The 57,671-nt window shown below is 66.7% G+C and carries 45 protein-coding genes (2 of these 45 only partly in view); 27 read left to right on the forward strand and 18 right to left on the reverse strand.

What is annotated here, in order from left to right:
• Positions 1–332, forward strand: the 3' end of a protein-coding gene (locus Pla108_RS12850; RefSeq protein WP_197526525.1) for an extracellular solute-binding protein. 721 nt of this gene lie to the left of the window's left edge; the window shows 332 of its 1,053 coding nt (coding positions 722–1,053); the start codon falls outside the window, past its left edge; it ends in the stop codon at positions 330–332.
• Between the two features lie 112 nt (positions 333–444).
• On the opposite strand, the gene Pla108_RS12855 is transcribed toward Pla108_RS12850, so the two are convergent.
• The 3 genes from Pla108_RS12855 to Pla108_RS12865 form a co-directional block, all read right to left on the reverse strand.
• Complete coding sequence (locus tag Pla108_RS12855) at positions 445–1,776, reverse strand: DEAD/DEAH box helicase (RefSeq protein ID WP_146445355.1); 1,332 nt, start codon at positions 1,774–1,776, stop codon at positions 445–447.
• Positions 1,777–2,368: 592 nt separating this feature from the next.
• Positions 2,369–2,635 (reverse strand): hypothetical protein, encoded by a 267-nt coding sequence (locus tag Pla108_RS12860; protein ID WP_146445356.1) that lies wholly within the window; start codon positions 2,633–2,635, stop codon positions 2,369–2,371.
• A gap of 281 nt (positions 2,636–2,916) precedes the next feature.
• On the reverse strand, positions 2,917–4,110 hold the full coding sequence (locus Pla108_RS12865; protein WP_146445357.1) for an inositol-3-phosphate synthase: 1,194 nt from the start codon (positions 4,108–4,110) through the stop codon (positions 2,917–2,919).
• A gap of 248 nt (positions 4,111–4,358) precedes the next feature.
• On the opposite strand from Pla108_RS12865, the gene Pla108_RS12870 reads away from it, so the two are divergent.
• Positions 4,359–5,549: an amino acid aminotransferase gene (locus Pla108_RS12870; RefSeq protein ID WP_146445358.1), complete on the forward strand. Its 1,191-nt coding sequence runs from the start codon at positions 4,359–4,361 to the stop codon at positions 5,547–5,549.
• 191 nt (positions 5,550–5,740) lie between these two features.
• Here the strand turns inward: Pla108_RS12870 and Pla108_RS12875 are convergent, their stop codons facing one another.
• The 7 genes from Pla108_RS12875 to Pla108_RS12905 form a co-directional block, all read right to left on the reverse strand.
• Positions 5,741–8,686, reverse strand: a complete 2,946-nt coding sequence (locus Pla108_RS12875; RefSeq protein ID WP_146445359.1) for a hypothetical protein — start codon at positions 8,684–8,686, stop codon at positions 5,741–5,743.
• A 151-nt stretch (positions 8,687–8,837) separates the two neighbouring features.
• The gene (locus tag Pla108_RS12880) at positions 8,838–9,776 is read right to left on the reverse strand and encodes an ABC transporter ATP-binding protein (protein WP_146445360.1); all 939 of its coding nucleotides are present in this window, start codon (positions 9,774–9,776) and stop codon (positions 8,838–8,840) included.
• Positions 9,777–9,809: 33 nt separating this feature from the next.
• The gene (locus tag Pla108_RS12885) at positions 9,810–10,199 is read right to left on the reverse strand and encodes a GntR family transcriptional regulator (RefSeq protein ID WP_146445361.1); all 390 of its coding nucleotides are present in this window, start codon (positions 10,197–10,199) and stop codon (positions 9,810–9,812) included.
• A gap of 192 nt (positions 10,200–10,391) precedes the next feature.
• A complete protein-coding gene (locus Pla108_RS12890; protein ID WP_146445362.1) occupies positions 10,392–11,210 on the reverse strand; it encodes a hypothetical protein in 819 nt (272 codons plus the stop codon).
• Entirely contained in the window at positions 11,203–11,871 is a 669-nt protein-coding gene (locus Pla108_RS12895; RefSeq protein WP_146445363.1) for a hypothetical protein, read from the reverse strand. Before Pla108_RS12895 ends, Pla108_RS12890 begins: the two co-directional genes overlap by 8 nt.
• Before the next feature lie 103 nt (positions 11,872–11,974).
• Complete coding sequence (locus Pla108_RS21635; protein ID WP_146445364.1) at positions 11,975–12,685, reverse strand: DUF1559 family PulG-like putative transporter; 711 nt, start codon at positions 12,683–12,685, stop codon at positions 11,975–11,977.
• A 42-nt stretch (positions 12,686–12,727) separates the two neighbouring features.
• A complete protein-coding gene (locus Pla108_RS12905; protein WP_146445365.1) occupies positions 12,728–13,369 on the reverse strand; it encodes a hypothetical protein in 642 nt (213 codons plus the stop codon).
• A 145-nt stretch (positions 13,370–13,514) separates the two neighbouring features.
• Here Pla108_RS12905 and Pla108_RS12910 point away from each other — a divergent pair, with 145 nt between their 5' ends.
• The 10 genes from Pla108_RS12910 to Pla108_RS12955 all read left to right on the forward strand — a co-directional run bounded on the left by Pla108_RS12910 (position 13,515) and on the right by Pla108_RS12955 (position 28,879).
• On the forward strand, positions 13,515–17,129 hold the full coding sequence (locus tag Pla108_RS12910) for a hypothetical protein (protein WP_146445366.1): 3,615 nt from the start codon (positions 13,515–13,517) through the stop codon (positions 17,127–17,129).
• Between the two features lie 68 nt (positions 17,130–17,197).
• Positions 17,198–18,478: a hypothetical protein gene (locus tag Pla108_RS12915; protein ID WP_146445367.1), complete on the forward strand. Its 1,281-nt coding sequence runs from the start codon at positions 17,198–17,200 to the stop codon at positions 18,476–18,478.
• Positions 18,479–18,708: 230 nt separating this feature from the next.
• Entirely contained in the window at positions 18,709–19,995 is a 1,287-nt protein-coding gene (locus tag Pla108_RS12920; protein WP_146445368.1) for a serine hydroxymethyltransferase, read from the forward strand.
• A gap of 102 nt (positions 19,996–20,097) precedes the next feature.
• Positions 20,098–20,532: a response regulator gene (locus tag Pla108_RS12925; RefSeq protein ID WP_146445369.1), complete on the forward strand. Its 435-nt coding sequence runs from the start codon at positions 20,098–20,100 to the stop codon at positions 20,530–20,532.
• Positions 20,533–20,574: 42 nt separating this feature from the next.
• The gene (locus tag Pla108_RS12930; RefSeq protein WP_146445370.1) at positions 20,575–22,395 is read left to right on the forward strand and encodes a hypothetical protein; all 1,821 of its coding nucleotides are present in this window, start codon (positions 20,575–20,577) and stop codon (positions 22,393–22,395) included.
• The gene (locus Pla108_RS12935; RefSeq protein ID WP_146445371.1) at positions 22,392–23,207 is read left to right on the forward strand and encodes an alpha/beta fold hydrolase; all 816 of its coding nucleotides are present in this window, start codon (positions 22,392–22,394) and stop codon (positions 23,205–23,207) included. Before Pla108_RS12930 ends, Pla108_RS12935 begins: the two co-directional genes overlap by 4 nt.
• A gap of 242 nt (positions 23,208–23,449) precedes the next feature.
• Complete coding sequence (locus Pla108_RS12940; protein ID WP_146445372.1) at positions 23,450–24,322, forward strand: matrixin family metalloprotease; 873 nt, start codon at positions 23,450–23,452, stop codon at positions 24,320–24,322.
• A 61-nt stretch (positions 24,323–24,383) separates the two neighbouring features.
• Positions 24,384–25,805, forward strand: coding sequence for a PhoPQ-activated pathogenicity-related family protein (locus Pla108_RS12945; RefSeq protein WP_197526526.1), 1,422 nt, complete (start codon positions 24,384–24,386; stop codon positions 25,803–25,805).
• Between the two features lie 311 nt (positions 25,806–26,116).
• Positions 26,117–28,327: a DNA helicase RecQ gene (recQ, locus tag Pla108_RS12950; protein ID WP_231934480.1), complete on the forward strand. Its 2,211-nt coding sequence runs from the start codon at positions 26,117–26,119 to the stop codon at positions 28,325–28,327.
• A 48-nt stretch (positions 28,328–28,375) separates the two neighbouring features.
• Positions 28,376–28,879 carry a transposase gene (locus Pla108_RS12955; RefSeq protein WP_197526527.1) on the forward strand — a complete coding sequence of 168 codons (504 nt, stop codon included), beginning with the start codon at positions 28,376–28,378 and terminating at the stop codon, positions 28,877–28,879.
• Between the two features lie 81 nt (positions 28,880–28,960).
• Here Pla108_RS12955 and Pla108_RS12960 read toward each other — a convergent pair whose 3' ends face one another.
• Entirely contained in the window at positions 28,961–30,784 is a 1,824-nt protein-coding gene (locus Pla108_RS12960) for a mucoidy inhibitor MuiA family protein (protein WP_146445374.1), read from the reverse strand.
• A gap of 310 nt (positions 30,785–31,094) precedes the next feature.
• Between Pla108_RS12960 and guaB the strand changes: the two genes are divergently transcribed.
• The 3 genes from guaB to Pla108_RS12975 all read left to right on the forward strand — a co-directional run bounded on the left by guaB (position 31,095) and on the right by Pla108_RS12975 (position 34,380).
• Entirely contained in the window at positions 31,095–32,618 is a 1,524-nt protein-coding gene (guaB, locus tag Pla108_RS12965) for an IMP dehydrogenase (RefSeq protein ID WP_231934482.1), read from the forward strand.
• Positions 32,551–33,801, forward strand: a complete 1,251-nt coding sequence (locus Pla108_RS12970; RefSeq protein WP_146445376.1) for a hypothetical protein — start codon at positions 32,551–32,553, stop codon at positions 33,799–33,801. The genes guaB and Pla108_RS12970 overlap by 68 nt, the downstream gene beginning before the upstream one ends.
• A gap of 93 nt (positions 33,802–33,894) precedes the next feature.
• Complete coding sequence (locus Pla108_RS12975) at positions 33,895–34,380, forward strand: GNAT family N-acetyltransferase (protein WP_146445377.1); 486 nt, start codon at positions 33,895–33,897, stop codon at positions 34,378–34,380.
• 411 nt (positions 34,381–34,791) lie between these two features.
• Here the strand turns inward: Pla108_RS12975 and Pla108_RS12980 are convergent, their stop codons facing one another.
• Complete coding sequence (locus Pla108_RS12980) at positions 34,792–35,919, reverse strand: DUF1559 family PulG-like putative transporter (protein WP_197526528.1); 1,128 nt, start codon at positions 35,917–35,919, stop codon at positions 34,792–34,794.
• A 658-nt stretch (positions 35,920–36,577) separates the two neighbouring features.
• Here Pla108_RS12980 and Pla108_RS12985 point away from each other — a divergent pair.
• The gene (locus Pla108_RS12985; RefSeq protein ID WP_146445379.1) at positions 36,578–37,873 is read left to right on the forward strand and encodes a hypothetical protein; all 1,296 of its coding nucleotides are present in this window, start codon (positions 36,578–36,580) and stop codon (positions 37,871–37,873) included.
• A gap of 184 nt (positions 37,874–38,057) precedes the next feature.
• Positions 38,058–39,065: a PEP-CTERM sorting domain-containing protein gene (locus tag Pla108_RS12990; RefSeq protein WP_146445380.1), complete on the forward strand. Its 1,008-nt coding sequence runs from the start codon at positions 38,058–38,060 to the stop codon at positions 39,063–39,065.
• A gap of 92 nt (positions 39,066–39,157) precedes the next feature.
• Here the strand turns inward: Pla108_RS12990 and Pla108_RS12995 are convergent, their stop codons facing one another.
• Complete coding sequence (locus tag Pla108_RS12995) at positions 39,158–39,868, reverse strand: hypothetical protein (RefSeq protein WP_146445381.1); 711 nt, start codon at positions 39,866–39,868, stop codon at positions 39,158–39,160.
• A 382-nt stretch (positions 39,869–40,250) separates the two neighbouring features.
• Between Pla108_RS12995 and Pla108_RS13000 the strand changes: the two genes are divergently transcribed.
• The 3 genes from Pla108_RS13000 to glnD all read left to right on the forward strand — a co-directional run bounded on the left by Pla108_RS13000 (position 40,251) and on the right by glnD (position 44,084).
• Positions 40,251–40,826: a cob(I)yrinic acid a,c-diamide adenosyltransferase gene (locus tag Pla108_RS13000; protein WP_146445382.1), complete on the forward strand. Its 576-nt coding sequence runs from the start codon at positions 40,251–40,253 to the stop codon at positions 40,824–40,826.
• A 138-nt stretch (positions 40,827–40,964) separates the two neighbouring features.
• On the forward strand, positions 40,965–41,303 hold the full coding sequence (locus Pla108_RS13005) for a P-II family nitrogen regulator (RefSeq protein ID WP_146445383.1): 339 nt from the start codon (positions 40,965–40,967) through the stop codon (positions 41,301–41,303).
• A 69-nt stretch (positions 41,304–41,372) separates the two neighbouring features.
• Positions 41,373–44,084, forward strand: coding sequence for a [protein-PII] uridylyltransferase (gene glnD, locus Pla108_RS13010; protein ID WP_146445384.1), 2,712 nt, complete (start codon positions 41,373–41,375; stop codon positions 44,082–44,084).
• 97 nt (positions 44,085–44,181) lie between these two features.
• On the opposite strand, the gene Pla108_RS13015 is transcribed toward glnD, so the two are convergent.
• From Pla108_RS13015 to Pla108_RS13025, 3 genes are read right to left on the reverse strand one after another with little or no spacing between them, the layout of a single operon-like run.
• The gene (locus Pla108_RS13015) at positions 44,182–45,435 is read right to left on the reverse strand and encodes a DUF3365 domain-containing protein (protein WP_146445385.1); all 1,254 of its coding nucleotides are present in this window, start codon (positions 45,433–45,435) and stop codon (positions 44,182–44,184) included.
• Positions 45,428–45,730, reverse strand: a complete 303-nt coding sequence (locus Pla108_RS13020) for a type II toxin-antitoxin system RelE/ParE family toxin (protein ID WP_146445386.1) — start codon at positions 45,728–45,730, stop codon at positions 45,428–45,430. Before Pla108_RS13020 ends, Pla108_RS13015 begins: the two co-directional genes overlap by 8 nt.
• Positions 45,720–45,965: an addiction module protein gene (locus Pla108_RS13025; RefSeq protein ID WP_146445387.1), complete on the reverse strand. Its 246-nt coding sequence runs from the start codon at positions 45,963–45,965 to the stop codon at positions 45,720–45,722. Before Pla108_RS13025 ends, Pla108_RS13020 begins: the two co-directional genes overlap by 11 nt.
• A 171-nt stretch (positions 45,966–46,136) precedes the next feature.
• Between Pla108_RS13025 and aroC the strand changes: the two genes are divergently transcribed.
• The 7 genes from aroC (at position 46,137) to Pla108_RS13060 (ending at position 55,617) form a co-directional block, all read left to right on the forward strand.
• Positions 46,137–47,276 (forward strand): chorismate synthase, encoded by a 1,140-nt coding sequence (gene aroC / locus Pla108_RS13030; RefSeq protein WP_146445388.1) that lies wholly within the window; start codon positions 46,137–46,139, stop codon positions 47,274–47,276.
• Between the two features lie 100 nt (positions 47,277–47,376).
• Positions 47,377–48,558 (forward strand): hypothetical protein, encoded by a 1,182-nt coding sequence (locus Pla108_RS13035; protein ID WP_146445389.1) that lies wholly within the window; start codon positions 47,377–47,379, stop codon positions 48,556–48,558.
• A 113-nt stretch (positions 48,559–48,671) separates the two neighbouring features.
• Positions 48,672–49,940 (forward strand): 2Fe-2S iron-sulfur cluster-binding protein, encoded by a 1,269-nt coding sequence (locus tag Pla108_RS13040; RefSeq protein ID WP_146445390.1) that lies wholly within the window; start codon positions 48,672–48,674, stop codon positions 49,938–49,940.
• Positions 49,941–50,056: 116 nt separating this feature from the next.
• Positions 50,057–51,052, forward strand: coding sequence for a cytochrome c family protein (locus Pla108_RS13045; protein WP_197526529.1), 996 nt, complete (start codon positions 50,057–50,059; stop codon positions 51,050–51,052).
• A gap of 77 nt (positions 51,053–51,129) precedes the next feature.
• On the forward strand, positions 51,130–52,821 hold the full coding sequence (locus Pla108_RS13050) for a cyclic nucleotide-binding domain-containing protein (RefSeq protein ID WP_146445392.1): 1,692 nt from the start codon (positions 51,130–51,132) through the stop codon (positions 52,819–52,821).
• Between the two features lie 43 nt (positions 52,822–52,864).
• Entirely contained in the window at positions 52,865–53,650 is a 786-nt protein-coding gene (locus Pla108_RS13055; protein ID WP_146445393.1) for a hypothetical protein, read from the forward strand.
• On the forward strand, positions 53,647–55,617 hold the full coding sequence (locus Pla108_RS13060) for a hypothetical protein (protein WP_146445394.1): 1,971 nt from the start codon (positions 53,647–53,649) through the stop codon (positions 55,615–55,617). The genes Pla108_RS13055 and Pla108_RS13060 overlap by 4 nt, the downstream gene beginning before the upstream one ends.
• A gap of 103 nt (positions 55,618–55,720) precedes the next feature.
• On the opposite strand, the gene Pla108_RS13065 is transcribed toward Pla108_RS13060, so the two are convergent.
• Positions 55,721–57,427, reverse strand: a complete 1,707-nt coding sequence (locus tag Pla108_RS13065) for a hypothetical protein (RefSeq protein WP_146445395.1) — start codon at positions 57,425–57,427, stop codon at positions 55,721–55,723.
• Between the two features lie 124 nt (positions 57,428–57,551).
• Positions 57,552–57,671 carry the 3' portion of a multiheme c-type cytochrome gene (locus Pla108_RS13070; RefSeq protein WP_146445396.1) on the reverse strand. Its footprint extends 3,090 nt past the window's final position, so only the last 120 of its 3,210 coding nucleotides appear in the window; its start codon lies off the right edge, out of view; its stop codon occupies positions 57,552–57,554.

A 57,671-nucleotide genomic window follows, 5' to 3' on the forward strand; every position in this document is an offset into this window, starting at 1 on the left:
TCTATCCCGACCAGCCAAAAGAGGAAGGTCAGGAGGCGTTGGGAACGCTGTTTATCCCGAACACGATCGCCCTGGTCGAAGGCTCACCGAATCCGACCGCGGGCCACGCCCTGGCGGAGTTCCTGCTGACGTCGCTCGTCGAGTGCCGGCTCGTGATCGGCCCTAGCGCTCAGATCCCGCTCAGCAACGAGAGCCGGTCGGACAACGCCTGCCGTTGCCGGGTGAAGACGCCCGAAGAGGTCCAGCCGATGGCGGTCAACTGGGAAGCCGCCGCCGCCGGCTGGGACGACGCCTCGAAATGGCTTGCCGAGGAGTTCGGCGGGGCGCTATAGAAAGGCTGTGGGAGGGGTTTCCTGACCCCGATTTCCGCGCCCATTCCGCAACGGCATGGAACGCGCCATCGGGGTCTGGAGACCCCTCCCACAGGAACGATTGCTTAGCTTTTTACAGCCCGCGGCGGTGCTTGCTGCGGCCACGGCGGCCAAAGGGCGCCGGCTTCGGCGCCTCTGGCGCGGGGGCCGCTTCCACGGGCGCTTCGACGGCCTCTTCGTTGTCACTCGCCTGCGTCCCGGCGCCGTAGAACTTCACGGCGGCAGCCGCCCGCTTCTGCGTCGGTCGGGCCGCCTCGAAGCCATCGATCTTGTCCTCGATCAACACTTTGTTGATGAGGATCTCGATCCGGGTCAGCTCGTCGCCTTCCTCACGTGTCACGAACGTGTACGCGACGCCGTCACGCCCCATCCGGCCGGTGCGGCCGACGCGGTGGACGTAGTCGTCGGACGACTGCGGGATGTCGTAGTTGATGATGTGCGAGATGCTGCTCACGTCGATGCCGCGGCCGACGACGTCGGTCGCCACCAGCAGGGTGATCTCTTCGGCGCGGAACGCCTTCATCACCTTGTCGCGGGCGCCCTGCGGGAGGTCGCCGTGGATGCAGCCGATCCCCTTCCGCTTGCGGCTGAGCCGCTCGTGGATCTTGTCGCAGCCGCGCTTCGTGCGGCAGAAGACGATCGTCTGCGACGGCTGCTCGCGCTCGAGCAGGCGGTTGAGCAGGTCGTACTTGCGGTCGCCGTCGACGGTGAAGAAGTGCTGCTCGATCGTGTCGACCGACTTGTTCTTCGGCGAGAAGTCGAGCATCACCGGCTCGTGCATGTAGCGCTCGGCGAGCCGCTTCACGGGCGGCGCGACCGTGGCCGACAGCAACAGCGTCTGGCGCTTGGCCGGGCACTGGCGGAGGATCTTCTCGATGTCGGGGCGGAAACCGATGTCGAGCATCCGGTCGGCCTCGTCGAGCACGACGACACGCAGCGTGCGGAGGTCGATCGTGTGCCGGCCGATGTGGTCGAGCACGCGGCCCGGGGTGCCGATCACGACGTCGGCGCCCCGTTCGAGCTTGCTGATCTGCGCCTTGATCGGCTTGCCGCCGTAGACGGCGACGCAGCGGAACTTCCGCTCGCCGGCCAGCCGCTGGAACTCGTCGGTGACCTGCACGGCGAGCTCACGCGTCGGCACCAGGACGATCGCCTGCGGGGCGGCGCCTTTGCCGCGGTCTTCCATCGTCTCGAGGATGGGGATCGCGAACGCCGCCGTCTTGCCGGTGCCGGTCCGAGCCTGGCCGAGCACGTCGTTGCCAGCGAGGGCGATCGGGATGACCCCGCCCTGAACGGGCGAAGGGGTCTCGTAGCCGATCGACTTCAGGGTCGCGAGCATCGATTCGGAGAGGCCCATCTCGTCGAATCCCACCTTCGAGGCGGAATCGTCGGCGGTGGTGGGCATCTCGGAGGTTGTTTCTACGTCGTTCTGAGGGTCTTCCAATTGAGTTGTCGCCACGGGTTCCTGCTTTGCGGGGGGTCCTTGCGCCCCGACCGACGCGCCCGGAAATGCGATCCGGGGCGGGAAATTTAGGGTCGTTGCGCGACGTCACGGGGGGAGGGTTCTGCGTCCAACCACCGCCCGGCGTCGGAGAACCGCCCCCGGCGCCAATAAGGCCCGAGCGACGTGATCCGCGAGAGCGGCAACCTACAAAACTCTAAGTGTCTTGATAGTAACCACTTGAGGCGTGCTAAGCAACGCCGGGTGGGGGTGAGTCGACGGGGAGGGGGGGCGTGTCTCTTTCGCAACTCCGGGGGCATGCGCCCACCGGTTCAGGCGCCGCGGCTGATGCTACGCCCTCTCGTGAGGTCTGAGCCGGTGGGCGCAAGCCCCCGGAGTTGCGGAACCAACCCTCCCAACGCAAACCGTCACCCCAACGAAAAAAGCCGACCGAGAACCCGCGAGGGGCTCTCGGCCGGCTAGTCGGATCGTCCTTGATCTCGCGCAACGCCTCCGCGCTGCGTAGACCATCAAGCTAGGACTCCGCGAAGCCGAACTACTTCTTCTTCGCGGTCGTCTTCTTCGGCGAGGCCTTCTTAGCGGCCTTCTTCTTAGTCGACTTCTTGGCCGTCTTCTTCGGGGCGGCCTTCTTCACGGCCTTCTTGGTAGCGGCCTTCTTCTTGGTCGACTTCTTAGCAGCCTTCTTCTTCGGGGCGGCGGCCTTCTTAGTGGCGGCCTTCTTCTTGGTCGACTTCTTGGCGGCCTTCTTCGGCGCGGCCTTCTTGGCGACCTTCTTCTTCGCGGTTTTCTTCGGAGCAGCCATCGTTTCGTTTAACTCCATCCCTGGCGGCGCCCAGTGGGTACTACGCCGCGCCCTCCGGGCGCGCTCTCGAATCAATCGAGGGGGCGGCGTTTTCCGTAATAGGCGGACGTCCGTGAATTGCTTCACCACGTAGACCGCCAGGATTGCGCGCATTCAAGCAATTGCCCTCGCTACCCGTCAAGATGAATTGCAGCAATTCTACCAACGCGGGCGTGGCTGGCGCCGCGCGAGGGACGTGGGGCGAAGGGGGAGGGACGGGGGGATGCGCGGCGCCGCGCCGCCTACCGACGCGCCCATTCGACGAGCGTGTTCATCTCATCGATCAGCGCCCGCGGCGCGGCGCCGAGGGGGCTCTTGAAGAACGCCGCGAGCGCGCCGAGCGCGCCCTTCTCGCCGCGCCGCAGCGCGAGGTCCATGAGCCGCACCAAGTCGATCACCAGCGGCGCCGCCAACGCCGAGTCGCAGCCCTGCCAGGTGAACTGCATCGCCATCGGAACCCCTAGAAAACCGCGGAAATGGACGTGGTCCCACGCCGTTTTCCAGTCGCCGAGACTGTCGATCGCCTCGATCGAAACGTGGCTCTGCGGCGCGTCGCCGAGCAGCGATTCGAGCAGGCGTTCTTTGCTCTGGACCTTCGCGCGCTTGTGCTCCGGGTCGGCCAAGACGGCGCCGTCGCGGTTGCCCAAAAGGTTGTGCCCCACCCAGCTGTCGACCCGCAGCGCGCGGGCCGCAAACATCGGCGCGAGGGCCGACTTGAGGAGCGTCTCGCCGGTCTTGCCGTCGGCCCCGCAGTGCGGCAAAGCGGCGTCAAAATATTTTTCTTCGATCGCACGAAATCCAGCGCCGAGACACGGGGTGAAGTTCACCAACGCCGCGCCGGCCTCGATCGCGCCGAGCGCGTAGAGCGAGCTCGCGCGGAGCGGACAGCGCGCCGCGTCATCGAGGGAGGCGTCGAGCGCGGCGACGTCGGTCGGCAGCGCGCCGGCGTCGACGGGCGGCTCGGTGGAACCAAGCAGCACCATCACGACGCGCTCGAGGCCCTGCGCGTCGCGAAACGCGATGAGGTCCTCCGCCACGCGCCGGACCGCCTCGCGCGGCGTCGCGCACGGGACGACCGATGCGGCGTCCGCCAGGGACTCGATCGCCGCGCCGCTGCGGACCAAGACGCCAGGGCGGATGCTAGCGTCGAGACGAGCCAGGTCGTCGGCGTAACGGTCGGCGGCGCCGATCGGGAGCACACGTCCCGCCTCGAGCTCGCGGGCCGCGTCGAGCAGCGTGCCGCCGCGGACCTCGTGCCCGCCGAGGACAATCTGGTCCCAGCCGGGGAGGTCGACTCCGGCGAACGGGGCGGTCTCGGTCGCGAGGCCGTAGGCCGGCGCGTCGCCCCGGCGGAGGGCGGCGAGGCCAACGGCGACCGTTGTCGCCACCCCGCCGCGCGCGCCAACGATCCAGAGACCCGTCTTACCGTCCGCCATCGCCGCTCCAGAAACTTCATGAGGGAACCACAGATGAACACAGATTAACGCGGATGAAGGCCGGCTGGTTAGCGATACGGCTTTTCCTCCGACTCCTCTTATCGGTGTCTATCCGTGTTCATCCGTGGTTCCAATCCTTTGCCGCTACCGACGAACCGGCCGTGGAATTAGAGTGTCAGGTTTCCCGGCCGCAGCGCCGAGCCAGCCCTCCGGCGTCCCCCTCCGTACCGTCCTTTCCTGCTCCCGCCATGTTCGAGTCAATCGAAGCCGCTCCCGTCGACCCCATCCTTGGCCTCACCGACGCCTACAAGGCGGAGACGCGGCCCGGCAAGATCAACCTCGGGGTGGGCGTCTACCAGGACGAGGACGGTGTCACCCCGGTCCTGCCGTCGGTGGTCGAGGCGACCCGGCGGGTCACCGCCAGCGAGAAGACCAAATCCTACCTCCCGATCCCCGGCGCCCCCGAGTACGGCGCCGCGGTTCAGCTCTTGATGCTTGGCGGCGGGCACGAGGTCTTGATCTCCGACCGGGCGAGCACGTCGCACACCCCCGGCGGGACGGGCGCCCTGCGGGTCGTCGGCGATTTTCTGAAGCAGAACCTGCCCGGCGCCACGCTTTGGATGACCGACCCGACCTGGGCCAACCATCCGGCGATCTTCGCCGCGGCGGGCGTCAAGACGGGCGTGCTGCCGTACTTCGACGCCGCGGCCAACGGCCTGGCGTTCGAAGCGTTCCTCACCGCCCTCAAAAAGCTGCCCGCCGGCGACGCCGTCTTGCTGCATGGCTGCTGCCATAACCCGACGGGAATCGACCCAACGCTGGAGCAGTGGCGCCAGATCGCCGCGGTGCTGGCCGATCGTGGCGTGCTGCCGGTGCTCGACTTCGCCTACCAAGGGTTTGGCGATGGCGTCGAAGAGGACGCGGCCGGGCTGCGTGAGTTCTGTACCCCCGGCGCCGAGTTGATCATCTGCAGCTCGTTCTCGAAGAATTTTGGCCTGTACCGCGAGCGCGTCGGCGCTGTGACGTTCGTCTCGCAGGACGCCGAACGCCGCGCGGTCGTGCAGAGCCAAGTGAATCGCGTCATCCGCACGATCTACTCGAACCCGCCGGCGCACGGCGCCGCGCTGGTGACGACGATCCTCGCCGACGCCGACCTCAAGAAGCAGTGGCTCGGCGAACTGGAGCACATGCGCAACCGCATCAATGGCATGCGGACGCTGCTGGTGGAGAAACTGGCAGAGCACGGCGCTGCGGGGGACTACTCGTTCATCCAGCAGCAACGCGGCATGTTCTCGTTTAGCGGTCTGACGAAGGAGCAGGTCGCCAAGCTCCGCGAAAACGACGCGATCTACCTGGTCGGCTCGGGCCGCATCAACGTCGCCGGCATCACGCCGACGAACGTCGACGCCCTGGCGAAGGCGATCGTCGCGGTCCTCTGAAGAAAAAGCGCTAGCGCGCGTCACCCCCTCCCTTTCAGGGAGGGGGTAGGGGAGGGTCGGGGCGATCAGGACAAGAGAACGCTCCTGTGCTGAACGGTGTAACCCTCCCCTAACCCCTCCCTTTCAGGGAGGGGAAAAGTCTTGAGCCGTCGGCGCTAGCCGCGGGCGAACCCGCCGGTGGAGTCGATTACCTACTCCGGCACAGCCATCCAGAACCCTCCGTCGTAGCCTCTTGTCTGTTCTCGCAAGTACATCGCAGGGACAAGCACTTCCTCGTCGTCGGGGGCTCCGTTGCGGAAACGGAGCCCGCCTCCCTCCTTATGGGTGGCGAGCCCCTCCTCGGGGGTTGCAAGCTGCATGCCGCCGCACCACAGCAGGGGCGTCCCAGGCGCCAAGGCGGAGTCGGACGCCCAGCGTTCGTAGTGCTCCGCGATCGGCAGCTGGAATCCTCCCGCCGCCCAGCCGAAGTACTGGTTGCTGTACGGATCGCGCAGTTCTTTGTCAGCAAGGTAGTCGGGCGAAAGCAACTCAAGGCGATCGGGGTACGCGTCGTGATCGAGTCGGTAAGCGATCAAGGCGAGCCGCACGCGCTCGGCGCGCCGCCAGGCGACGCCCGCCAGCCACTCATGCAGATTTTGCGGCAGCAGCCATTCAGAAATGAAACTTCCTGACGCGAGATAGCTTGTCCGGGCGTCGGAGAGTTGATGGAGACGGTCGAGATAGCTTCCCATTCGATTCTGAGCCTGATAACGCAAGCTCGCGACGAGTTGGGCGTCGTCGATCCGGAACTGTTTCCAAATGTAGTTGGACGATGGCGTGGCCAGCGCATGCACCCCTTCGGCTAGATACGCGGCTTCGTAGGCCGCGGCGAGGTCGAGCGCTTTCATCGCTCTTTGCTGCTCGGCCGATAGAAACTCGTGGAACAGAAAAGCGACCCATTGCACGCCCGACGGGACGGCGTCCTTCTTGCCTTTGAAATCGGGCGTCGCTTCGCCGTTGAGCACTGCTTTGGCTTGGAAGTACTCGTTCATCAACGGACCGAGAGGTCCCGCGAGCATCCCCTCGGCTTCACGCAGGCCTTGGATGGCGGTGAGAATCCGTTGTGATGACTGACCTTCGGTGGTCGCCCAGCCAATAAAATCATCAGCCAGGTAGGTGGGATTCGCGTCATGCCAGTACCTTTCACCGTTTAGCTGCTGGGCGGCGACGCGGCGGCATGCCAACAGCCGCTCAAGCCGTCCAACAAGATCGGTGGGCGGGCCGGTCAGAACGATGGCTTGCAACGCCCCGTCCCGGGCATGGGTTCCGGCTAGCAGCCGGCACTTGATGTGGCTGAGCCGCAAGAACTCTTCGAACGCCTCGTCGTCCAACAGTCCGTCGGTTGGCTGAGGCTCTAGCAGGGCGGCGAATTCAAACTCCTTTTCTTCTAGCACTTCGTCCTTGAGAGCTAAGACAGCGGTAAAGGCATCCGCTTCGAGCCGCTGGTAGGCGTCGGTGACTTCGCGGCCTCGCCTCAGTTCTTCTTGTGCTTTGTTGGCGAGTTGTTCAAAGGGGATACACTCCTTGCCTTCCTGCCGGATCCACGGCGGCTTTCCAGCGACTTGGGCAAGCCGTACCCCGGGCGTTGCCCACGCCACCAACGCGACCGGCGCGACGAGGGCCGCCAACGGCGCCCCCCACCGCCACAGGCCGCGGCGGTCGAACATCCAGGCGCGGACCCGCAACAGCGACGCCAAGAGGGCCCCGACGCCGATCGGCAGCGTGAACGCCAGCGGCGGCAGCCGCCACGCCCAGACCGTCATTGCCCAGCCCGCCACCAGCACCGCAGCGATTAGCGCGAGCATCGCGGCGAGCACGTCGCTGCGGAGGGTGAGCGAGCAGAACTGGCCGACGGCGTAAGCCACAAAGGCTGCCGACGCCGACAAAAGTAGCGTCCGTTTGATGTCGTAGTAGGCCATCGTGGTTCGCAGCGCCGTGGCGCTCGCCGTGCCCTCGGGCCACTCGTCGATGGCGTACGGCAAGATGAAGGAGGCCAACCACCAAGTCGATGCCAGCAGGATCGCCAGCAACGCCGCCAGCATCGCTAGGCCCACCGTGTTGCGGGCAAGCCACAGCATCGACGGGCGGCCGGCGTGCTCGGCGAGGAAGCGGTAGGCGTCGCGGCGCTGGTCCGCACGGAAAACGACCGCTCCCAACAGGGCCGGCGCGAAGAGGGCGCTGAAACCGATCAAGAACTGCAGGCCATATTGGTTCTCAACCAGGCCACCCGCCATGAGCACGCACATGCCCGTGAGGAACGCCCCGAGCAACGTGGCGACGATCGCCATCGCCCACGACTGCCGCAATGTCTGCCAGATGAGGCGGCCGAAGAGTCCTAGCGGCAGGCGTTGAAGAAGCGGCTTTTTCTCTTCGCGATCCACCACAGTGCGGGTGCGCTCGCTACCGTGGCGGAGTGACAACGGGGCGGGCCAACGCGATGCGAGTCCATTGGCGACAACGGCCGCCGCTGCTACGAGAGCGAGGCGTGCGTAGGTCGCTTCGATAAAGGCTTCGATCCGATAGCCGTAGGCGTTGGGGTTACTGATCTGGATCGCCAGCTGGCTGCTCGCCGACGCCGCGGCGATGCCGAGCACCGCCGCCACGAGGGGGTTGGGGCAGAGGAGCGAAGCGATAAGCCCCCAGACGAAAGCCTCGGCAAGCAGCAGCGAGCCTTGTTGCGTCAGCAGCGAGAGATCGTTGGAGGTAGGCGCTGTTTCGGCCAACAACCAGGCGACGAGCAGCATCGCGATCGTCGTCGCTGCCGTGACGGCGATCGCCGCTGCGGTCTTGCCCAAGCCCGTGGCCAAGGCGTTCCGGGGCAGCAGCCGGAGCAGCTCGACGGTTCCCTCCTCCTTCTCGACCGAGAAGAGCGTCACCGCCGCGGCGACCGCCAGCACCGCTCCGCCGCCAATCGCGATCACAGCGAGCAGCCCATCGAGATTCACCCGGCTGGACGCAAAGGTCTTGACGAACAGCATGGTCAGGACAGCGATGATCACCACCCCGACAGCAAGCCCCAAGAGCCGGCGACACTCCTTCCAGAAGAAACGCTTCGCGAGCCGTAGAGTGGCGGGCGGCGTGTAGAGAGTGGCAGGCATGCGTCGCCTCAGGAAAGGCTTGGGAATGGTTGAGCGTGTAGTGATCGTTGTGGGAGGCGTCTCCCGACGCCGATGACGCGCAACCTGACGAGTCCGGCTAAGAGACCGAAATCGGCGTCGGGAGATGCCTCCCACAGACAAGATCCGTGATTCAACTAACGGGCAGCGGTTGCCGCTCGGCGGACTCGCCGGGTGACTCGGTGTCGCTCGACTGTAGGTAGGCGACGAACAACTCCTCGAGCGACGGTGTGCGGGTGTCGACCGCGACCACCGCGTCGTTCTCGCCGAGCGCCGCCAAGGCCTCGGGGTCGGCGACATCCCGCAGCATGACTTGCCACTGCTTGCCCCGCCGGCGACTCACCACCACGCGTCCCGGCAGGTGGGGCAGGGCGGCGCCGCTGCCGTGCATCGTGACGGTCGCCTCGATCGAGGTGCGTTTCAATTCGTCGAGTTTCTCACACGCCAGCATGCGGCCTTCGCGGAAGATCGCGACCCGGTCGGCGACCCGCTCGACCTCGCCGATGAGATGGCTGCAGAGCAGCACCGTGCGCCCCTCGGAGGCGATTTCGACCATGCTTTCGAGGAACTCACGCCGGACAAGCGTGTCGAGCCCCGAGGTCGGCTCGTCGAGGATCAGCAGCTCGGGCTCGTGACCCATCGCCAGGGCGAGCGCGACCTTCGCCCGCATCCCCTTGGACATCTGCTTGATCTTCCGTCGGAGCGGCACGCGGTAGAAGTCGAGCAGGTTGCGGTAGTGTTGTTCGAACCCGTCGGGATAAAAGCCGGCGGTGAACCAGCCGATCTCGGCGGCCGTCATCCATTCGTACAGCGTGGGCCGTTCGGGGACGTACCCGATCCGCTGGCGGATCGCGTCGCCATCGGTCTTGCTCGACAGGCCGAGCACCGAGAGGCTGCCGGCGTTGGGCGTCTCGAGCCCCAAGAGCATTTTGACGAGCGTCGTCTTGCCGGCGCCGTTCTCTCCCAGCAGGGCGAAGACGCTGCTCCGTGGCACGGCGAGCGACACGTCGTCGACCGCCGTGTGGGCGCCGAAGCGCTTGGTGACCCCTTCGATCTGTATCGCCGCGTTCACAGGAAGTCTCCGCTGGGGGAACGGTACGGTGTTCTAACGAGAAGTTGGGGCGAGCCGGTCGAGCTCCGCCTGGACAAGCGTGCGGGCCTCATCGGGCGACAGGCCCGCGTCGAGCGTCTCACGCAGCATGGCGCGGACGCGGTCACGCAACAGCGTGCGCCGCTGCGTCTGGCACGCCCGTCTGGCGCCCGAGCAAACGACCAGGCCGATCCCGGGCGACGATTCGACGACGCCTTGCGTCTGCAGCTCGCGGTAGGCGCGGGCGACGGTGTTCGGATTGACCGCGATCTCCTTGGCGAGCTCGCGGACGCTCGGCACGAGGTCGCCGGTCGCCAGCACGCCATCGGCGACGGCAAAGGCGACCTGCCGGGCGATCTGGTCGTAGACCGGGACGCCGTTCGCGGTGTTGACTTGGACAAACACGGCCGACTCCCGGCGGTGGTGTGGCGAGGCGAACTAGTGTTCTACCACGGTAGTACACCAAGGGCGGGCGCGATGTCAAGCGAATCGCGAAGCGATTTGTGGGAGGGGTCTCCCGACCCCGATCACGGTATCCATTCCGAAACGGCATGGTGCGCGTAATCGGGGTCGGGAGACCCCTCCCACAATAGAGTCTTACCAGCGACGCGTTCTTAACCGAGCCAGCACCAAGACTGCAGCCGTGGCGACTGTCGATGGTTCCGGCACACTCACGGCGGCTGCCGACACGTTGTCGCGCCAGACGGTGTAGTCGGCCGCATCGACGATGCCGTCCCCGTTGCCATCGGCGGCGAGCGCCGGTCCCGTATCGCGGTAAGCGGCGGTCCAGAGGGCGAGGTCGCCGCCATCGACGTCGCCGTCAAGGTCGTAGTCGCCCGGCAAAGCAAACTCGAACGTCACCTCAGCCGGCGTGTAACCCGGCAGCGGCTCGCCAGTCGTCGTGTCGCCCAGGTAGACCCGGTAGCGAGCCCAGTGGGCCGTCACGGCGAAATCGGTTGCTGCGTAGATGTTGTGGGACATCCGTCCGCTCCATTTCCACCGTTCCGGCGAGCCATTGGCGCCGAACAGCGGCGCGTAGCCGTTGGCGTCGACCGGGGCCTGGTACACCTCCAGTCCAAGGGAAGAATCGAGCTCCTCGACCCAGATCGCCGATCCGGACGGAAGGTTGATGAAGCCGCCCGCGTTCCAGCCATACTGGGAGTTGTAGCCTTTGCCGGAGAGCATCGCGTACGGCGCCGCCGGGTCGAACTCGTCCCCCTCCAGCAGCGGGCGCAGCCGCGGCATTGGGACCGATTCGTCGATGTGAACCAGCACCGCGTGCGACTGGAGAGTCACGTCGGCGTGCTTCATGGCGCCGGTCGCGCCGGGCGAGCCGCCGCCGAGCTGGGGCGACACGTAGGCCGCCCCGGCCGAAGCCGGGGCGACCAACAATGCGATTGCTAAGACGCTACGCACGATGACCTCCGCTGTAGAACGTCGCGGCGGCCAGGGCGATGAGGCCAAGCAGGGCGCTGGCCGGCTCAGGGACGGGGGTCGCCACAAAGCGGAACGTCGTCATCGCCGAGCCGTACAGTGGCGCGCCGAGTGAATCGGTTGGTTCGACCCCGGTTACCGCATCCGCCAGGTAGACACGGTAGGTTGCCTCGTAATCAACTTGTGTGGGATTCACGACGGCGTAGGCGTTGTGTGTCATCCGCCCACTCCACATCCACGGCTCGCCGTTGGTGAAGATCGGGTCGTAGGACATCTCGTCGAAACTCATCCCGCTGGTGACCCAGCTACGGTCATAGACCATCAGGCCAGGCGTCGCGGAGACAGGTTCGATCGCGACGGCCAAGCCCGCAGGGGGAGACCAGATCGAGCCTGGATTCCAGCCGTACTGAAAGTTGTAGGCCGACCCTTCGAGGACCGACCAAGCGGCGGTTGGATCGAACGAGTCGCCCTGGGCGAGTTCACGCAGCGCCGGCGTTGCGACCGAGTCGTCGATATGGACCGACAGCATGGCGCCATCGAAGTCGATGTTGGCGTGCTTCATGCCCGCCTCCATCATCGTGACTTGCGCGCCGCCCATCTGTGGCATGACGGTCGCGCCTGACGCGCAAGTTGCGAGAGTCATGGAAAGTAAAGTCAGTGTGTACTTCATTGGTAGCTATTTCAGTGGTTAGGGGTGTGCGGCGAGGCCTTTTGGACCCGCCGTGGCTTTGATGTAGCGAATCGACCTAGGGCTCCGCGGCCGTGCCGGGGTTCCAACGGTCAATCTCTTCGTCCAGGTTGAAGGTCGACTCGAACGCGGCGGTCGTGGCGTGGCCATCGACCCACAGGTAGTTGCTCACGCCGGTGTGCCGGTCGGGGGCGATTTCGGGTTCGCCCCCGGTGAGCCAGAAGTGGGCCATCAGGTGGTCCTGTTCCCCATCGACCTCGGCGAAGAGAACCGTCCGGCCGGTGGCCGGTACCGTCCTCAGTCGCTGGTAGGTCGGACCTTTCTCTTTCCACGGCAGGCCGAGCGCGAACTGGGTCTCGTAAGGCTCCAGTTCAAACCAGACGTTTTTGCCATAGCTCCAGGCTGGGTAACCGCTCCGGATGTCGTCGGGGCAGCGGTAGACGCTGTCGATAAGGCCGGTCGGGTAGTCGTCGCGGTTGGGGTTGAAGGCCGGGTCGAGTGTGGCCGCAAGTGACCACGCCCACGGCGCCACGCCCACGGCGTTGGCCGAGTGCGAGCTGCGTGGAAACTGGCCGTCGTGCGTATCGAGGTGCAATTGCACCGCGAGACCGATCTCACGCAACTGATGCAGGCACTGGGTTCGTCGGGCAACGCCACGGGCGGCTTGGACGGCTGGCAATAGCAGCGCGACCAAGATCCCGATCACCGCAATGACGACCAGCAACTCAACCAGTGTGAGACCGACTCGCCCCGGCTGCGTGCGCAGCATGGGCGTGTTCCTCGGGTAAGGAAACGAGCAGGAAAGAAAGCCTCACGCCAACCGTCGAGGCGGTGGGGAGGCGGGCTCCGGTGTCCAAGAGCGCCAGAGGGGCGCAGGACCTTCGACGGCGTAGACCGTCGGGGTATCGACCACTAGCTGTGGCCCGGTGACAAGCGGCGCTTGGCCAAAAGCGAACCACACATCGGCGATTCCTTGGCACGCCATTGCCTTTATCAGGGCGACGCCTGGCTGCGAAGGTTTCTTCGTTTGGGCCGTGTCATTCGAGGACGCTGGGGCCTTCGCTTGGCAGCAAGCCCGCGCCTTGCGGCAACAAGGGGGGAGTTTTTCATCCTCGGCGGGCATTGGCAGCCGCACGACGTAGCGCGCACCGGCCCGCCATTCGCGGATGTCGAGCCCGGCCCGCTGGGCGTCGTCGAGGGCGGACTCCGGAGGGCGGACCCCCTCGCGCCGGGCCCACGCCAGCCGTTCGGGCAGCGTGTGACAGCAGCAGGCGCCCCAGCAGTGCTCGGCCGTGCCGCAGCCGCAGGGGCAAGCCTCGCAGGGGAACCGTTGGCCTTCGGCTACCGCGGGCCGTGCCCAGGCCGTCGTCCACGCTAGCGGCAACGGCGCACCGCTCGCGACGACGAGCGAATAGAGGGCGAGCAGGGCGGCGATAGTCCGGCGGCGAAGCATAGGCCGCAGAGTCTACTCGTTCGTCGATCGGAGTCCCACCGCGACGAACCGTCACGCACTTCTGGCGATCCGTCGTGACGCCGCGGGCCGATCGGCCGTAGAATTGCGGAGCAACCCCGAATTCATCCGCCGAGCCCCGTCCCGTATGCCCCGTCCGCCGTCGCCCCGTGAAGAGGCTCGACCGAAGCGGCGCTGGCTGCTGTGGGGGCTGCTGATCGTGGGATTGCTAGCGGTGGCGGGGCCGACCCTGCTGAGTTTCACGCCGATCCCGCTGTCACTGATCGCCGGGGCGGTGCCGGCCGACGCGGGGCGGTTGGGCGCCCGCTCGACGAGCCTCTCGTGGATCGGGCCGGTTGCGGTGACGGGGATCGAACTCAGCGACCCGCAGGGGGCGGTCGTCTTCTCCGCCGATCGGGTCGAGCTCGCCGGCGGGCTCCTCGGTCTGCTGGGGGGCAAGTCGGCGCCGCTCAACGTGCGGGTCGAGAACGCCCGCGCCGACCTCGTCGTCACGCCGACAGGCACCAACTTCGACCCGCTGCTGCGCGCGCTCGAGGCGAAACGAGCCGAGGCCGCGACGCCGGATCCCGCGAACCCCGAGGCCGCCGCTGCGGGCGTGCAGCGCCCCCTCAATATCCAAGTTGTGAACGCCGCGGCGCGCGTCACCGATGGCGTCACCGGCGCGCAGTGGCTCGTCGAGGAGGTGAACGTCAACCTCGTCGACCCCGCGCTCGGCGTCGACTCGATCGAGCTCACCGCCGCCGGCAAGCTCTCCGCCGTCACGGCGCCCGGCGCGCCCGCGCCGCCACGTGGGGAGTTCAGTGTCCGCCTCGGCGAAGCAGCCGAAGGGGGACGCCTCGCGCGGGTGCAGGCAACCGCGGCGCCGCTGTCACTCGTCGAGCCGTATCTCAAGCGTATTGACCCTACAGCCGCGATCACCGGTTGGGCCAGCATCGAAGGGGACGCCGCCTGGACCCCGCGTCCTGGCGCGACCCCCAGCAGTTCCCGTCCCGCCGACATCTTGCGTTCGCTCGCGGCGGGGGGCGTCCGCTCGACCGGGGCCGCCCAGCTGACCGACGTCGTCTTCCGCGGCGCGGCGACCGAAGGAGGCCCGATCCGACTCGCGTCGATCAACGGCCCTTGGCGACTCGCCGCCCAGGGAGATGGCGTCGCGATCCAGCAACTCGATCTAACGAGCGAAGTCGGCAGCCTCGCCCTCGTCGGCGCCGTGACGGCGGCCGAGGCCGAGCGCTGGGCCGCCGGCGTCCCCGTTGCGCCGCGCGATCTCCGGGCGGCGATGCGGATCGACCTCGAACGCCTCGCCGCCGTGGCGCCGCAACTCGTTCGTCTGCAGCAAGACGCCCGCGTCGATTCAGGCCGCGTCGAAGCGACCGTCGTTGCGAAGGACGGGCGCGTCGCCGCGGCTTTGGCGACCGGCCCGCTGGCGGGCGTCGCCGGCGGACGCCGTGTCGAATGGCGCGAGCCGCTCGATGTCCGCGTCGCCGCGAGACAGAACGCACCCACCGCCGGCGTCGCCGGCTGGGCGCTCGAGTCGTTCAAGGCGGCCTCCACTTTCTTCCAGGCCGAGGCGGCGGGCGACGCGGCCCGTCTGGAGGGCCAAGCCAAGTTCGACCTCGACCAATTGGCGCGGGAGCTGGCGCCGCTGGTCGACCTGGGCGAGACGCGTCTCGCCGGCAAAGGCAACGCCCGCTTCACGATCGACCGTGACGAGGCGGCCCGCCGCTGGCGCCTCGATAGCCGCGGCGCCGTGGAGGGGCTCTACGTCGGCGCCGCCGACGCGCCACTCGCCCGCGAACCAAACCTCAACTTCGTGGCGAAGCTCGCCGGATCGCTCGACACGCTGAGCGCCACGCCGGTCGGCAACATTGACCTGACGGCCGGTGACGATGTGCTTGCCGTGGCGCTCACGGACGCGGCCGGCGCCGCCGCCAAACCGTTCGAGCTGCGGCTGTCGGGCGACGCGGCGCGTTGGCTCCGTCGGGCGGCGGTCGCCTCGCCAAGCCTGCCGTCTCCGGAGCAGATCGGGCTGACAGGGACGGTCGAACTCTCGGGCGCGGGGTCGGCAGGCGCCGATGGGGGCGTCATCGACCGCTTCAACCTGGCGCTCACAGGTCTGGGGATCGACACGGCGACCCTCGCCGGGCCGCGCGTGCGATTCGGCAACGAACGGGTTGAGGCCAGCGGCGTCGCCGCTTGGAACAACCGGACCCGTGAGGTCAAGATTGCAGCGGGCAAGGTCATCACCAGCGTCGCCTCGGCGAACTTCCGTGACGTGCTGGTGTCGCTCGCCGACCCGGCCGCGTCGCGTGGCGAGTCGGCATACCGGGTCGACTTAACGCGGCTCGACGCCTGGCTTCCGCCCCGCGGCGGCCCGGCCCGCTACGCGGCTAGCGGCTTGGTGGAAGGAACCGCCCGGCTGCGGGGCGTTCCCGAGGGGCTGCAAATCGTCCTCAAAGCGGGCGCCCAACGGTTGATGTTGGTGGATCGAACGCCGACCCCCCCCGGGACCGGTTCCAACAATTCGACGGGACCCAAGACAATCTGGTCCGAGCCACAGCTGACGCTCGACGCCGACGCGATGGTCACGACGATCGCCGCGCCAAACGGCCAGCCACCAACCTACGCGCTGAACATCCGCGACGCCCGCGTGCAATCGGAGTCGATCAGCGGCTCGTTTGGCGGGCAGATCGCCGACGTCGCGGCCCTACGCGGTGTCGAGATGGGGGGGGGCGTCGACTACGACCTCGAGAAGATCACGCCGATGCTCTGGCCGCAGCTCGGTGACGGCGTGCGGCTGGTAGGACGCGATCGGGCGACCTTCCACATCGCGACGGACGAGACAGCGCCGGCGGGAGCGGCCCCGATCGGGCGGCTCAGCGCCCGCGTCGAGGCGCCGTGGCAGAGCGCCGACTTGTTCGGTCTGCCGGTCGGCGCGGGGCGACTTGCGGCGACGCTCCAGCGGGGGGTCGTCCAGGTCGATCCGCTCGACATCGCAATCGGCGGCGGCCGCCTGACCGCCACGGCCGCCGCGACGCTCGACCCACCCCCCTCTGCCTTGTCGCTGCAGCCAGGCCCGCTGGTGTCGAAAGTCGCGATGTCGCAGGAGGTGACCGAGCGCGTGCTGAAGTTCATCGCCCCGGTGCTGGCGGACGCGACGCGCATCGAGGGGCAGTTTTCGATGTCGCTGCGCGAGTTCGCCGTGCCGCTGGCCCCGCCCGCCGGCAGCCCACCGCAGGGACGCGCGGCGGGGGTGCTCGACATCCACCAAGTGCGGGTGATGCCCGGCCCGGCGGTGGCTGAATGGGTGGGGGCTGTCAAGCAGATCGCCGGCATGGCGCGCGACGGAGTCTCGGCGGTCGCCCAGCCGGGGGACTCGGTCTTGGTGGCGATCGACAACACGCCGGTCGAATTCGAGATGGTCAATGGCCGGGTCTACCACCGCGGCTTGCAGTTCTACGTCGGCGACGCCTTGGTGCAGTCGGCCGGTTCGGTTGGCGTCGATGAGTCGCTCGACCTCGTGCTCTCGGTGCCGATCCTCGACACGTGGATCGACCGCCGCCCGAAGTACCTCGGCGGCTTGCGCGGCCAAGTGCTGAAGATTCCGGTGCAGGGGACAATGTCACGGCCGAAGATCAACCGCGACGCTTTCACCCAGATGTCGAGCCAACTGATCGAGAGCGCCGCGGCCGGCGCGATCGAAGGGGGGCTCAACAAGCTGTTTGAGAAGTTGCAAGGACGTTGATGGATAAGGGTACTGACAGCCTCGATGGCCATCGATGTCGCCTTCTATCGAAGCGGGGAGCAAACGGTGTGCTCCCTGGGTTCGTGTTCGCCCTATTCCTCACGGCCACGGCCCATGCCGAATGGCCCACGCCGCGTCCGCTTGATGAAGGCCGGCTCGCCGTGGCCGGGCTGCGGGTGGTTGAGTCGCGGCACGCAACGCTCGTCACCGACGCTGCGAGCTCGGCGGAGATCGACAACCTGCCGCGGCTGATCGACCTCGCGGCGCCGCAGTGGGGCGAACGCTTTGGCGTCGAAGAGGATCGCCTCAACACTTGGCGGCTCCGCGTCTACCTGATTGACGAAGAAGCCAAGTTCCGAGCGCTCGGCCTATGGCCCGACAAGAGTGGCGATTTTCAGCACGGGCTGTCGCTTGGCTACGAGGTGTGGGTCCGGCAGCAGGCGACCGACTACTACCGCCGTCATCTCTTGTTGCATGAGGCGACGCACAGCTTCATGGCGACGCTGCTCGGCTCGTGCGGCCCCGGCTGGTACATGGAGGGGATGGCGGAGCTGTGTGGCACGCACGCTTGGGACCCGGCGACGCGGAAGCTTCGCCTCGCCGTGATTCCCGCCTCGCGCGACGCGGCGCCCGACTGGGGGCGGATCGGGCTGGTGCGGCAGGATGCCGACGCCGGCAAGGCGCTCTCGATCGAGGCCGTCATGCGGATCGACAACCGCATGGTGCTGTCGACCGAGTCGTACGCCTGGGTCTGGGCCCTCGACGGCTTTCTCGACCACCACCCGGCTTACCAAGAACGGTTCCGCAAAGCGCCCGGCTGGGTGACGAGCGACGAGTTCGACCAAAGCTTCCGCAGCGTGTTCGCGAAGGACCGCCGCCGGCTCGACCAAGAGTGGCGGTTGTTCACAAAGACGCTCGACTACGGCCACGACCTCAAGCGCGAAGCGATCGACTTCCGCGGTGGCGCCCCCCTAGCCGCCGGCGGAAGCCGGCGGGTGAAGATCGCCGCCGACCGCGGCTGGCAATCAGCGGGCGTCGCGGTCAAAGCGGGCGAGCCGATCCACATCTCGGCTACCGGCCGCTACGTCATCGGCCACGAGCCGGACGGCGCACCCTGGCCCTGTGAGCCGAACGGGATCACGCTCGACTACCACGCCGGCCGGCCGCTTGGCGAGCTGCTAGCGACCGTCGACGCCGGCCCGGGCGCGTTCATCGAGCCAACCCCGATCGGCCTCGCCGCCGATTACACCCCCCCCGCGGCCGGGACGCTCTACCTGCGGGTGAATGACGCCCCGGACGCTCTGGCGGAGAATGAAGGGGAAGTGACTGCGGTCGTTACGGCCAGGTGATTGAAACCAGCCCCTTTTGCAGGAGGCGTCTCCGACGCCGATGACGCGCACCATGCCGCATTGGCCAGGATGCCGTCGTCGGCGTCGGAGTCGGCCTCCTTCAAGTCGGTGGGGGCTGGGTTCTCGACAATCGCCACCTGATCGCCGAGACTAAGGGCCTCCGGTGAGGCAGCGGTCGCCGCTTGCGGTTAGCTGTGCGACGCCCCCCCGGAAGAACCCGTGAGAGACGCATGAACTTCATTCAAGAGAACGACCCGGCCGTCTGGAACGCCATCTCCGCCGAGATCGAGCGGCAGCAAGACGGCCTGGAGATGATCGCCAGCGAGAACTACACCAGCGCCGCGGTCCAGCAGGCGGTCGGCAGCGTGCTCACCAACAAGTACGCCGAGGGCTACCCCGGCCGGCGTTACTATGGCGGCTGTGAGCACGTCGACGTGGTGGAGGACCTGGCCCGCGACCGCGCGAAGGAGCTGTTCGGCGCCGCCCTTAATGGAGATATCTACGCCAACGTCCAGCCGCACAGTGGTTCGCAAGCCAACGCGGCGGTCTACCTGGCCTTCGTTCAGCCGGGCGACACGATCCTGGGCCTTGACCTGGCGCACGGCGGGCACCTGACGCACGGCATGAAGCTCAACATGTCGGGCATGCTTTACAACTGCACGTCGTATGGCGTGCGGAAGGAAGACTGCCGGATCGACTTCGATCAGGTCGCCAAGCAGGCCCGCGAGCACAAGCCGAAGCTGATCATCGCCGGCGCCAGCGCCTACTCGCGCGAGATCCCGCACGGCAAGTTCCGTGAGATCGCCGACGAGGTCGGGGCGACGCTGTGGGTCGATATGGCCCACTACGCGGGCCTCGTGGCGGCGAAAGAGCACGATGACCCAGTAGCGGTTGCGGACGTGGTGACGACGACCACGCACAAAACGCTCCGCGGCCCGCGCGCGGGCCTAATCCTGTCGAAGAAAGAGCACGCCAAGGTGCTCAACAGCCGCGTCTTCCCGGGCGTGCAGGGCGGGCCGCTGATGCACGTCGTGGCGGGCAAGGCGATCTGCTTCGGCGAGGCCCTCAAGCCGTCGTTCAAGCAGTACATCCAGCAAGTCAAACAGAACGCCAAGGTGCTGGCGGAGACTCTCGTCGAAGGGGGCCTCAAGGTCGTTTCCGGCGGGACGGATAACCACCTGATGCTGCTCGACGTGACGCCGCTTGGCATCGGCGGTAAAACGGCCGAAGACGTCCTCGGCGCGTGCGGCGTCACGGTCAATATGAATATGATCCCGTTCGACGAGCGGAAGCCGATGGACCCATCGGGCATCCGTGTCGGGACGCCGGCGCTGACGACCCGCGGCATGGGCGTCGCCGAGATGCGCACCATCGGCGCCTGGATGCTGGAGTCGCTGAAGAACCCCACCGACGCCGCCGCCCACGAGCGGGTCCGCGGGCAGGTGCGTGAGCTCTGCAGCGGGTTCCCCGTGCCGGCGGCCGAGTTGAATGCGGAGCTTGAAGCGGTCGCCGGATAAGCCATGGTGAGTTGAACGGCGGGACACGGAGCTGAGGACAGCTCGGCTCGCTGTTATTTCCCCCCCCCTCGTTCCCCGTCCCTAACCCCTCGCCCCTCTCCGATGGCCCACCGCGTTCTGATCGCTGATGACAACGAGCCGAACGTCGAGCTGCTCGAGGCGTACCTCGTTGGGTTGGACGTCGAGGTGGCGGTCGCCGTCGACGGGCAGGACACGCTCGACAAGGTCGCCGAGTTCAAGCCCCACGTGCTGCTCTTGGACGTGATGATGCCCAAGCTGAGCGGCTTTGAGGTCTGCCAGCGGCTGAAGGGCGACCCGGCAACCAGCGGCGTCATGGTCCTGATGGTCACCGCCCTCAACGAGTTGGGTGACATCGAGCGCGCCGTCGACGCCGGGACCGACGACTTCCTGTCGAAGCCTGTCAACAAGATCGAATTGGTCAAGCGCGTTGAGAATATGTTGAAGCTGTCGACCGTAACCGACGAGGTCGAGCGGCTCCGGCGCTACATTGAAGAGATGGAGCGACGCGAAGCGTAACGCGTCCCCCACGGCTTGGGGCGTCTCACGAAAGGAACTTCCATGCGTCTGTTGCGGGCGACGCCCCTGCTGGCCCTCGGTCTCTTGGTGGGGACTCTCTCTTCACAAGTCGCCGCCGCCCCGGGCGAGGCGGAAGTCGCCGAGCTTATCGAGCAGCTCGGGCACCCGCTCTATGAAGAGCGTCTCGACGCGCAGCGGCGGCTGACCGCTCGCGGGCTCGAAGCGTTCGACGCGTTGCGCGACGCCCAGGACGACCCCGACCCGGAGGTCGCGGACGCGAGCCGCCGACTGCTGGCGGACCTGACGTCCCATTGGGCCCGCCGCAGCGATCCGCCGCAGGTCCGTCAATGGCTGGCGGCGTACAACACCGGCCTCGCGGGCCGCGAGCTTGATGTCATCGAGGCGCTCGCTTCGATGGAGGGCGTCGACGCGATCCCCGCCTTGGCGAGGATCGCCCGCTTCGAGCCCTCCGACCTAGCCGCCCGCGAGGCGGCCCGCGCCCTGCTAGTGGCGCCCGAGTTCGGCGTCGACGCCCGGCGCCAGAACGCCGTGAGCGAAGCCGTACGCAGCCTGATCGACGAGTATGGACCCGGCCGCCGACCTGCGTCGGATTGGATCGCCCTCGCGGCGGAGGAAGCTGCTGGAAGCGATCCGCCGCCCGCCGCCTGGCGTCGCCACGCCGAGTCGCAGCGGGCGCTGCTCGACACCGGGTCCGAAGAAACGAGCGAAGAGATCGTCGCGACGCTCGGCTGGCGTTGGTTGCGGTCGGCTCTGTTGAGCGGCGCCGAGGCCGACGCCGCGGCCGCCGCCGAGCTGCTGGTGACGTTTGACGAGGACGAAGCGGCCGGCCGTCTCGCACGGGCTATCCGCTGGGCGGCCGAGGCGGGGCGGTGGTCGGTCGTCGATCAGTTGACGACCACTTACGCCGATCGGCTGCTAGGCAAGCAGGGGCTGTACGTGCTCGCCGATGCGGCCCTGCGACGCGGCGATCAAGACGCGGCCGACCGCCTCGCGGCCGAAGCCCTCGCCGCCCCTCCGAGCGACACCGACACCTCGGTCGAGGACGTGCTGCTCGGGCCGCGTGTGCTGGTCGCCCGTCAACTCTACGAAGCGGGCCGCACCGAGTGGGCGATTGCCGAGTACCGAGCGGCGGCCCAATCCGACGACCCGCTCGACGGCCGAGCCGCCGTTGCGGCGTGGCGGCTAGCGAACCTGCTGTTCGACGCCGAACGGTACGAAGAGGCCGCCGCGGCGCTCCAGCCAATTGCCGCCGCGATCGAGCGGTCGCGGCCGTCGCGCGACGAGTATGACAACCTGCCACAAGAGGACCGACAGTTGCTGCCCGGCTCCGGCCAACTCCTCGCCCGGCAACGGTTCTCCGCCGCTTTGGCTTACCGACAGGTCGGCGACCGTGAGGAAGAGATGAAGGCGCTACGACGGGCGATCAGCGCCGACCCGCGCGACGCCGACGTGCTGATCGCGATGCACCGCGTCCAAGACGCTCCCCCCGAGTTTGTCGAGAAAGCAAAGCAACTGATCGACGCCCGCCGCCGTGACTACGAACGCGACGTCTGGGAAGACCCCGACGAGGCGGACGGCTACAACCAGTGGGCGTGGCTTGTGAGCAACACCTACGGCGACTTCGACAAGGCGGTGCGTTACTCGCGACGGTCGCTGGAGATCGAGCCCGAGACCGCCGGCTACCTCGACACGCTGGGGCGTTGCCTCTTCTCCGCGGGACGCGTTGAAGAAGCCATCGAGGTCCAGCGCCGCGCGGTCGAACTCGAGCCACGGATGCTCGTGCTGCAGCGTCAGCTTGCCGAGTTCGAATTCACGTTAGCGACAAAAGAGGGGGGAGAGTGACTGCGAAGCTTGAGATCGGCGGCGCCCGAATCGCGTTTGAAGACACCGGCTCGCCCCGCAGCGGGGCGGCAACGTTGTTGCTTGTCCATGGGTTTCCGCTTTCGCACGCGATGTGGCGACGGCAGATCGAAAGCCTGGCAGGCGAGTGCCGTGTCGTCGCGCCCGACCTTCGGGGATACGGCGACACGCCGCTCGGCGACTGGCCCGTGGAGGGAGAACCGCCACGGCTAGATCGCTACGCCGAGGACCTGGCGGCCTTGATCGAGCACCTGAAGTCGGACGGGCCGGTGGTGCTGGTCGGCTTCTCGATGGGGGGCTACATCGCGTTGGCGATGGAGCGGAATCACGCGGCGGCGTACGACGCCCTGGTGCTGATGGACACCCGCGCCGCGGCCGATGACGAAACGGCCCGCGCGACGCGGCATAAGATGGCCGACAACGTCGGCGAGTGGGGCGCCGGCCGCGTGGCGGAGCTGATGCGCCCAAAACTCTTCGCCAACGAAACGCCCGAGGCGATTGTCCAAGAGACCGTCGCCTTGATCGCCGCAACCGACCCGGCGGCGATCGCCGCGTCGCAACGGGCGATGGCGGCCCGGCCCGACTCGACGCCGCTGTTGGCCTCGATCACCAAGCCGACGCTGGTCGTGGTGGGCGAGCACGACGCGCTCAGCCCGCCGGCCGAAATGCGCCAAATCGCCGACGCTATTCCGAGCGCGAGGTTTGTCGAGATCGCTGGCGCCGGGCACATGGCCCCGGTCGAACGGCCAGAGGCCGTGAACGCCGCGCTGGCGGAGTTCGCACAATCGCTATAAACGGCGAGCCGGGCGACGTCAGTCCCCGGAGGAACCCGGGTACCCGCTGCCCTCCTGGGACTGACGTCGCCCGGCTCTCTGGCGGCTGGTTGGCAGGATTGTTTGCCAGGCCCGCTGTCCCGGCGCATACTGCTGGAACGTCCTTTCACCCTTTCTGCAGCACCTTCCGCTCCGCCTCGTGAACTGAACGGCCCCGCCGCTTCACCTCTTCTTCTGTTCACGTTTTTATTGCCGGAGTTTCTGTGCGCTCGATCTGTCTCTCGCTGTTCGCCATTTGTCTCGTTGCGCTTCTCGGCGCAAGGGCGGCGGCGTGTTCGGTCTGCGACGCCCTCGCGGCGCCGGCTTGTGGGTTGACGGGCAGCATCTGCATGGCGAGCGATGAGCCCCGCGAACCCTTCGCGCGGTTCACCCTCGCGGGAAGCCAGTGGCCCCAGCCGAGCGGCGACGGGACGCCGGTGACGATCACCTACAGCTACAACAACTTCCTCGACGGCGGCCTCAAGGACCCGATGGGGGTGAGCGTCTCGGCCGACTACCTCCGGCTGGTGACCGAGGAGGCGTTTGGGTTGTGGGCGGCGGTGGCGCCGCTCAACTTCTTGGAAGTCCCCGATGTCGGCACGCCGGTCTTTACGGCCAACACCACCGCTTACAACGCCTACCCGGCGGACAGCTTCGGCCAGGTGCGGCTCAACCACCGCTTCATCAACGGCACCGACGCCCAGAACGGCATGCCGACCACCAAGGCGCTCGCCTACTTCCCCGGCAACGGCGGCAACATCGCGGGCGACATTCACTTCGACAACGGCGATCCGTGGGCCGTCGTCGGCACACCGAGCGAGCCCGACGTGCTCGGGATCCTCACCCACGAGATCGGCCACACGCTCGGCATCAACCACTCGGCGATCGACGGCGCCGTGATGTTCCCCGCGGCCCTACGTCGCGTGGGCCCGGGAACGGGACTGCTGACGGACGACGACATCGCCGCGGTGCAATCGATCTACGGCGCGGGCGTGGGGAGTGTGACGCCGCTGTCGGCCGTCCCCGAGCCGGCGGCGCTTTTAGCGGCCACCATTGCGCTCGCAGGATGGTTGCCGGCCCGACGCCGTCGCGGGTAGGTTGCGGTGTCGGCGGGGCGATGCGTTCCGCGGCGCTTGCCCCCGTTGTGGACGCGTTATGATGCCGCTCCGTTTGTTTTGCCTCGTCGCATTTCTGCTTGCCGCCCCGATTGCTAGCGCCAAGCCGCGAACCACCACCGGCACGCCGCTCGACACTTACTGTGCAACGTCCGACCCGGCGTTTGCTTGGAAAGTCGTCGATCGGATCGCCGGGCCGACGCATAACGGGCTGATTGTCGACCTCACGTCGCAGACATGGCGTTCGGCCGACGAGGTCGATCGTACGGTCTGGAAGCACTGGCTGACGATCGTTGTCCCGAAGGGGGCGACCGCCGACACGGCGCTGCTGTTCATCTCGGGTGGCTCGAGCGACGACGACCAGCCCGCCGTCGTCGAGGATCGCCTGCTACAAATCGCGGTGGCGACCCAGACTGTGGTGGCCGAACTGCGGACCGTGCCGAATCAGCCGCTGCGGATCCTCGCGAGCGACGACCCGCAGCGAGAACGCTACGAGGACGACCTGCTCGCCGCCAGCTGGATGCGATTCATGGCGACGAAGGACCCGACTTGGCTCGCCCAATTGCCGATGGCCAAGTCGGCGGTCGCGGCAATGACGGCGGTGCAGGAGGCGCTCGCCGCCGAGGAAGGCGCGCCAAAGATCGATAGGTTCACTGTCGCCGGCGGTTCGAAACGGGGTTGGACCACTTGGCTCGCCGCAGCGGTAGACGACCGCGTCGCGGCCATAGCGCCAATCGTGATCGACGTGCTTAACATCGAGCCTTCGATGCGTCACCACCACGCGTCGTACGGCTTTTGGTCCGAGGCGCTCGCCGACTACGAGAGCCAGGGACTCGCCGACCGGCTCGCCGCACCCGAGAGTGTCGCGATTCGCTCGATCGTCGATCCGTACGCCTACCGCGCCCGGCTGACGCTCCCCAAGTGCCTAATCAACGCCTCGGGGGACGAGTTCTTCCTGCCCGACTCGTCGCGTTACTACTTCGACGACCTCGTTGGCGAGAAGCACCTGTCGTACGTCCCCAACGCGAGCCATTCGCTGAAGGGGACCGACGCTCTCGAGACGCTGGTGGCGTTCCACGCCGCGATCGCCCACCACCTGCCGCGGCCGACGCTCACCTGGCGCTCGGCCTACGACTCGCCGGAGCACACGGTCGAGTGCTCCGCCAAACCGACCGAAGCGGTCCTCTGGCGGGCGGTGAATCCGAAGGCCCGCGACTTCCGCAAGGCGGTTGTTGGCGATCTCTACAAGCCGACGCCGCTCGAGCCCGACGCCGACGGCGTGTACCGCATCCCAATCGAGGCGCCCGAGACCGGTTTCTCGGCGACGTTCGCCCGCTTTGCGTTCGACATCGGGGCGGCGCGGCCGTTCCGGGTGTCGACGCCGGTGTGGGTGGCGCCGGACGTCGAACCGTTTGCGAAGAAGAGTATCCGCAGAGACGCGGAGGGCGCGGAGGAATCGCCATGAGGAAACTGCTTCTGTGGGAGGCGTCTCCGACGCCGATAACGCGCACCACTCCCTAGTCGGCAAGAGGCCGTAATCGGCGTCGGAGACGCCTCCCACAAAATCTTCTCCTCCGCACCTTCTCTGCGCCCTCCGAGTCTCCGCGGTGATTCCCTCATAAACACCCCAGAATCCGCTCGGCGGCCTAGTGGCGTCCTCGATACGGAAAGGGGTAGGATGAAGCTCTGTACAGCGACGGCCCCTAAGCCCTCCCGTCGTTCCTCAGTGGTTCAAACCCTTCGCGTCCGCCGCGTCTCTGCGGTAAAAAAGTCTTCGTGAACGACCCCCATACGAAAGCCCTCAGCGAGGTCCTCGAGCGCTACTGGGGCTACGACGACTTCCGCCCGCTGCAGCGCGAGGCGATGACCGCTGTCATCGACGGCCGTGACTCGGTTGTGGTGCTCCCCACCGGCGGCGGCAAAAGCCTTTGCTTCCAGGCGCCCGCCGTGGCGATGGGGGGGATGGCGCTGGTCGTCTCGCCGCTGATCGCCCTGATGAAGGATCAGGTCGACACGCTCCGCAACTGCGGCGTGCCGGCGGCGTACCTCAACAGCACCCTGTCGGCCGAAGAACGCCGTGAGGTGCTCGACGGCGTCAAAGACGGCTCGCTCAAGTTGCTGTACGTCGCCCCCGAGCGGCTGCTGCTCGACGGCACGCTGACGCTGCTCGCCAACGCCAACGTGTCGCTCGCGGCGATCGACGAGGCGCACTGCATCAGCAGCTGGGGCCACGATTTCCGCCCCGAGTACCGGGGGCTCGCGCGGCTCAAGGAAGTGCTGCCCGACATCGGCATCCACGCCTACACGGCCACCGCGACCGAGGCGGTGCGCGAGGACATCGCCAAGCAGCTCGGCCTGCGGAATCCCGAGTTCCTCGTCGGGTCGTTCGACCGACCGAACCTGACGTACCGGGTGCTGCCCGCCGCGGGCAAGTTGGGCCGTATCGCCGAGGTCGCCAAGCGGCACGCCGGCGAGTCGGGCATCGTCTATTGCATCAGCCGCAAGGAGGTCGAGAAGACGGCCGCCGCGCTGGTAGGCCTCGGCGTGAAAGCGGCCCCGTACCACGCGGGCCTCGCCGACGACAAACGCCGGCGTACGCAAGAAGACTTCCTCAACGACCGCGTCGAGGTGATCGTGGCGACGGTCGCCTTCGGCATGGGGATCGACAAGCCCGATGTGCGGTTCGTTGTCCATGCCGGGATGCCCAAGTCGCTCGAAGCGTACCAGCAGGAAGCGGGCCGCGCGGGCCGCGACGGTTTGCCTGCCGAGTGCCTGCTGCTGTTTAGCCGCGGCGACGCGATGACGTGGAAACGGATCATCGAATCGCCGAACGACGAGAGCTCGCCCGAATCGATCGCCGCCGCGCTCCGAGCCCTCGACGGGGTGAGCGGCTACGCCGGCGGCGTCACCTGTCGCCACGCGGCGTTGGTGGAGCACTTCGGCCAGGCTCTCGGCAGCGACGACTGCGGCGCGTGCGACGTCTGTCTCAGCGAGCTCGACCTCGTCGACGAGCCGCTGGTGCTCGCCCAAAAAATCATCTCATGCGTCGCGCGGCTCGAACAGCGTTTCGGCGCCGACTACACGTGCAAGGTGCTCGCCGGCTCCTCCGAAGAGCGGATCATCGCCAGCGGCCACGACCGCCTCAGCACCTACGGCCTGCTAAAAGACTGCCGCACGAGCGACATCCGCGGCTGGGTCGAGCAGCTCGTCGCCCAAGGCTTCCTCGTGAAGGCGGGCGAGTACGGCGTGCTACACCTAACGCCGAAGGGTTTGGCGCTGCTGAAGGGGGAAGGCAATCCTCGGCTGTTGAAGACGGCGCCCAAGTCGGGCAAGTCGTCGGCCGGGGGGGGCAGCCGTCGCGACGCCGAGAGCTGGGAGGGGGTCGACCGCACGTTGTTCGAGACGCTGCGGGGTCTCCGTTCGCAGATCGCCGGCGAGCTCAGCGTGCCGGCCTACGTCGTCTTCGGCGACGCGAGCCTGCGTGACATGGCCCGACGCCGCCCCTCGACGCTCGAAGCCTTCGGCCACACCCACGGTGTCGGCCAGAAGAAGCTCCGCGAGTACGGCGAGGCGTTCCTCAACGCGATCACCGGCTACTGCAGCGAGAACGGCGTCGCGATGGACCTCGACGCCGAACCCGCCGGGGCCCCGACGCGACGCGCGCCCGCGCGAGCGGCGGTTCCGAACGGCTCGTCCCTGGCGGCGTTCCCGTTGTTTCGCGAGGGGGCTTCGATCGACGAGGCGGCGAAGCAGCTCGGCCGCGCCCGCTCGACGACGGTCGGTTACCTGAGCGATTTCCTCAAAGAGGACGTGGTCACCGACCCCACGCCGTGGGTCGAGAGGCCGCTGGCGTTACGGATCGAGGGCGCCATCGAAGAGGTCGGCCTCGGCGGCCTCAAGCCGATCCACGAACAGCTCGGCGGCGAGGTCGACTACGACTCGATCCGCATCGTGGCGACGTGTGTGGCGAATCGCGAACGGGTGTAAGCCAATCGCGTTGAAAACGGAACCGCGACCGTAAGGGAGCGACCAATCATGCCGGCTGAATCGAGCGATTATCCGCTGGCGTATTTGATCACCTTCCGCACCTACGGATCGTGGCTTCATGGTGATGACAGAGGAAGCGTTGACCGTGCCAACAACCAGCCCGGCAGCAAATTATCGCCTCCCGATACGCAGCGGCGTGAAGCGATGTTGCAGAGGATGCACTCTCCAGAATTCTCTTTGTCGACTGACCAACGTCGATGCGTCGACAAATCGGTCCGAGAAGTATGCGACTACCGTGGCTGGGAACTCTACGCTTTGAATATCCGAACGAATCATGTCCATGCAGTTGTTGCGTCGTCCGCAACGCCTGAGAAAGTAATGAACGACTTCAAGGCAAGGGCGACACGTCGGCTGCGTGAATTGAGTCTTGTCCCAACTGACGTGACCATTTGGTCTCGTCACGGTAGTACTCGCTACTTATGGAACGCGATAAGCGTCGAAGAAGCTTGTCGGTACGTTATTGACGGGCAGGGGACGGGATTGGATGGATAGCGGACTGGTCGCTCCCTAACGGTCGCGGTTCAGCTGCGATCGCATAATTGGAACGGCGTTTCGCTTCTATTCTATCAGCTTCTATTTCCCGCCGCCGACGATCCGCAGGTTCTTATCGTGCTCGATTGTCATCGTGTAGCTGACCGTCGTCTCGCCGGCGGCGGGGGCTTTGACGTCCCAGCGGAGCAGGCCGTCGTCTTCGCCGGCGTCCTCGGCCTCCGGGTCGGATTCGACGAGCGTCACCTTGATCGCGTCGCCGTCGGACTTGGGGAGACGGTCGAGCACACGGACTTCTGTCTCCGCGTCGCCGAAGTTCTCGATGGTCAGGACGTAATCGAAGCGGGCGATGCGGTTGCCCCCTTGGACGCGGTCCGACTTGTCGGCTAGCTCGCGGCTGGCGCGCAGGGACTCGTCGATGCCGAGGCCGACGGTGAACGACTCGCCGATCGCCGCTTGGGGGATCTCTCCACGGCCGACAAAGCGGTCGCCGAGGAACGTCGCCGACGGGCCGGCGAGCAGCACGTGCTTTGTGGCGTTGGTGAGCTTGGCTTCTTGGTAGACGTAGCTCGTGAGGACCGGCGTTGCGATACGATAGAACTCGGCCTCCAGCGGCAGGGCGGCGACCTGGATCAGCTGCTGGTCGCTGCGGCTGGGGAGGGAGGTCTTGTTCGGCAGGCGATAGACGACGCTGAGACCTTCGCTCGTCGAAGCGCCGTCGGTGGTGGCTAGTCCTCCTTCGATGTCGCCCGCCTGCAGGTCGAGCAGCTGGACCGCACACGCCAAACTGTTGAGGGTCTTGTCAGTTGCATCGACGTTGGGCCCCGAGTTCGCGTAGATGGCGCCGAAACCGCCGCCTCCTGCACCTCGTTTCAATTTAGTACTTTTATCTTCAGCGGCGGCATCGACTGAGCTCAGAGCCGACCAGTACGATCTATCCAAAGCGAAGTTGCCTCGGTTGGTGGCGAGGGCTCGTTGTTGTTGGCTGAGCTCGGACTTGGACCGGCCGGGGCTCTCTTGTTGAACCATCGCGGCGGCGAGGCGCACGGTGAGCGGGTCGAGCTTCGGCGGGGTCGCCACCAACGACGGCGTTGCGGTCGAGAGGGTCATCTCCACGTCGGTCCAGTCCTCGCCGCTCATTTGCGTGACCGACGCGTTGTACTCGAGCGTGACGCCGCTGCGGTCTTCCTTCGCGCGGACGTTGTACGATGGTGACCAGTTGGCGCCGCCCACGAGGTACATCAACCGTACCGAAGCGGCGCCCGCCTCCTTGTTGAGGAAGACAACCGCTTCGCGTGTCGTCTTGTCGTCGCCGCCGGTGAGCGTGGCGAGCTCCCGTTGGGCGAGTTGCTGTTCGGCGGCGAGCGATTCGTCCTGCGTCATCGCCTCGAGCTCTCGCTCCATCGTCGCTTCGCGCTGCGTGAAGACGAGGTTGGTCAGCTCACGCAGCGCCTCGGCGTCGAGCACGCCGGTGTGGAGGTCCTCGCGCGCCTTGCCGGCGGTGAACGTCTCGAGCTGATTCAGATAGTTCAGCCGCTGGGTGAGCATGGCGCGCTCGCGCTGCAGGGCGAGGCGTTGCCGGCCGAGTTCGGCGATCCGCTCCTGGAGCTTCTGCACCTCCTCCCGGGGCGCCGAGCTGACGGGGCGGTTGCGGGTGCGGACCGAGCGGACCTCGACGCCCTCGCCCGGTTCGGCGTAGAGGCTGCCGGCCAGCAGCTGTTCGGGGAGGTCGGTGACGACCACCTCGACGAGACCCGCCGTGGCGGGGAGCTCGAGGTCGCGGGTGACGAGGGCTTGGCCCTGGAACACCGTGACGGCGGTCAGCTTGCCCGCCAGGGTGAGGGGCTCAGCGGCGGCCGTCGTCGCCATCGCCAAGGCCAGGAGAACCAACGGGAGGGGCCGCGCCATAGGAGAACCAGTGGGGAAAGGGAGAAGGGGGGGATTCGGTCGCCCAGGGGGCCGGCCCACGGATAGTGCGTCGCGGCAACCCGAAGGGTTCAGCAAAAAGTCGCCCCGCTTGTCACCAGCGAGCCAGATTTGTCAGCGAGCCGGGAGGCGTCAGCCCCCGGAGGAAGCGGGTACCAGGGACCCTCCGAGGGCTAGCGGCCACGGCTCAGACCAACCGACGGTTCGGGTGTTTTCGTGGGGCCGCTTGCTAGCGGGACGCCAAACGGGAGAATGGATTGGCTCCAGACCCCGACGCAGGAGCTCCCACGTGATGCCCGCCGAGATGCCCCCTTCTGGCCGCCTCCCCGCCACACTCGCCGACAAGATCGCGGCCGAGGGCCTCACGTTCGACGACGTGCTCGTCGAGCCCCGCTACAGCGGCATTATGCCGTCGGAGGTCGACGTTTCGACGCGGCTCACGAAGCGGATCCCGCTCGGGGCGCCGCTCCTGAGCTCGCCGATGGACACGGTCACCGAGCACCGGATGGCCATCGGCCTCGCCCAGGTGGGCGGCCTCGGGGTGATCCACAAGAACCTGTCGATCGAAGCCCAGGCGGCCGAGGTCGAGAAGGTCAAACGCTCGGCCAACGGCATCATCACCGGGCCGGTGACGCTGCCACCCGAGTCGCCCGTCGCGGCGGCCCGCATCGCGATGACCGAGTCCAATGTTTCTGGCGTGCCGATCACCGATGCTAGCGGCAAGCTCGTCGGCATCCTGACGCGTCGCGATCTGCGGTTTCTCGGCCGAGATGACCTGCCGATCGGCGAGGTCATGACCAAAGACAACCTGGTCACGGCGACGGGGACTGTAACGCTTGCGGAAGCTGAAACGATTCTGATGGAGAAAAAGGTCGAGAAGCTTCTGCTGGTTGACGAAAACTACAAACTGACCGGTCTCATCACGATCAAAGACGTGGACATGATGCGGCGCTTCCCGCAGGCGTCACGCGACGAGCGTGGCAGGCTGCGTGCTGGCGCCGCGGTCGGCGTCCACGACTACGAGCGCGCCGGGGCGTTGATCGCCAAGGAAGTCGATTTCTTGGTGGTGGACAGCGCCCACGGCCACTCGAAGAACGTGATCGAGACCGTCAAGGAACTGAAGAGGCGTTGGGACATCGATGTCGTCGCGGGCAACGTGGCGACAGCCGAGGGGACACGGGATCTGATCGAAGCGGGCGCCGACGCCGTGAAGGTGGGCATCGGGCCGGGTTCGATCTGCACGACGCGTGTCATCTCGGGGATCGGTGTCCCGCAGATTACGGCGATCGCCGCGGCTGCCGAGGCGGCCGCGGGGACCGGCGTCACGATCATCGCGGACGGAGGCATCCGCTACTCGGGGGACATCACCAAAGCGATCGCCGCGGGGGCAGACCTTGTGATGATCGGCGGCCTGCTTGCGGGCCTGGATGAGAGCCCCGGCGAGCGGATCCTCTACCAAGGCCGCACCTACAAGACCTACCGCGGGATGGGTTCGCTCGGCGCCATGGTGAAGGGCTCCAGCGAACGCTACCGCCAAAGCGGAACGGACAATTCGGCAGGCAAGCTCGTCCCCGAGGGGGTCGAGGGGCGTGTTCCCTACAAGGGAGAGTTGCACCCCTTCGTTTACCAACTCGTCGGCGGCTTGCGCGCCGGCATGGGATACTGCGGAACTAAGACTATTCAAGAGCTGCGCACGGAAGCGCGGTTCATCCGGGTCAGCCCGGCCACGGTAAGGGAGAACCACCCTCATGACATCGCCATCACGCAAGAGGCGCCCAACTACACCACCGAGCACCTCGGGGGGGAGTCCTCGTGACGCCCGTCGGGCGCTGGCGGGCCACGCCGCCGCGGCGTATCGCTCGGTCGATCGGGCGACGCGCGGCGCCACCGCGAGCGAGCCGCTCTGGCTCCCCGCTGGTTGGCTCGCCGTGGTGCTGATGCTCACCGCCGCCGCGCCGAGTTTCGGGGCGCCGGCGACCGCCGGGGATGGGTGGCGTGCCCGGGGGACCACGGCCCGTTCGGTCCGCGTCGCCAAGCCGACGCCGCCCGCTATCCGCCAGGTCGCCTACGAAGACGACATCGCCGGCCCCTCGCTGCGGACCGCCGGACGTATGCCGCACCACTCTTTCTATGACGGCGAGTACCGCGTCGCCCAGCAGAACGCCGATGACGCGTTCGGCGACTCGTTGAAGGAATCGTTCGAGCGTCCCTTCGGCGTCGAGGAGACCGGCCGCCCCGCGGATGGCGGTCGCTTCGACCCCGCCGCCGACGAGGCCGACCGCCTCTTCGACGACATGCCGGCGGAAGAGCCCGCTCCCGCCGAGCCGGAGCCCGCATACGAAGAGCCGGTGTTCGATGAGCCTGCTTACGAGTCGGATGAAGCGACCCAGCGTCGCGCGGGTTCGCTGTTCGACGACGAGCCTCGCACCACGGCCGAAGAGATTGGCGCCGGCGTCCCCGCGAACGCGGAGCCGGACGCGACGACGCGCAACGAGGGGACCGGCCGTTTCTCTCAAGACCGTGGCGAAGCGATGCAGAGCTGCTCCGAGGGGCTGGCCGAGCTCAAGGCGAGCCGTCTCGCTTCGATCGACCTCTCGATCCGTGTCACCGGCTCGGAAGGGGAAGACTTCCCCTACGTATGCAGCCTGGATGACGGCTCGGTCTTCGCCCCGCGGCAGTGGTGCGACGTGACCTACATGTGGAAGGCCTCGGGCCTGTGCCACAAGCCGCTCTACTTCGAGGACGTCCACCTCGAACGCTACGGCCACTCTTGGGGCCCGTTCGTTCAGCCGCTGGTGTCGGGCGCCCACTTCTTCGGGTCGATCCCGGTGCTGCCGTACAAGATGGGCCTCCAGGCGCCCAACGAGTGCGTCTACACGCTCGGCTACTACCGCCCCGGCGATTGTGCCCCCTACCTGCTCGACCCGATCCCGTTCACGTGGCGGGCGGCCTTGTTCCAGGCGGGCGCCACGGTCGGCGTCGCGGCGATCTTGCCGTGAGGCTAGAGACGCGAGGCGAGAAGGCGTAGTTTTGGGCAGTGGGGGTCGCAAGCAGGGCCCCCGCCCCCGAAGCCCCCAGCCCGCACCGCACCGTTGCACGTCCGCCCGATCGAGTTCGGTTCTCCCGAATACGCCGCCGCCTGCGATCTCCGCCGTCGTTTCTTGCGCGAGCCGCTAGGTCTCGACCTGACGCACCACGACGTCGAAGGCGAAGAATCGCAGCACCACTACGGGCTCTTTACCGAAGTTCCCGGCGACGCCGCGACGCTAATCGGTGGCCTGATCGGCAAGGCGGATGACGACAACGCCCCGCGCGCCGATACGGTTAGGATACGCCAAGTGGTCGTCGAGAAAGAGTGGCGCGCCCAGGGGGCGGGGCGAATCCTGCTGCTAGAGGCCGAACGCCGCCTCGCCCAGGTCGGCTACCGCCGCTTCGTGCTCTACGCACGCGAGGACGCCGCCGGATTCTATCTCCGCAACGGCTACCACCGCACCGGGAAGATGACGGTGCTTATTGGCCTGGATCACGAGTTGCTGGAGAAGCAGCTGTCGGTTGATCCGCCGGCCGCCACCGCGTGACGACCGCAGCCACCAAGCCGGCGGCGCAGAGGCATGCCCCGGAGATCCGTAGCCTCGCGGCGATCTGTCTCGGACGTTGTTGGGCCAATCGGAGCGGCCGCTTCGCGACTTCGAGTCGGCTACGCGACCGTTGCAACGCCGTCGGCTCCTCGGCGAGGGGGGGCTGGCCCTCTCTGGCGCGGCGGCGGTTCTCGGTAACGTACGCCACCAAAAGCTTCTCGAAGCGGTCCTGTTCGGTTTGAGCGATCTTGCGATCCGCTTGAGACCAGAACCACCCAGGTCGCAGCCAACTCTCGGCCAGATACGAAGCCGCCACGGCAAGGACACCGAGCGCTAGCAGGCCGAATGAAGCCGGTCGCCCGAGCGGATTCCGACGAGCGGCCCGAGGACGATTCGCATGATCCACCGGGGCTACAGGATCTCCCCTTCGACCAAGGGCTGGCCGTCGTCAATGCTGATCAGCCGTGAGTAGAGGTAGGCGTCGACGTCGTCGGAAAGGAAGTCGACGCTCCCGTCGCAGCGGGCCGCGTTAACGCCACCCGGGTGCAAGCTACGCGGCGCGGCGTAGCCGCTTGTGCCGGTTCCCTTACAGGGCATGCCCTCCGCCTCAGCGCCGTCCGCATCGGGGCAGTTGCGAATCCAGTCCCAGCCGACCGGGTTATCACTGGCTTGGTTGGGGGTGTTTACCGAGTCAGCATCGCTGCTCTGCAGCTTTGGTGTGTAGGCCTCATTGAAGCGCTTTGTCTGAGGGGTTGCGGCGGACGCCGGGCAAGCAAAAGTCTGTGTCGAGTTAGGATTGTTCGGGTCCTGGCGGTGCATGTCCGCCGCGAGAAGCGTTGCGCCCGCAAGCGACAGTGCCCAGGCGCCGCGGACGTCGCCTTCGTTCTCCAGCGTGCGGATCTCGGCGACCATCAGCGTGTTGTTCAGACCGTCAGAGATCTGAGCCAGACGCCGGGGTTCCTCTCCGAGGGCGCCGCGGAACCGTCGCAGGCACTCCATGTGGACGGGCGTAGCGAAGCCGGCCTGATTCGCCTTGGCGAAGCGTCGGCCGTTGTTCGAGGCCACCGTTCCGAAGCCTCCTCCCGCTGTCTGGAAGAAGCGGGAGGCGGCGTTGTCGCTCGGGCAGAGCAGCGACGTCACCGTCGTGGCCTGCGGGTCGATCTGGACGCCGGCGCTGTTGAGCTGTGCGTCGATGGGTAGATTCGGGTCGATCTGGTCGGCGAGCCCCTGTTCTTCCAAATAGGGCAGCGTAGGGATAATCCAACTCCGCATCGCGCCGGCGCCCTTCGCGGCGGAAGCCACCGTCGGGCTCGGCCTCAGTTCAAACCCGCTCTCTTCCAGCGGGGAGAAGTAGGGCAGTCCTCCGTAGGACGACTCGAAGTTGAGCATCGCCAACGCGGTCTGCTTGACGGCGTTCTTGCAAGCGGTGCGCCGCGCCGCCTCGCGGGCGGCTTGCACGGCAGGGAGCAGCAGCGCCACGAGGATGCCAATGATGGCGATGACGACAAGCAGTTCCACCAAAGTGAAGCCGGTACGCACGCGACCACGCGCGGTTGGAGCAGGCGGCAGGGCCATAGAAAACTCGGGGCCTCAAGGGAAGTTTCGACAAATCAACGGGCTGGATCACCAATCCTTTACGGGAAACACCTCGTGCCCCAGGAGTCAGAATCCGCCCGTCACCGTTAGCTCTTCCGCCTGTCCGTAGCGCTTGGTGAAGTCGTTCCGCTCAGACGCCGGCGCGACACTTGTCGCAAAATGTGCAACGTTGGTCGCAAGAGACTGCAGTCGCGAAGGACTTATCTCTGTCGCATGCCGCAAGGGACTGCCGCCCCCATCGACTGCTTCACGACCAAATCACATTCATGACGAAATCACACAAGCAAGGTGAGCTTACTGGCCCAGCTAGGCAATCTGAACTTTATCGAGCGCAGGATTTTCTCGCCACAGCGAAGATGATCGTAGCAATGTCGGGAATTCTTGTTAGTCAATCGCCGCGACGGGGACAATCAGTTGACTTATGGTAGTCCCGTAGCTTAGTTTCGACCGCGGTTGGGAAGAGGCAAGACGCGACGCACGATTTTGTACGTCGCATGCAGCAGGCGAAGAAGCGGTTCCGTTCCGAAGCACCTGCGAGTGTTCGTGTCCTGTTGGCAGGAGACGAGCTCTTATTGATACGCCCCCCTGTCTGGAGCCCTCCATGCTTCAAGCGTTTGTCATTGCCCATCGGGGCGTCGTGCGCGCCGGCCTCACGGCTGTGGTTGCTCACTTCGCTCTTTTCGCTGGATCAGTTGTCGCGCAGACAACGATCTACACCGACGCCTTCGAGAATGAAGAGACCTTGCTCGTCAGTGGGGCGACAAGCTCCACCGGTTGGGTCTTTGATTTAGACGAGGCCAACCAGAGTGACGCCCGCTTCGGGTTCGATTACTCGTCGCTCAGCATTCCCGAGGCGCCCCGGTCGGCGCCCGGCGACGCGGCCCAGCGGGGCGTCGCGCTGCGGACAAACGTCGCGGCGGGCAACATCGACTCAGCGGGGATTTCGCTGGCGAATCCCGCGTTCTCAGGCCGCTACTTGGTCGAGGTCGACATGTGGCTCAACTGGTCACTCGACGAGTCCCAGGTCGGCACCACCGAACACGCCGGTTTGTTCGTCGGCAACGACACGGTCGACAACCCGGCCAGCCCCGATTTTCCGGTTCAGCGCGGCGCCGGAGCGATCTTTAGCAGCGACGGCGACTGTAGCAACTGCGATTTCATCCTCCTGAAGAACGAGGCGGAACTCGACACCTTCAGCGGACAGTACACGGTCACCGATTTCGGCTTCGGCAACCAGGACGGTTACGACAACACCGACATCAATGCCGATCCGATGAACGGCGATCTACTCGACCTGCCGGCGTTGTTTCCCTCGTTCTCGATCCCGTTGAACCCGAGCTTTACGCAGCCGGCTGGAGCGGTTGGTTTTCAGTGGATCACGCTCACGGCGGACGTCGATCCCAACGGTGGCACGGGCCCTGGGCCTGTGAAGGGAACAACAACGTTCACCGTCAAGAACGCCGCCAGCGGCGAGTCGTTTACGCTTGGGACGGTCGATAACAGCATCCTCGACGACCCTGACGACGGGCAAGATACGGGCGAATCGCCGGTCGATATGGAGGGGCAGGTCTCTTTGGTCCTCATCGACTTCTTCACCAGTGTCGCCCGCGACATCAACGAGGCGACCGTGGTGTTCGACAACCTGGTCGTCAGTCAGATCGAAGAGATCGGGCTCGACGGCGACTACAACGACGACGGCAAGGTCGACGCCGCCGACTACACGGTCTGGCGTGACGGCAATTCGCCCGACAACACGCCGGCAGGTTACGACCTCTGGGCGAATAACTACGGCGCGACGACCCCGCCACCGGCGGTCGCGGCGCCCGAGCCCGCCGGCCTCGCCATCGTGGTCGGGGCGTTAGCGGCCGGTTGGATCACGCCGCGACGTCGTCGCTAGCAGACACAACACCGCGCAGTATCGTGGAACCGATACAGAGCGGACCAGAGACAGGCGAGAAGAGGCACGAGGTAAGTACTCGCGAACCCTTCGAGCGTCACCGCTCGAGGGAGGCGTGGTTTGTTCATCTGGCGGGCGCGCGCGGCGTCGCTCACCAATTGACCCTTCACCCTGGATCGAGCTCATGAAGCGAATGAAGTATGCCGCCCTTCTGGCGGCGACGTGTACGGCGCTGCCCGCGGGCGCGCAAATCGTGTTTTCTGAAGACTTCGATGACGGCTTGGCGTCCACGCGTTGGAGCGCGCCGTTCTTTGACAGTGAGGACGGCGTCGCCGACGGCACGGTCGATTATGCCTTCGACTACGTCGCGCTCGGTCTCCCTCTGGCGCCGGGTGGCGGATCAGGTACGGGCGTCTTCTTTGAGGCGAACGTCATCGACAACACCGGCGATGAAGGCGTCTCGCTGGCAATCATTCCCCTCGCTCCGTCGCTGCCCAGCGGGTCTTTCCGCATGACGATGGACGCCTATCTCAACATCGAAACCGCCAACGGCGGGACGACCGAGTACGGCACGTTCGGCGTCCACGCCTTCCCGGCGAACGACCCTCTCGACCCGGGCCTGACGGACGACGCGCCATTACGCTTTGGGCTTAGCAACGGCAGTGGCGTGGCGTGGCAGATCGACGGCGACGCTGGTTCCTCGATCGATATTCTCCGGTACGAAGACGCCAACAACGGCGATATGGGCGCCCAGACGAGTCTCGGGGCGTTCGATGATCTTCCCTCGGGCGTGATCCCCGGTCTCCCGGCCAATGCGACCGGCTCCAACGCGATCGGGCCTGGCAACAACTGGGTTCAGATCGCCATTGAGCGGATCGGCAACAACCTGTCCTTCTCGATCAACGGCTACGTGATCGACTCGATTTTTGATGGGTCGGGCGCCTTCGACGGCGGCGGCATCATGCTCGGCTATAGCGACGCCTTCAATTCGGTCGCGTCGCCCGACTACCTCGTGGGTCCCGACCCGACGCCATTCGACAATACGGACGGTCCCTTCGGCGACGCCTTCCCGGGTCTGGCGCACTTCCTTGTGATCGACAACGTCGTGGTCGAAGCGGTCGTTCCCGAGCCGACCACGTTGGCCTTGGTCCTCCCGGTGATGGCCGGTCTGGCGATGCGTCGTCGGGCCTAAAGCGGATTGCTTTGCTGAGTGAGAATAAAGAAGCCGGCGGTGGGACCACGTCCCACCGCCGGCTTTCGTTGTTTCGTTGGTGTCCGTTTCGCTCAGAGCGCCCCGTCCATCCCGAGCCGCATCTTCAGTTCTTCGAACTGTTCCACGAACCGTTCGGTGGTGGAGTGGACGTGCTCCGCCTCGGTGATGAAGCGAAGCTCTTCGTCACAATCGACATGGTGATCGATGAGGATCCCCTCGTACGCCTTCAGGTCGGAGCCGTAGACGATCAGCAGCTTGTGCTCGTCGAGCTGAACCTCTTGCGGCATCCGCGGGTTGAGGACCGCGACGCCCGTGCAGCCGTCATTGAGCAGCAGGTCTTCGAAGTCCCAGAGGATCGACTGCAGGATCGGCATGTCGATGTGCTCGCGGTAGAGGTCGGTGTGACCCCCGCCCGCGGCGCCGTGGCTGGTTTCGAGGACGACATCGACCACCGGACCGAGCGGTTCGAGCAGCTCCATGAACGTGTCGATGAGCTGGTCCTTCGACGTCGCGGCCATCAGCACCGGCACGTCGCTACGCGATTCCTCGTCGCGGTACACGTCGTGACGAAAGCCCTGACGTGGCACGACCTCGAGCCCATAGCTGGGGCGGATCGCGTCGGTGAGTTCGAAGGCGCCGTAACGCGAGACCGCCAGATGGGCTTCGAGCTCGAACTCGGAGATCGTCTCGAACGAACTGGCCAAGGCGGTGGCGGCCCCGCCGTCACCGGGCAGTTCCTGCTCGTCGAAGACGTTGTTGAAGAAGCTCTTGAGGAAGCCCATGTGGGTCGCTCGGTCGTCGGGTGTTCTTGGCAGCGGGAAGGCGGCGAGCTGCGAGGCGTCGCCATCGAGCGCCGGTGACCCCGTCGGGGGCGATCCGAACCGGCATTCAACCGTAGGTCACGCCACGACGGCGTCGCATCGAGACGGGAGGACACCGTAGAAGCGCGAGATCGGGGCGCGGAACAATCGGCACGATCGCGCCCCGGCCGGGCCGGGTTACGGTTGCCCGGAAATCGCTGTTGCGTTGTCGCAACGCAACGGCCCCGTCCGGTCGCCGCAGAGCCACGGCGCTGGGCGTTGGAAGCGGGGGTGGCTACCCTCTGGTAGGGCGTCCCGTCGCCGCCACCGTCTCTAGCGCCACCTGCTCCCCGATTAATGCGGAATGAAGATCTACACCAAGACCGGCGATGAGGGAGAAACGGGCCTTTTCGGCGGCGGCCGCGTCAGGAAAGACGACCCGCGGATCGCTTCCTACGGGACGCTCGACGAGCTCAACGCCACGCTGGGGGTCGCCCGAGCCGAGATCGTCCGCTCGGCGGGCGTCGGCGACGGGTTTCGCAGCGCCCTCGATGATCTTCTCGGAGAGGTGCAAAACCACCTGTTCGACCTGGGCGCCGAGCTGGCGACGCCGCAGCCCGAGCAGAAAGGCCTGCAATTGATCAACCAGGGGCACGTCGAGCGGCTTGAGGCGGCGATCGACGACCATGAGAGCCAGCTCGAGCCGCTGAAACAGTTCATTTTGCCGGGCGGATCAGCCGCGGCGGCCCAGTTGCATGTGGCGCGTTGCGTTTGCCGGCGGGCGGAGCGGCGGATCGTCACCCTGGCGGCGACCGAGCCGGTCCGCGACCTGGCGGTGCGGTACGTTAATCGGCTGAGCGACTTGCTCTTCGTGCTGGCCCGGGCGGTGAACCGCGAAGCCGGTCTGGGCGATACGCCTTGGGAAAAAGCGGTCGATTAGGGCCTCCCCCGGGGGATGCTGTACCGGGGCGCCCCTTGTGCTACGATCGGGGCCGTCCGAGAGGTCTCACGGGCGACCCGGCCCCGAGGCCGTCGCCGCGATGCTCCGCAGGGGAACCGTAGGGGGAAAAGTCACGCCATGAAGAAAATTGAAGCGATCGTCCGCCACTACAAGCTCGAAGACGTCAAGAACGCCCTCACTGAGCAGGGGGTCTCTGGCATGACGATCACCGAGGTGCGTGGCTTTGGACGCCAAAAGGGCCACACGGAGATGTACCGCGGCACCGAGTACGCCGTCGATTTCGTCCCCAAGGTGAAGGTCGAGATCGTCGTCGACGACGACCGGGTTCAGGTCGCGGTTGACGCGATCCTCAAATCGGCCCACACCGGTCAGATCGGCGACGGCAAGGTGTTTGTCTCGAGCCTCGACACCGCGGTCCGCATCCGTACTGGCGAGACCGGCGGCGAAGCGCTCTAGCGATGGGCCCGCAGGCCGGTCCGCACGCCGCTTAGCTTCGATCGCCGCCTTCGCCGAGGGCCGCTCCTTTTGTCTACGCCCGATCCGCGCACCGACGCCCCCCACGCCGAGGGGGGGGCGTCTTCTCACAGTCGTCTGCCGAAGCACGTCGCCGAAGCGAAGGAAGAGCTGCAAGCGGCGCGGGAAAAAGTCCACGCGGCTCATGCGCTCGGGTTGCCGGCGGTGCAGGTCTGCGCCCGACTGACCGCCGCGGCCGACGCCGTCGTCTCGCGTCTCTGGCGGGCGGCCGCCGACGACCTCGCCCCCGCCGCGGCGGCCCGGCTCGCCAGCGAGTGTGTCCTTGTCGCCCACGGGGGTTACGGCCGCCGACAGCTGGCGCCTAACTCGGACATCGACCTGATGGTGCTCCACTCGCCGGCAGGGAAGGCGCCCGCCGAAGTGCTGTCACGCCGGCTTACGTCCGAGCTGTTTGATGTCGGCCTCGAGCTTGGCCACAGCCTGCGGACGCCCGAGCAATCGCTGCAGCTCGCGAGGCGCGACCCGATGATCGCCACGTCGTTGCTCGAGTCGCGTCATGTCGTCGGGTCACAGCCGCTCTACGAGAAGTTCGCCGAGGCGTTTCGGGCGTCGACGCAGCGCCGCGGTGCGACCGCCTGCGCCGAGTTTGTCGAGGCGCGTCACGCCGAACGCAAACGCTACGGCGAGACGGTCTACCTGCTCGAGCCCAACATCAAGCGTTCCCGCGGCGCGCTACGCGATATCCATCTGTTGCGGTGGTTGTGGTTCGTCCAACTCGGCATGAGTGAGCTCGACCGCATCCACGCCGCGGGGGCGCTGTCGAAGTTCGACCATCACCGGCTGACCTCGGCGCGGGACTTCTTGATGCGGGTCCGCAACGAGTTGCACTTCGTTTCGCCACAGGCAGGGGACACCCTCACCCGGCACGAGCAACTGCGTGTCGCCGAGGGGCTTGGCTACCAAGGGAGTGAAGGCCTGCGGCCGGTCGAGCAATTCATGCGTGACTACTTCCGCCACGCCGGCTTCGTCTGGTTCCTCACCCGCCGGGTCTCGGAACTGACGACGCGTCGCAAGTCGGTCGCCAGGGCGTTCCAGCCGGTGCTCTCGAAGTCGGTCACCAACGACTACCGGATCGGATTCGGCGAGATCGCCGCCACCGACAGCGGTCGGGCGAAGCTCCTGCAGAGCATCACGGAGGTGCTACGGCTGCTGGACCTCGCCCGCGAGCAGGAGAAGTGGATCGCCCAAGACACGTGGTACGCGGTCTACCGCGGCGCGCACGACTTGCCGGACGGCCTCTCACCCGAGGCGGCGACGCGGTTCATGAACGCCCTGAAGAGCCCCGTGGGGCTCGGCGCCTACCTCCGTCGGGCCCACGACCTGACGGTTCTCGAACGGGTGCTGCCCGCCTTCCGAGAGGTCCGCTGCCTGCTGCAGTTCAACCAGTACCATAAGTTCACCGTCGACGAGCACACGCTGCGGGCGGTCGATATCGCGACGCGTTTCGGCGAGCGGCAAGACACGCTCGGCGAGGCCTACCGCGGCCTGGTGGACCACGGGCTGCTGCACCTCGCGCTGTTGCTTCATGACGTCGGCAAGGGACGCCAAGGCGACCACAGTGTCGTCGGCGAGCAGATGGCGATCGAGATGGCGGACCGCTTGGGGTTGAGCGAAGAGCGGACCGCGCGCCTCGCGCTGCTCGTCCGCCGGCACCTGAGCATGTCGCACCTGGCCTTCCGGCGCAACACGAACGACCCGGCGGTAATCGCCGATTTCGCGCGCTTGGTCGGCTCGCCGGAAACGCTCGCCATGCTCTTCGTGCTCACCTGCGCCGACATGGCGGCGGTCGGTCCGGGGGTGCTCAATGACTGGAAAGTCAACGTCCTGGCAGACCTCTACTCTAAGACGGTTGACCGGCTCAGCGACCGCACGCTGAGGGTCGAGGACCGCCGCAACGCGGTCCGGACAGCGGTCTGGCAATTGCTCAACGAGGAAGAACGGGACTCGACCCTCTTCAAAGAATTGTTCGCGACGCTGCCCGAGTCGCTGCTGCCGTCCCGCTCGCCCGGCGCGTTGGCGGGCGTGCTGCGGCGCCTAGCCCGGGTGCAGTCGGGCGAGACGCCCCCCTTGGAGAGCGTCTCCCGCACGGGGATCGACGCCTGGGGCGGCTACGAGAGCGACGACGCGACGGTCGAGATGCTTGCCGGCGTCGCCAACGGCGCCGGGCGGGGCGTGTTCGCCAGCATGGCGGGCGCCCTCTCGAGCAAGGGGCTTGCGATCCTCTCGGCCGAGACGGCGCTCCTCGCGCACGACGTGTTGCTCCTGCGCTACACGGCCGCCGACCCGAAGACCGCCGGCAACGCCGCCGAGGCCAACCGCCGCATCCAGGCCATCGCCTCGGCGATGGTCCACTCGGTCGACTCGACCGAGCCGCCGAAGCTGCCGCAGGTGTGGGGCGCCGACAAGGCGCGGGCCGCCGCGGCCCTCTCGGGGATGCCGACCGAGGTGCGGATCGACACCGCGTTGTCCGACGACTGCGCCATTATCGAGGTCTTTACGATCGACCGAGTGGGGCTCCTCTACGAACTGGCGCAATCGCTTCACGACTCGGGCCTCGTGATCCGTTTCGCGAAGATCGCCACATCGCTCGACCAGGTCGTCGACGTCTTCTACGTCAACCGCCACGACGGCACGAAGCCCTCGGACGACGAGCTGCTGGGCGAGGTGAGCCGACGGTTGATGGACGTGATCGAAGGGGAGTAGTAGTCTCACGCATCAATCAATCGGGAGCCCTAAGCGCCAGCGCCGGGAGTCGCGCTACGATTGGCTCAACCGCCGATTCAACTCCCGACGCTGGCGCTTAGGGCTCTCCGCTCATGGTTGGCTCCCCGCTTCCTGGGGCGTCATTGTAAGCCAAATCATAGCTGAACGCGCCAAAGAGCGTTCCGTGGGGGACCTCGTGGCACGCGGCGCAGCTCTTTCCCGCCCGCACCGCGCCGAGCATCCTGGCGTGCATTTTTCCATCCACCAATTGCTCGTCCACAACGACATCCTCTTGCCCATACAGCTTCTCGAGGGCGGCGGACTCGAACTCGTCGAGGTCGCGTGTTGGGACGCTCCGCAGTTCTTCCATGTCGGGCAGACGCGTGGAGATGTAAGCCACCGGCTTGTCGTGCATCAGCAAGCCGACTAGTTCGAGACGGTCGATTCTCAAGTACTTCAGGTCTTGCCCTCTTGTGAAATCGTCGGAATCAAGTCCGATGGCGTGACCGAGGAAACCGGAGGTAGCGAGTTTGTTCTCCACATATCCAAGGCGTTCGGGGTCCAGAAAGGATCGCAACATCCGTCGGTGTAAGCCTTGAGGGGCGTCTGCTTTTGTGAGAAACAGGTCAATGGGTGTCTTGCGCCCCGCGGTTTGCAGCAATTCGTCCGTTTGGGTTTCGATTCTAGCCGGATCGATATAGTTCAACCGCGTCACGCCGAACCCTTGAGCCCGAGTGAACGCCAGATAACGATCGCTATGCAAACGTTGGAGCGACGATTTTCGCCGGGTATTCCCCCCCGCGATCTTGTCGTCCATCGCCAAATCAGCCGCCTGCTGTTGGGTTAGTTGAATCGGTGGGAGCTCCATCGGCTCCGTTGACAGATTTGGCAAACGATCAACAAGAGACACAAGGGCATACTTCTCCCTCATGGCGGAGATCGCGGAGCCTTCTTTCCAAGCGACAAAGAACCCGTAGCTGTAGGCCAGTAGCATCGCCAGTCCGCAGGCGGCAAGTCTTCTCGCAGGGTAGGGACGCCAACCGATTGTGAGCACACTCGTCAATCCGGTGAGGAACCCTTGCAGGAAGAGAACGGGCGATAAGAGAAAGACAAGCAAGGGGGCGAATGGGGTCAGAACACTCGCCAGAACGACCGGGAACGTCCTCCCGTATCGGAAAGAGATGGCGGCGACCAATAGAAGCAGACTAGAGACGATCAGGACAACGACATAGATTTGCCCGAGCTTCGTGATCGGCACAGCAAGAAAAGCGGCAAAGGCAGTAAACACGAGCAGGCCGCCAATGGTGAGCCGCCAAGTGGTCGGCTTCGCAGGTGCTTCCATTTCACTCACCAAACCGTTCCTGCCAGTAATACGGGCCCCGGGCCGTATGAACCACCGCCGCGATCCGGATCTCCGATCGATCGAACTCGTATACGACGACATAAGGGTAGCGCCGGAGATTCGCTACACGCAGTGGTCCTTGATGCCGCGTGAACGCTTCGGGGAATTGAGCGACGAGTTCGACGCAAGCCTCGAGTTGGTCGAGGAAGGCGCCGCCTAGCCCTTCGCTCGCGCCTTCGTACCAATCGCGGGCCGATTCAATGTCGATCAATGACTCCGGCGTGTAGACGAGCCTACGCGTCATGCCGCTCACGGAGCTGGCGCCATACTTCTTCGTGAGACAGCCCGATGGAAGGATCGGCTTTCAACGCCGCGAGCCGGCGCTCAATCTCCGCGACCTGATTGTCCGAAAGCAGTGGAGTGTCTGATTCCGGCTCGGCATCGACAACGCTCCGCACCAGCCTGTGGGCGATCTCGATACGCCGGTCTGCGGGCAGGTTCATCACGGCGTCGATCGCCTCATCGGGGTCTGAGAGCATCTTCAACGCCTTACGGGATTGCAGGAAACGAGCCCTCTTGAGTATCCGCCCTCCTCCCACCCCCGTCAAACTTGCCCGTGGCGGGCGCCACGCCAGCCAACTAAACTAAAGGGCTTACCCCACGGTTGTCCCTCCTCGTCCCCCGTCCCTAGCCCCCCCGTCCCTCCAAAGATGCTCCGCTACTGGACCGCCGGTGAATCGCACGGCCAGACCTTGGTCGCTCTGGTCGATGGTTTCCCCGCCGGCGTCACGCTCGACACGGCCGGCATCGACGCGGACCTCAAACTACGCCAGGGGGGTTACGGCCGCGGTGGGCGGCAACGCATCGAGACCGACAAGGTCCAGGTCCGCACCGGCGTCTGGCACGGGGTGTCGCTCGGCTCGCCGATCGCCCTGGAAGTCGTCAACAAGGACTTCAAGCTCGAAAGGCTCGAGGACCTGCCGCGGCCCCGGCCCGGCCACGCCGACCTCACGGGCAGCATCAAGCACCTCGGCGGGATCCGCCCGATCCTCGAACGTTCGAGCGCCCGGGAGACCGCGGTTCGCGTCGCCGCGGGGGGCTTGGCGAAGCTGCTGCTGGCCGAGTTCGGCATTGAGACGATCGGCTACGTCGTCGAACTCGGCGGTGAGCGGATCGAGCCGGTCGAGGGGACCGTCGCCGAACTGCGGGCGATCCGCGACAAGAGCGAGATCTACGCCCTCAATCCCGAGCGCGACGCGGCGATCAAGGAGCTGATTAAGGCGACCGGCAAGGCGGGCGACACGCTCGGCGGCGTTGTCGAGGTGCGTGTCGATGGCTTGCCGATCGGCCTGGGGACGCACGCCCAGTGGGACCGCAAGCTCGACGGGCGGCTGGCCCAGGCGGTGATGGCGGTGCAAGCGATCAAGGGCGTGGAGATCGGCCTCGGGTTCGAGGCGGCCCGCCGCCCCGGCTCGAAGGTGCACGACCCGATCCATTACGACGCGACGCAGCGCGACACGCCGAATCTTGGTTTCACCCGCCCCACCAACAACGCCGGCGGCGTCGAAGGGGGCATGACCAACGGCCAGCCCCTGATTGTGCGGGCGGCTAAGAAACCGATCAGCACGCTGGCCAAGCCGTTGGCAAGCGTGAACCTCCAGACAAAGGAGGAGGACGTGGCGAGCTACGAACGCTCGGATGTCTGCGCAGTTCCCGCGGCGAGCATCATTGTCGAAGCGGTAGTCGCGTTCGAGATCGCCGCCGCCCTGGTCGATAAGTTCGGTAGCGACAGCCTCGATGAGATGAAGGCGCGCTACGAACTGTTCCTCCAGATGGCAAGGCAGCGTTAGCGCGAAGTGGGAAGTTGGAAGTGGGAAGTGGGAAGGAATGGGCCAAATGGCTTGTTATCCCAGTTTCCCAATTCCGAATTCGCACTTCCCACTTCGATCTATGCTTCTCGAAAAGACACAACGCCGGCTTTGTCGGCTGCTGTTCGTCCTCGGCTGTGTGCTGCCGACGCTAGCGGTTGCTAGCTACACCAGCGGGCGGCTGCGGCCCGGGTACGGCGACGATTTGCTCCGGGTTGTTGGTGAGCGTCTCGGCGCCAGCATCACTTGCGATCGATTGGCGACGCCGCGGCCGGGCGTTTACGAGCTGCGGCACGTGACGGTCGCCGATCGGGCGATCGAGGGCCGCGAATTCGCGACGTGCGACTCGCTGCGGGTCACGGTCGGCGCCGATGGCGTCCGCTTCGCCGCCCAGGCCGTATCGGTCCGTCGACCGGCGGACGCTTGGCTGCTGCGTTTGCTCGAATCGGGGTTCACGGCGGAAGGGCGGATCGCGTCGCTGACGCTTGACCACGCCCCTACTTTCCACGGTGTTGCGGCGACTCTGGGCGACGCCCGCCTGAGCGTCGCGAGCGAAAAGGGCGCCCACCTCGATTGCCAGATCGTCGACGGGGTTTGCCGGCTTGAGGCCCAGACGGCGGGTCAGGGAGTGGCGGCGTCTTGGTTCCCATGTGCGCCGCTCAATGCCTTGCCAGTCGGGGACGCTTTGGTTAGCGGCTCCGTGCATGCGACGGTTCCGCTCGACGGCGGCGCCACCGTTGGCGAGTTCACCGGCCAGCTGACGCTAGCGGCCGTTGGTTTCGAGGGTTTGACCGCCAATCGCGGCGTCGTCGATCTTGAGCCCCTAAGCTGGAACGGAGAACGGATCGAGCGGCTGGCGGGACGCCTCGACCTGCGCGACGGTCGGCTCTCTCGTCCGGTGGTTTACGGCATGTGCCGTTGGCTGGCGATGGAGCCGTTCGCGGCGCTAGAGACGCGTTGGTCCACACCCGGAGCCAGTGAGTGGTTCGACTACTCACAGCTCGCTTGCGACGTCGAGCTCGACGAGAAGGGGCTCGTCATCGTCGCCGGCTGTGGCGAGATCGACGGCGAACGGCGTAGCGGCGCCGTCGCCCATGCAGTGGTCGAGCACGACGGGGAAGCCTTGCTCAAACAGCCCGGCCTCCGTCCCTTGCCAACGCAGAGGTTGGTGCAAGCATGGCGCCCCGATGACCTGGCCGAGCTGCCGGCGACATCCGGTGCGATTGAGATGGCGGGCCGGTTGCCGGGGATTGCGCCCCGTTAATGCAGTCGCTGCTGGCGGCAAGTCGTCACGGGGGCTCGCTCGTGTTGCTGGCAACCACGTAAGGGTGCTACAAGACGGAGCTTAACGCCCGTCCTTTGCCCGATCCCCTCGCTATGCCCGCCCCCGGCGACCCGCTGCTGTTCTACAGCGGCGCGGCGATGTGCCTCGCCGTGACGGGGCAGGCTGCGCTGGGCGCTGTGGGGGTTTGGCGGTCGCGTGTCCGCCGCCGCCGCGAGAGCGACGCCGATGCGGTCGCTTTCCGCCGAGAGGTGCACGCCGCCGCCGAGTCGGCCCGCGCGCGGCTCGCCCGCCAGCTCGCTTGGGAGGGACGCCGCGACCTACGCGTCTCGGCCGTGGTGGACGAGACCGCCGACGTGAAGTCGCTGTTCCTAACCGACCCCGCCGGGCGTCCGTTGCCGCGATTCTTGCCGGGCCAGTACCTGACCATCGCGCTGCCCGCCGGCCCGGGTGGCGACGAGGTCGTGCGGTGCTACTCACTCTCCGACCGGCCCCGCCCCGAGTACTACCGGCTCTCTGTCCGTCGACAGGACGCGCCGCCCGATGCGCCCGATCTACCCGCAGGCGTGGCGAGCAGCTGGCTCCACCGCCACGCGCGGCCCGGCATGACGCTGCGCTGCGAAGCCCCGAAGGGGGCGTTCTTCTATAACCCTGGCCAACCGCGGCCCGCGGTGCTCATCGGCGCCGGGGTAGGCGTGACGCCCCTGGTGTCGATGCTCGAGGCGGCGCAACACACGCGACTCACGACGCCGACCTACGCCTTCTTTGGCTTCCGTGACGGCGCGTCCCACCTGTTTGCGGACACGGTGAACGCGATCAGCGACCAGAACCCGCTTGTACGGCCTCACTACGCCTACTCGCGTCCGGCGGAGGCCGACCGGCTCGGCGTGCATTACCACTCGCGTGGGCACGTGTCCCTGGAGTTGTTGCGGAGCCAGTTGCCATCAAGCAACTTCGATTTCTACCTCTGCGGCCCGTCGCGGATGATGCAGACGCTCGTCCCCGAACTGCTCGACTGGGGCGTGCCCGAAGAGGCGATCCACTACGAGGCGTTCGGACCCGCGAGTGTCAACACAAAGTCGGGCGCGTCGCTCCTCGAGAAGGCGCTCGGCAGCCAAGTGCGTTTCTCGCCGACCGGCGAGCCGCTCGTCTGGGACGGCGCCCACGCGTCGCTGCTCGACCTGGCCGAGGCAGCGGGTGTGCCGGTGGGGTCGGGCTGTCGAGCCGGCAACTGCGGCGCCTGCCGCGTCCGGGTGCTGCAAGGCAAGGTGAACGCGCTGCGGCAGCCGGGCGTTGTCATGTCCTCGGACGAGTGCTTAGCGTGCATCAGCCTGCCCGAAGGGCAGGTCGTCATTGAGACTTAGCCTCCCGAAGCCTTTGCCTTCATATAACCCGCGCAAGGCAAACGCTTCACGACGGCGCCGATTCAATCAACCGAACGTCAGCAACGCGTACCAGCTCCTCCAACGGGAAGGAACCCGTGGATTTCACTCGGATCTCTGTCTTCCTGACGATCGCACTCGCGACGGGCTTTGTCCGCGCGCAGCCGCCGGTCGAGCATGAGTTCGACCCCGCCAAGGTTCTGGGGTCCGATGCGTGCAAGAAGTGCCACGCCGCCGAGGTGGCGCAGTGGGAGCAGACGCCACACGCCCTGACTGTTGACACGCTCCACCGCCGGCCCGAGGCGGACGCAATCGCCGACCGGCTCGGCCTGCGGAGCGTCAAACGCAATGCGACCTGTGTCCGCTGCCACTACACCGAGCGTGAGTCACGGGGCCGGGTCCGGATCGACTCGGGCGTCTCGTGCGAGTCGTGCCACGGGCCGGCCCGGGACTGGGTCGAGATCCACGCCGAGTACGGCCCCGGCGTGACCCGCGAGACCGAGACGCCCGACGCCCGCCAGCGACGCCGGTTGGCGAGTATCGCGGCCGGGATGAACAATCCCTCGAACCTGTACCTCGTCGCGCGGCAGTGTTTCGATTGCCACACGACCCCCGACCAAGAACTGGTTGACGTCGGCGGCCACCCGGCCGGCAGCGGCGACTTCGATTTGGTCGCCTGGTCGCAAGGGAGCGTGCGGCACAACTTCGTCCGATCGAACGGCGCCACCAACGAGCCGAGCTCGCTCGCCCGCGTACGGGTGATGTACGTGGTGGGGCTGATGACCGACCTGGAATACAGCCTCCGCGCTACGGCGAAGGCGACGGCCGCAGGGACGTTCGCCAAGACGGCCGCCGCCCGCGCCGCTACCCGCAAGCAGACGCTCTGGGAGGTGCAGCGGCGGCTCAGCGACCCGATCATCGCCCCGGCGCTCGACGCGGTGGCGACGCTCGAATTGAAACTTGGCAACGCCGAGGCGATCAACGCCGCCGCCGATGCGATCAGCGACGCCGCCTACGCCTTCGCCGAGCGCGCCGACGGCGCCCGGCTCACAGCGATTGACGACCTCCTGCCACCCCCCAACGCCTACAAGTAACTAACGTCCTGTGGGAGGCGCCTCCCACAAGAAACCTTTCCTACCCACCTAACCACCTACCGTCCTCCCTCCCCCGCATGCTAGAAGTCGCCCGACCACGCCCCGAGCGCTGGGACAAACCACTCGACGTGGCGATGACGTCACGGACGGTGGACCGTCTGCTCGGTGTGCCGCCGTTCGCGGCGATGGACCCGGCCGTGTTCCCGCGGGCGACGCCGCTGCGTGAGATCTTGCGGAACGACACCCGGGTGCGGCAGTACCAGCCCGGCGAGATCGTCGTCAGAGAAGGGGACTATGGTTCCTCGGCGCTGTTGGTGCTCGACGGTCAGGTGCGGGCCACCCTCGAGAGCCTCCCCCCGGCGACGCTGGGCCGCACCCCAAAACGACGCGGTGCGCAGCTCGCCCGGGCGATCGCACAATTGTTGCAGCGGCCCAGCGCGCCCGAGGTGCGGGCCCCCAAGGCGGCGGCGTTCTCGCCCACGCACCCCGGCGCGGGGGTCTTCGTGCAGGACCTGCCGGCGGTGTTAGACGCCAACCGGACGGCGCTGCTAGGCCCCGGCGAGCTGTTTGGTGAGCAGGCGGCGATTACGCGTTCACCCCATACGGCGACCGTCTTTGCCGAAACCGCGTGCGTGTTGCTCGAGATCCGTTGGCAGGGCCTCCGCGACCTGATGCAGTCCACACCCGCGTTGCGGCGGCACGTTGACGAGCTCTACCGCAAGAACCATCTCGATGGACACCTACGCAACACGCCCTTGCTGGCGGCGCTTGACGAGGCTGCGTTCGCAAGGGTTAAGGAGTCGGTAACGTTCGCGTCGTACGGCTCGTTCGATTGGTCCGAGACGGCTAAGCTCGACGCCGCCTCGGACCCTTTGGAACGGCTCCGTCGCGAGCCGATCGTCGTCGAAGAAGGAGAGCCGGTTGACGCGGTGTTGCTGGTGCGTGGCGGGGTGGGACGGTTGGCGAGCGAGTTAGGGGAGGGACGCCGCACGATCGCGTATCTCGGCAAAGGGCGGACCCTGGGCGTCGAAGAACTGATCCTCGCCGCCGAGCGGGGCGAGCCGGCGGTCTGGCGGCGGACGCTTAGCGCCGTGGGCCGACTCGACGCAATCGCGATCCCGCCCGCTGTGTTCCTTGCCGAAGTGGCGCCAACGGTCCCCGAATCGCAGCGGTTGCGCTGGCGCGAGCGCTCGCGCTACGACGACGCGGTCTACCAGCCGTCGCCCGGCGCCGCGCCGGCCCGGACACTCGACTTCTTGGTTGATCGACGGCTGGTGAACGGCACGCAATCGATGGTGATCGACCTCGATCGCTGCACCCGTTGCGACGATTGCCTGCGGGCCTGCGCCGCGACGCACGACGGCAACCCCCGCTTCACACGCGAGGGGTTACTCCACGACCAATTGCAGTTCGCCCAGGCGTGCATGCACTGTGTCGACCCGGTCTGCATGATTGGCTGCCCCACCGGGGCGATCCATCGTGACGAAGAGACCGGCGTCGTGCGGATCAACGACAACACCTGCGTCGGCTGCTCGACGTGTGCGAACAGCTGTCCCTATAGCGCTATCAAGATGGTGGAGATCCGCGAGCCAACGGGCGCCATCGTCATTGACCAGGCGACCGGCCAGCCGTTGTTGCGGGCGACGAAGTGCGACCTGTGCGCCGACCAGCCGACGGGACCGGCTTGCCAGCACGCCTGCCCGCACGACGCCCTGGTGCGGATTGATCTAACGACGCCGACGCAACTCGCCGCTTGGAGCCAGCATTAACCGCCAGGTCCAGGTCCGCCGCCGGCTGCGCAACGTCGCCCTCGTGGCGGGCGCCGTCGTGGGCTGCGCCCTGTGGGTGACCCAGCTCGAAGCGAGTCTCGCCCGCAGCGCCTACGCGACGGGTTACGTGCTCTACGGGGCGGTCGTCTTTCTTGCGGCGTACCAGCTTCGGAAGAAGCTGCCGGGCCTGCCGCTCGGGAAGAGCCGCAGTTGGCTGCAGGCCCACTTGGTGGTCGCGATCGCTTCGGGGGCGCTCTTCTACGCACACATCGGCGGGCGTTGGCCCAGCGGCGTCGTCGAAGGTTCGCTCGCCTTGCTCTACGCGGGCGCTTTCGCCAGTGGCGTCCTTGGTTTCTATCTGACGCGGACGATTCCGAAGCAACTGGCCCGAACCGGCGAGCAATTCATCTTTGAGCAGATCCCTCGGCTGCGGAGTTCGGTGCAGCGCGACGCCCGGACGGTGGTGGTCGATGCGGTCCACGCCACCGGGGCGACGACCCTCGCCGACTTCTACGCCGACCGGCTGCACGGCTTCTTCCGCCGGCCCCGGGCGTTGCGATACACACTACGGCCGACGACAACGGCCCGTCGGCGCCTCTTCAACGAACTCACGTCGGTCGATCGGTTCCTCACCGAGCCCGAGCGGTCCGCCGCCGAGCGGTTGTTCCAGCTGGTGCGACGGAAGGACGATCTGGATTTCCACGCCGCCCGCCAAGGCGTGCTGAAGGCGTGGCTGTTCGGTCACATCGGCCTGACCTGGGCGCTGCTCGTCGTCGGCGCCGCGCATGGCGTGATGGCGCTGGCCTTCCGCGGGGGGCCGACGTTATGAGCCCGTCGGGATACGACCGCCCGCACGACCGCTGGCTCTGCGGTCTGGAGTCGCAGGGCGATCCCTGTTCGGTAGGGCCGACCTGTGCGGGGCGTTGCCCCCGTTTGGCGGAGTGCGCGCCGATCCGGGCGGGCGACCGTTGGGTCTGCAACCGCAGTCCAGGCCGCGGCGGCGAGTGCGAGTCCGGCCCCACACCCGACGGCGCCTGCTGCCTTGTGAAAACGTGCCGGCCGAAGCCCTCGCTGCGGCGGGTTCGCCGCCGTTGGCTACGCGGCGCAGCGGTCTTTGCCGCCGGCGCCCTGCTGATGCTGCTCGGCGCCGGGATGCGGAACGAGTTGGCGGCGCCGGGCGAGCTGTCGTCGCACCACGCACAAGTGATCGCGCGGGCCGACTGGTCCAACCGCTGCGCGGCGTGTCACCCGGGCGCCAACGAGGGACCGACCGCCTGGGTGGCGGCAGCCTGGAGCAGCGCCGCCCACGACGGCGCGACCCAATCAGGGCTCTGCGTGAAGTGCCATCAAGACCTGGCGGCCAACGGACGCGAGCCCTTGCTAGCGCACGGCCTGCCTACCGAAGCGCTGCCGCAGGCCGCCAAACCGAGCGCGTTGTTCTCCGAGGCGGGGCTCGTGAGCGGCATGGCTCTCGGCGCCCCGGCACACGGACGGTCGATGGCGGACCCGCTCGCCTGCGCCGCCTGTCACCAAGAGCACCACGGAGCGGGGCACGACCTCACCGCGATCACCGACACCCGTTGCCAAGCCTGCCACTCCGAACGCTACACCCGCTTCGCCGACGACCACCCCGACTTCGGCTCGTGGCCCATAGCGCGGCGGACGCGGATCGCATTCAACCACGCCTCGCACAGCGGCCAGCATTACTTGAAGGCGAGCCGGTCGTTCGATTGCCGGTCGTGCCACCTTGAGGACTCGACGGGCGACCTCACGATGCGGCCCGACTATCACCAGAGCTGCGCCGAGTGCCACGACGCCGATATCGGCAAGAGCTTTGGCGACGGCTTGGCGTTCCTGGCGCTGCCGACAATCGACCCCGCCGCCGTCGATGCCGGTGAATGGCCCGAGCAGGGGAAGGGCGACTTCGACGGCGAGCTGCCGGCCTTCACCAAGCTGCTGCTCGCGGCCGATCCGGCCGCCCACCAGGCGATGCAGACGCTCGGCGCCGATTTCTCGTTCTTCGACGTTGAATCCGAGGACGCCGAGCAGCTTGCCGCCGCCAAGACCGTCATCGACTCGCTTAAGCGCTTGCTTAGCGATCTGCAAGAAGAAGGCCACGGCGCAATCGCGTACCGCCTGCGAACGCTGCTGGGACACAAGGTCAAGGCGGAAGCCGACTACGTCGGGCGGCTCCCGATCGAACTCGTGGACCGCATTCAAGGGACGTGGCTCGGCGCCGCGGCTCCCCCCGAGGAGTTCGACGCGGTCGAAGACCGGCGCACCGGCGGCGGTTGGTCGGTCGATGACCAACAGCTCACGCTCCGCTATCGACCCACCGGGCACGACGACGAGTTGGTGCGGGCTTGGCTCGATGCGATCGTCGCGTTGCCGGACCAGTACACAGCACTGCGGGAAGCGTGTCTCGCCGAGTTCCGCCGGCCGGGCGCGCCGGGCGCTTGCTTCGACTGTCACAGCATCGACCAAACGCCGGCCGGCTTCGCGGTCAACTGGCGGGGCCGCGAGCGGCTCGACGAGCCACGCGGCTTCACCCGCTTTTCACACCGCCCGCACTTGGTACAGCCAGAACTCGCCGACTGCACGCACTGCCACCGCATCGACGCCACCGCCGACCCGTCCCGGGCGTACGCAGGTTTCGACCCAGCGCGTCCGGCGAGCGAGTTCGCCGCGCTATCAACGGCGGCCTGTGCGTCGTGCCACAAGCCGCACGCCGCGGGCGACAGCTGCACGCAGTGCCACAACTACCACGTCGAGACGCCGCTCAGGGTGAGGCCGTAGTGTCGTAGCGCTGCCCGAGGCTAGCGCCTGCGGCTAAAAGGCGCCCCCTACTTGAGCCATCGGCGCTAGCCTCGGGCGGCCCTGGTTTAGATGCCGATCCGCACTAGAACTTCCACCGGTACTCGACGCGCGCTCCGCTCACGTCGTCGGAGTTGTCGAGCAGCCCGACCATCGCGTCGGCGCGGATTAGCGTGGCGGTCGAGAGCTTCTTCTGCCAGCGGACGCCGACGCCAACCTGGTCCCCAGCCGCCACGCGGTCTCCCACGGCGCCCATCGTCTTGACCGCGGCCGCCTCGATGATGAGCTGCTGGCTGAAGGCGGGCGACAGCAAATCGACACCCACGGCGGCGCCGTAGGTGTTGTTGCCCGTCGCGTCGAGCGTCGGATAGCCGGTGAGCTGGTCGCTCTGAAAGAGGATGCCCGTGTTGAACAGCACGCCGCCGAACACCCCGGCCCGCGCCAGCGGCTGGGGGCGGTCGAAGCCGGCGAAGAAGTTGACGTACGGCAGCACGTTGTAGGGGTTCTCGGTGAGAAACGTGTTCTCGCAGAGCAGGAGCACGCCGTCGGCCGTCTGGCGGCCGCCATTCGCGTCTTGCCCGGCGTTGAAGATCGCCCGCACCGAGTTCGACACGAGGTTGGCGTAGCGACGCGTGTAGCTGACGCCCAGGTTGTGGTAGCTGCGGCCGCCGCCGTCTTGGTCGTCGACATAGCCGTAACCGACTTCGAAGTAACCGCCCCGTGTCTCGACGAAGGTCGTGGCGCCGAGGATCGCGCCGGCGTCTTCGTCAAAGTCGAGCGCGCCCGACGAGATCCGGTCGAAACCGCCGAAGAACGTGACGTCGAAGTTCGACCAATCGAGCCACGGGCTGTTCTTCGCGGGCAGGGTGAACGCGCCGCCGACGAGCGCGTCTTGCGCCCAGATGCCGTTCTGGAAGATGAGCGGCACCAGTCCGAACGTGACGGGCAGATCGAACGACGCGTAGCGACTCTCGATGCCGCCGAGCATCTGACCAAGATCGCCCTCGAAGAACAGCGTGTCGGTCTCGGCCTGGAAGAAGTCGAGCTCGGTGATGAAATCGCCGTCAACAACCCGCATGAATTGGGCGTTCCGCTGGAACGGCCCGAGGAAGCCGTGGACCCGCTCGGTCGAGGTGATCCAGTAGTCGAGCTCCAGGTTCAGCCGGTGGGCGAGCACCGTCTGTTCCTGCCCAACCAGGTCGTTCTGCGCCAGGCCGACGCGGTAGTCGCCGTAGACGTAGAACTTCGGGATGACGAGGTTGGTCGGACCCAACGCTTCGCTAGCGATCGGCGTGGGGCCCGGCCCGTAGAAGGGTTGACCCCACTCGATGAGGGGTCGCTGGGTCGGGATCTCTTGCTTGTTGTTGTAGACGCCGAGTTCGCCGCAGGCGTCGTAGGGGGCGAAGAACGCGTCCGCGCTAAAATCCCCCGTGTCGAGCGGGGTCTCGCACGCGTAGGGGTCAACGCAGTGGGGGTGGCACTCGACTTGAGGGATCACCGGCTCCTTCGCTTTCTTCTCGGAGCCTTTTCCCTCGGCGTCGCTTGTGGGCGCCGGGCAGGCGTAGGCCTCGGTCGGCAACTCGGTCGCGGCGAGCGGCGGCGGCGCGAAAAGCCCGAAGCGTCCCACCACCGGCTGCCCCGGCGAAGAAACCCCACAGCTCCAGGCGACACGCAGCGGTTCAGGCGAGCCGTCGACGTTAGTCGGCGGAGCGAACAACCCCTCGGCGCACGCGCCGCCCGCTGCCCCAAAGAGGCAGAGCGTGAGGGCGGCGGCAAACGCGAGTCGATTCATGCCTTTTATCAAATTCCCCGCCCCTTTGAGGGGGAGGGGGGGACTCTTACTCATCCGTGTTGATCGGTGTTATCCGTGGTCCCCTCCGACGACTCGCGTCGCCCGCCTCGCCATCAATCGTTGCTCAGTACACGTCGAACTCGACGCTTTGCGGGTGGATGTCGAGCGTTCCTTCGGTCATCGCCCGCAGCATCTCAGGCGTCGATTCGCAGAGCCGCATGAAGTACATCGGCTCGGTCCGATT

The sequence above is a fragment of the Botrimarina colliarenosi genome (genome assembly GCF_007859955.1).
GTDB classification, from domain to species: domain Bacteria; phylum Planctomycetota; class Planctomycetia; order Pirellulales; family Lacipirellulaceae; genus Botrimarina; species Botrimarina colliarenosi.

Coding starts and splice junctions, on each gene's coding strand:
- Pla108_RS13020 (WP_146445386.1), bottom strand. CDS start 45,730: ATGACGCGTAGGCTCGTCTACACGCCGGAGTCATTGATCGACATTGAA.
- Pla108_RS12875 (WP_146445359.1), bottom strand. CDS start 8,686: ATGCCTGCCACTCTCTACACGCCGCCCGCCACTCTACGGCTCGCGAAG.
- Pla108_RS13035 (WP_146445389.1), top strand. CDS start 47,377: ATGCTTCTCGAAAAGACACAACGCCGGCTTTGTCGGCTGCTGTTCGTC.
- Pla108_RS12860 (WP_146445356.1), bottom strand. CDS start 2,635: ATGGCTGCTCCGAAGAAAACCGCGAAGAAGAAGGTCGCCAAGAAGGCC.
- aroC (WP_146445388.1), top strand. CDS start 46,137: ATGCTCCGCTACTGGACCGCCGGTGAATCGCACGGCCAGACCTTGGTC.
- Pla108_RS12955 (WP_197526527.1), top strand. CDS start 28,376: ATGCCGGCTGAATCGAGCGATTATCCGCTGGCGTATTTGATCACCTTC.
- Pla108_RS13060 (WP_146445394.1), top strand. CDS start 53,647: ATGAGCCCGTCGGGATACGACCGCCCGCACGACCGCTGGCTCTGCGGT.
- Pla108_RS12920 (WP_146445368.1), top strand. CDS start 18,709: ATGAACTTCATTCAAGAGAACGACCCGGCCGTCTGGAACGCCATCTCC.
- Pla108_RS12995 (WP_146445381.1), bottom strand. CDS start 39,868: ATGGGCTTCCTCAAGAGCTTCTTCAACAACGTCTTCGACGAGCAGGAA.
- Pla108_RS13065 (WP_146445395.1), bottom strand. CDS start 57,427: ATGAATCGACTCGCGTTTGCCGCCGCCCTCACGCTCTGCCTCTTTGGG.
- Pla108_RS13050 (WP_146445392.1), top strand. CDS start 51,130: ATGCTAGAAGTCGCCCGACCACGCCCCGAGCGCTGGGACAAACCACTC.
- Pla108_RS12985 (WP_146445379.1), top strand. CDS start 36,578: ATGCTTCAAGCGTTTGTCATTGCCCATCGGGGCGTCGTGCGCGCCGGC.
- Pla108_RS12905 (WP_146445365.1), bottom strand. CDS start 13,369: ATGCTTCGCCGCCGGACTATCGCCGCCCTGCTCGCCCTCTATTCGCTC.
- Pla108_RS13040 (WP_146445390.1), top strand. CDS start 48,672: ATGCCCGCCCCCGGCGACCCGCTGCTGTTCTACAGCGGCGCGGCGATG.
- Pla108_RS12910 (WP_146445366.1), top strand. CDS start 13,515: ATGCCCCGTCCGCCGTCGCCCCGTGAAGAGGCTCGACCGAAGCGGCGC.
- guaB (WP_231934482.1), top strand. CDS start 31,095: ATGCCCGCCGAGATGCCCCCTTCTGGCCGCCTCCCCGCCACACTCGCC.
- Pla108_RS12970 (WP_146445376.1), top strand. CDS start 32,551: ATGACATCGCCATCACGCAAGAGGCGCCCAACTACACCACCGAGCACC.
- Pla108_RS12855 (WP_146445355.1), bottom strand. CDS start 1,776: ATGCCCACCACCGCCGACGATTCCGCCTCGAAGGTGGGATTCGACGAG.
- Pla108_RS12930 (WP_146445370.1), top strand. CDS start 20,575: ATGCGTCTGTTGCGGGCGACGCCCCTGCTGGCCCTCGGTCTCTTGGTG.
- Pla108_RS13025 (WP_146445387.1), bottom strand. CDS start 45,965: ATGCTCTCAGACCCCGATGAGGCGATCGACGCCGTGATGAACCTGCCC.
- Pla108_RS12870 (WP_146445358.1), top strand. CDS start 4,359: ATGTTCGAGTCAATCGAAGCCGCTCCCGTCGACCCCATCCTTGGCCTC.
- Pla108_RS12925 (WP_146445369.1), top strand. CDS start 20,098: ATGGCCCACCGCGTTCTGATCGCTGATGACAACGAGCCGAACGTCGAG.
- Pla108_RS12990 (WP_146445380.1), top strand. CDS start 38,058: ATGAAGCGAATGAAGTATGCCGCCCTTCTGGCGGCGACGTGTACGGCG.
- Pla108_RS13005 (WP_146445383.1), top strand. CDS start 40,965: ATGAAGAAAATTGAAGCGATCGTCCGCCACTACAAGCTCGAAGACGTC.
- Pla108_RS12895 (WP_146445363.1), bottom strand. CDS start 11,871: ATGACTCTCGCAACTTGCGCGTCAGGCGCGACCGTCATGCCACAGATG.
- Pla108_RS21635 (WP_146445364.1), bottom strand. CDS start 12,685: ATGCTGCGCACGCAGCCGGGGCGAGTCGGTCTCACACTGGTTGAGTTG.
- Pla108_RS12960 (WP_146445374.1), bottom strand. CDS start 30,784: ATGGCGCGGCCCCTCCCGTTGGTTCTCCTGGCCTTGGCGATGGCGACG.
- Pla108_RS12945 (WP_197526526.1), top strand. CDS start 24,384: ATGCCGCTCCGTTTGTTTTGCCTCGTCGCATTTCTGCTTGCCGCCCCG.
- Pla108_RS13000 (WP_146445382.1), top strand. CDS start 40,251: ATGAAGATCTACACCAAGACCGGCGATGAGGGAGAAACGGGCCTTTTC.
- Pla108_RS12865 (WP_146445357.1), bottom strand. CDS start 4,110: ATGGCGGACGGTAAGACGGGTCTCTGGATCGTTGGCGCGCGCGGCGGG.